At 32.1% G+C, this 55,023-nt stretch carries 51 protein-coding genes and 1 pseudogene (1 of these 52 cut by a window edge); 43 read left to right on the top strand and 9 right to left on the bottom strand.

Annotated elements, in window-relative coordinates; translation table 11 throughout:
• Positions 1-1,104: 1,104 nt before the first annotated feature.
• The 5 genes from thrS to D3P13_RS20480 all read left to right on the top strand — a co-directional run bounded on the left by thrS (position 1,105) and on the right by D3P13_RS20480 (position 5,319).
• Positions 1,105-3,054: a threonine--tRNA ligase gene (thrS, locus tag D3P13_RS20500; protein ID WP_117885280.1), complete on the top strand. Its 1,950-nt coding sequence runs from the start codon at positions 1,105-1,107 to the stop codon at positions 3,052-3,054.
• A 51-nt stretch (positions 3,055-3,105) separates the two neighbouring features.
• Positions 3,106-3,621 carry a translation initiation factor IF-3 gene (gene infC / locus D3P13_RS20495; protein WP_262511833.1) on the top strand — a complete coding sequence of 172 codons (516 nt, stop codon included), beginning with the start codon at positions 3,106-3,108 and terminating at the stop codon, positions 3,619-3,621.
• Between the two features lie 68 nt (positions 3,622-3,689).
• Positions 3,690-3,887, top strand: a complete 198-nt coding sequence (rpmI, locus tag D3P13_RS20490; RefSeq protein WP_117885276.1) for a 50S ribosomal protein L35 — start codon at positions 3,690-3,692, stop codon at positions 3,885-3,887.
• Between the two features lie 108 nt (positions 3,888-3,995).
• Complete coding sequence (rplT, locus tag D3P13_RS20485; RefSeq protein ID WP_117885274.1) at positions 3,996-4,340, top strand: 50S ribosomal protein L20; 345 nt, start codon at positions 3,996-3,998, stop codon at positions 4,338-4,340.
• 157 nt (positions 4,341-4,497) lie between these two features.
• A complete protein-coding gene (locus D3P13_RS20480) occupies positions 4,498-5,319 on the top strand; it encodes a Cof-type HAD-IIB family hydrolase (protein WP_117885272.1) in 822 nt (273 codons plus the stop codon).
• A 19-nt stretch (positions 5,320-5,338) separates the two neighbouring features.
• Here the strand turns inward: D3P13_RS20480 and D3P13_RS20475 are convergent, their stop codons facing one another.
• Positions 5,339-5,761, bottom strand: coding sequence for a secondary thiamine-phosphate synthase enzyme YjbQ (locus D3P13_RS20475; RefSeq protein ID WP_117885270.1), 423 nt, complete (start codon positions 5,759-5,761; stop codon positions 5,339-5,341).
• A gap of 498 nt (positions 5,762-6,259) precedes the next feature.
• Here D3P13_RS20475 and D3P13_RS20470 point away from each other — a divergent pair, with 498 nt between their 5' ends.
• On the top strand, positions 6,260-6,472 hold the full coding sequence (locus tag D3P13_RS20470) for a YgaP-like transmembrane domain (protein WP_117885268.1): 213 nt from the start codon (positions 6,260-6,262) through the stop codon (positions 6,470-6,472).
• A gap of 51 nt (positions 6,473-6,523) precedes the next feature.
• On the opposite strand, the gene D3P13_RS20465 is transcribed toward D3P13_RS20470, so the two are convergent.
• Complete coding sequence (locus tag D3P13_RS20465; RefSeq protein ID WP_117885266.1) at positions 6,524-8,395, bottom strand: SulP family inorganic anion transporter; 1,872 nt, start codon at positions 8,393-8,395, stop codon at positions 6,524-6,526.
• 97 nt (positions 8,396-8,492) lie between these two features.
• Here D3P13_RS20465 and D3P13_RS20460 point away from each other — a divergent pair, with 97 nt between their 5' ends.
• Positions 8,493-10,223 (top strand): M14 family metallopeptidase, encoded by a 1,731-nt coding sequence (locus tag D3P13_RS20460; RefSeq protein WP_117885264.1) that lies wholly within the window; start codon positions 8,493-8,495, stop codon positions 10,221-10,223.
• A 159-nt stretch (positions 10,224-10,382) separates the two neighbouring features.
• Here the strand turns inward: D3P13_RS20460 and D3P13_RS20455 are convergent, their stop codons facing one another.
• Complete coding sequence (locus D3P13_RS20455; protein ID WP_117885263.1) at positions 10,383-10,964, bottom strand: NUDIX hydrolase; 582 nt, start codon at positions 10,962-10,964, stop codon at positions 10,383-10,385.
• 41 nt (positions 10,965-11,005) lie between these two features.
• Between D3P13_RS20455 and pyrE the strand changes: the two genes are divergently transcribed.
• On the top strand, positions 11,006-11,647 hold the full coding sequence (gene pyrE / locus D3P13_RS20450) for an orotate phosphoribosyltransferase (protein WP_117885261.1): 642 nt from the start codon (positions 11,006-11,008) through the stop codon (positions 11,645-11,647).
• Positions 11,648-11,679: 32 nt separating this feature from the next.
• Entirely contained in the window at positions 11,680-12,069 is a 390-nt protein-coding gene (locus D3P13_RS20445; RefSeq protein ID WP_117885259.1) for an SRPBCC family protein, read from the top strand.
• Positions 12,070-12,074: 5 nt separating this feature from the next.
• Here the strand turns inward: D3P13_RS20445 and D3P13_RS20440 are convergent, their stop codons facing one another.
• On the bottom strand, positions 12,075-12,806 hold the full coding sequence (locus tag D3P13_RS20440; RefSeq protein ID WP_157972982.1) for a biotin--[acetyl-CoA-carboxylase] ligase: 732 nt from the start codon (positions 12,804-12,806) through the stop codon (positions 12,075-12,077).
• A gap of 117 nt (positions 12,807-12,923) precedes the next feature.
• Between D3P13_RS20440 and rsfS the strand changes: the two genes are divergently transcribed.
• The 7 genes from rsfS to D3P13_RS20405 are packed head-to-tail and all read left to right on the top strand — an operon-like array spanning position 12,924 to position 18,344.
• Entirely contained in the window at positions 12,924-13,289 is a 366-nt protein-coding gene (gene rsfS / locus D3P13_RS20435) for a ribosome silencing factor (protein ID WP_117885255.1), read from the top strand.
• A 31-nt stretch (positions 13,290-13,320) separates the two neighbouring features.
• Positions 13,321-15,366 (top strand): ATP-dependent zinc metalloprotease FtsH, encoded by a 2,046-nt coding sequence (gene ftsH, locus D3P13_RS20430; RefSeq protein WP_117885253.1) that lies wholly within the window; start codon positions 13,321-13,323, stop codon positions 15,364-15,366.
• Positions 15,367-15,407: 41 nt separating this feature from the next.
• The gene (locus D3P13_RS20425; RefSeq protein ID WP_117885251.1) at positions 15,408-16,004 is read left to right on the top strand and encodes a hypothetical protein; all 597 of its coding nucleotides are present in this window, start codon (positions 15,408-15,410) and stop codon (positions 16,002-16,004) included.
• Position 16,005: 1 nt separating this feature from the next.
• A complete protein-coding gene (locus tag D3P13_RS20420) occupies positions 16,006-16,800 on the top strand; it encodes a phosphatidate cytidylyltransferase (protein ID WP_117885249.1) in 795 nt (264 codons plus the stop codon).
• An 11-nt stretch (positions 16,801-16,811) separates the two neighbouring features.
• Positions 16,812-17,465, top strand: a complete 654-nt coding sequence (locus D3P13_RS20415; protein WP_117885247.1) for a phosphatidylserine decarboxylase family protein — start codon at positions 16,812-16,814, stop codon at positions 17,463-17,465.
• Positions 17,458-17,727 carry an acyl-CoA-binding protein gene (locus tag D3P13_RS20410; protein WP_117885245.1) on the top strand — a complete coding sequence of 90 codons (270 nt, stop codon included), beginning with the start codon at positions 17,458-17,460 and terminating at the stop codon, positions 17,725-17,727. Before D3P13_RS20415 ends, D3P13_RS20410 begins: the two co-directional genes overlap by 8 nt.
• Before the next feature lie 2 nt (positions 17,728-17,729).
• On the top strand, positions 17,730-18,344 hold the full coding sequence (locus D3P13_RS20405) for a YceI family protein (RefSeq protein WP_117885242.1): 615 nt from the start codon (positions 17,730-17,732) through the stop codon (positions 18,342-18,344).
• 70 nt (positions 18,345-18,414) lie between these two features.
• On the opposite strand, the gene aqpZ is transcribed toward D3P13_RS20405, so the two are convergent.
• On the bottom strand, positions 18,415-19,092 hold the full coding sequence (gene aqpZ, locus D3P13_RS20400; RefSeq protein ID WP_117885240.1) for an aquaporin Z: 678 nt from the start codon (positions 19,090-19,092) through the stop codon (positions 18,415-18,417).
• Positions 19,093-19,235: 143 nt separating this feature from the next.
• On the opposite strand from aqpZ, the gene D3P13_RS20395 reads away from it, so the two are divergent.
• From D3P13_RS20395 to D3P13_RS20370, 6 genes are all read left to right on the top strand, one after another.
• Positions 19,236-19,439 (top strand): membrane or secreted protein, encoded by a 204-nt coding sequence (locus D3P13_RS20395; RefSeq protein ID WP_117885238.1) that lies wholly within the window; start codon positions 19,236-19,238, stop codon positions 19,437-19,439.
• Complete coding sequence (locus D3P13_RS20390; RefSeq protein WP_117885236.1) at positions 19,439-20,551, top strand: glycosyltransferase; 1,113 nt, start codon at positions 19,439-19,441, stop codon at positions 20,549-20,551. The genes D3P13_RS20395 and D3P13_RS20390 overlap by 1 nt, the downstream gene beginning before the upstream one ends.
• Positions 20,545-21,108, top strand: a complete 564-nt coding sequence (locus D3P13_RS20385; RefSeq protein WP_117885234.1) for an RNA polymerase sigma factor — start codon at positions 20,545-20,547, stop codon at positions 21,106-21,108. Before D3P13_RS20390 ends, D3P13_RS20385 begins: the two co-directional genes overlap by 7 nt.
• 196 nt (positions 21,109-21,304) lie before the next feature.
• Positions 21,305-22,525, top strand: coding sequence for an Nramp family divalent metal transporter (locus tag D3P13_RS20380; protein WP_117885232.1), 1,221 nt, complete (start codon positions 21,305-21,307; stop codon positions 22,523-22,525).
• 161 nt (positions 22,526-22,686) lie between these two features.
• Positions 22,687-23,553 (top strand): lipoyl synthase, encoded by an 867-nt coding sequence (gene lipA / locus D3P13_RS20375; protein ID WP_117885286.1) that lies wholly within the window; start codon positions 22,687-22,689, stop codon positions 23,551-23,553.
• A 259-nt stretch (positions 23,554-23,812) separates the two neighbouring features.
• Positions 23,813-24,577: a hypothetical protein gene (locus D3P13_RS20370; protein ID WP_117885230.1), complete on the top strand. Its 765-nt coding sequence runs from the start codon at positions 23,813-23,815 to the stop codon at positions 24,575-24,577.
• A 3-nt stretch (positions 24,578-24,580) separates the two neighbouring features.
• Here the strand turns inward: D3P13_RS20370 and D3P13_RS20365 are convergent, their stop codons facing one another.
• The gene (locus D3P13_RS20365; protein ID WP_117885228.1) at positions 24,581-25,408 is read right to left on the bottom strand and encodes a UbiA prenyltransferase family protein; all 828 of its coding nucleotides are present in this window, start codon (positions 25,406-25,408) and stop codon (positions 24,581-24,583) included.
• Positions 25,409-25,534: 126 nt separating this feature from the next.
• Between D3P13_RS20365 and gcvP the strand changes: the two genes are divergently transcribed.
• Complete coding sequence (gene gcvP, locus D3P13_RS20360; protein ID WP_117885226.1) at positions 25,535-28,384, top strand: aminomethyl-transferring glycine dehydrogenase; 2,850 nt, start codon at positions 25,535-25,537, stop codon at positions 28,382-28,384.
• Positions 28,385-28,675: 291 nt separating this feature from the next.
• On the opposite strand, the pseudogene tnpA reads toward gcvP, so the two are convergent.
• Positions 28,676-28,903 (bottom strand): annotated as a pseudogene (gene tnpA, locus D3P13_RS22510) (IS200/IS605 family transposase); the annotation flags it as partial.
• Positions 28,904-28,991: 88 nt separating this feature from the next.
• Here tnpA and D3P13_RS20350 point away from each other — a divergent pair.
• The 20 genes from D3P13_RS20350 (at position 28,992) to D3P13_RS20255 (ending at position 51,234) form a co-directional block, all read left to right on the top strand.
• Positions 28,992-29,582 (top strand): hypothetical protein, encoded by a 591-nt coding sequence (locus tag D3P13_RS20350; RefSeq protein ID WP_198680075.1) that lies wholly within the window; start codon positions 28,992-28,994, stop codon positions 29,580-29,582.
• Between the two features lie 170 nt (positions 29,583-29,752).
• Positions 29,753-30,001, top strand: a complete 249-nt coding sequence (locus tag D3P13_RS20345) for a nuclear transport factor 2 family protein (protein ID WP_198680074.1) — start codon at positions 29,753-29,755, stop codon at positions 29,999-30,001.
• Between the two features lie 218 nt (positions 30,002-30,219).
• Positions 30,220-31,953 (top strand): cellulase N-terminal Ig-like domain-containing protein, encoded by a 1,734-nt coding sequence (locus D3P13_RS20340; protein WP_157972980.1) that lies wholly within the window; start codon positions 30,220-30,222, stop codon positions 31,951-31,953.
• Between the two features lie 304 nt (positions 31,954-32,257).
• A complete protein-coding gene (locus D3P13_RS20335) occupies positions 32,258-32,968 on the top strand; it encodes a hypothetical protein (protein WP_157972979.1) in 711 nt (236 codons plus the stop codon).
• Positions 32,969-33,206: 238 nt separating this feature from the next.
• Positions 33,207-34,115 carry a hypothetical protein gene (locus D3P13_RS20330; RefSeq protein WP_117885217.1) on the top strand — a complete coding sequence of 303 codons (909 nt, stop codon included), beginning with the start codon at positions 33,207-33,209 and terminating at the stop codon, positions 34,113-34,115.
• A 189-nt stretch (positions 34,116-34,304) separates the two neighbouring features.
• Positions 34,305-36,731 (top strand): alpha-L-rhamnosidase, encoded by a 2,427-nt coding sequence (locus D3P13_RS20325; RefSeq protein ID WP_117885215.1) that lies wholly within the window; start codon positions 34,305-34,307, stop codon positions 36,729-36,731.
• A 12-nt stretch (positions 36,732-36,743) separates the two neighbouring features.
• Positions 36,744-38,147, top strand: coding sequence for a sulfatase family protein (locus D3P13_RS20320; protein ID WP_117885213.1), 1,404 nt, complete (start codon positions 36,744-36,746; stop codon positions 38,145-38,147).
• A gap of 170 nt (positions 38,148-38,317) precedes the next feature.
• Complete coding sequence (locus D3P13_RS20315) at positions 38,318-39,502, top strand: MFS transporter (protein WP_117885211.1); 1,185 nt, start codon at positions 38,318-38,320, stop codon at positions 39,500-39,502.
• A gap of 29 nt (positions 39,503-39,531) precedes the next feature.
• A complete protein-coding gene (locus D3P13_RS20310; RefSeq protein WP_117885209.1) occupies positions 39,532-40,569 on the top strand; it encodes a polysaccharide lyase family 7 protein in 1,038 nt (345 codons plus the stop codon).
• A gap of 122 nt (positions 40,570-40,691) precedes the next feature.
• Complete coding sequence (locus tag D3P13_RS20305) at positions 40,692-41,123, top strand: DoxX family protein (RefSeq protein ID WP_117885207.1); 432 nt, start codon at positions 40,692-40,694, stop codon at positions 41,121-41,123.
• 137 nt (positions 41,124-41,260) lie between these two features.
• Positions 41,261-41,623 carry a bleomycin resistance protein gene (locus tag D3P13_RS20300; RefSeq protein ID WP_117885206.1) on the top strand — a complete coding sequence of 121 codons (363 nt, stop codon included), beginning with the start codon at positions 41,261-41,263 and terminating at the stop codon, positions 41,621-41,623.
• A gap of 169 nt (positions 41,624-41,792) precedes the next feature.
• Entirely contained in the window at positions 41,793-42,626 is an 834-nt protein-coding gene (locus tag D3P13_RS20295; protein ID WP_117885204.1) for a PIG-L family deacetylase, read from the top strand.
• A gap of 26 nt (positions 42,627-42,652) precedes the next feature.
• A complete protein-coding gene (locus D3P13_RS20290) occupies positions 42,653-43,762 on the top strand; it encodes an aminotransferase class V-fold PLP-dependent enzyme (protein ID WP_117885202.1) in 1,110 nt (369 codons plus the stop codon).
• 37 nt (positions 43,763-43,799) lie between these two features.
• Entirely contained in the window at positions 43,800-44,411 is a 612-nt protein-coding gene (locus D3P13_RS20285; protein ID WP_117885199.1) for a hypothetical protein, read from the top strand.
• Between the two features lie 7 nt (positions 44,412-44,418).
• Entirely contained in the window at positions 44,419-44,757 is a 339-nt protein-coding gene (locus tag D3P13_RS20280; RefSeq protein WP_157972978.1) for a hypothetical protein, read from the top strand.
• 300 nt (positions 44,758-45,057) lie between these two features.
• Positions 45,058-46,038 (top strand): 23S rRNA (adenine(1618)-N(6))-methyltransferase RlmF, encoded by a 981-nt coding sequence (rlmF, locus tag D3P13_RS20275; RefSeq protein ID WP_117885195.1) that lies wholly within the window; start codon positions 45,058-45,060, stop codon positions 46,036-46,038.
• Between the two features lie 38 nt (positions 46,039-46,076).
• Positions 46,077-47,090: a hypothetical protein gene (locus D3P13_RS20270; protein WP_117885193.1), complete on the top strand. Its 1,014-nt coding sequence runs from the start codon at positions 46,077-46,079 to the stop codon at positions 47,088-47,090.
• 130 nt (positions 47,091-47,220) lie between these two features.
• On the top strand, positions 47,221-48,159 hold the full coding sequence (locus D3P13_RS20265) for a M28 family peptidase (protein WP_117885192.1): 939 nt from the start codon (positions 47,221-47,223) through the stop codon (positions 48,157-48,159).
• Between the two features lie 328 nt (positions 48,160-48,487).
• On the top strand, positions 48,488-49,483 hold the full coding sequence (gene pdhA, locus D3P13_RS20260) for a pyruvate dehydrogenase (acetyl-transferring) E1 component subunit alpha (RefSeq protein WP_117885190.1): 996 nt from the start codon (positions 48,488-48,490) through the stop codon (positions 49,481-49,483).
• A 128-nt stretch (positions 49,484-49,611) separates the two neighbouring features.
• Entirely contained in the window at positions 49,612-51,234 is a 1,623-nt protein-coding gene (locus tag D3P13_RS20255) for a pyruvate dehydrogenase complex dihydrolipoamide acetyltransferase (RefSeq protein ID WP_117885188.1), read from the top strand.
• Between the two features lie 64 nt (positions 51,235-51,298).
• Here the strand turns inward: D3P13_RS20255 and D3P13_RS20250 are convergent, their stop codons facing one another.
• The gene (locus tag D3P13_RS20250) at positions 51,299-53,728 is read right to left on the bottom strand and encodes an outer membrane beta-barrel family protein (RefSeq protein WP_117885186.1); all 2,430 of its coding nucleotides are present in this window, start codon (positions 53,726-53,728) and stop codon (positions 51,299-51,301) included.
• A gap of 36 nt (positions 53,729-53,764) precedes the next feature.
• Positions 53,765-55,023: the 3' portion of a tetratricopeptide repeat protein gene (locus D3P13_RS20245; RefSeq protein ID WP_117885184.1), read on the bottom strand. The gene runs 472 nt beyond the window's last position; the window shows 1,259 of its 1,731 coding nt (coding positions 473-1,731); the start codon falls outside the window, past its right edge — the gene reads right to left on this strand; the stop codon is at positions 53,765-53,767.

The raw sequence follows: 55,023 nt of genomic DNA, 5'->3' as shown, positions 1-55,023 counted from the left end.
AAGCGGATGCAAATATAAAACCTTTTTTTAAACCTGCAAGAAAAAAATTAAATTTTTATTTTATTTTTTTTCAACACTACCAAATCAACATTTCAACGCAATCTCACCTCATCAACTACCCCTCTCAATTGCGGGTGCAAACATACACCACTTTTTATTATCTAACAACATAAAAAGACAAATATTTTAATATAAATTCCATTTAATTTTCACCTAGTTTAGCATCAAGGTTTTAGGTGTAAAATTATTTTTAAAAATATTATTACTTACACTATTTTTAATGTTGTGTTAAGGATTAAAGTGTCGTCCTTTTTACATTACCATTATATATAATCGATACTATAGTCTTAAATATGGTAGTTTTTAGGTTATAAAACGCTTAATCACATTCATAATAAAAAGATACAGCGGAAAGTCTGCCCCTTAAATTACTTACGCTGTTTTTAATGTTGCCTAAGGGTTAAAGCGTCATTCTATTAATGTTACCTTATATATAATGTATACAATTGCATTAAATAAGGGCTTTTTAGGATACAAAACGCTTTATATCATTCATAATAAAAACATACAGTGAAAAGCCTGCACCCATAAACCCGAGAATTAGTTACACTGTTTATGGTCTTGTGCTAAGGATTAAAGCGTCATCCTTTTTATATTACCATTATATATAGTGTATAAAATTGCATTAAATATGGGCTTTTTAGGATACAAAACGCTCTATATCCTTCATAATAAAAACATACAGCGGAAAGCCTGCTCCCATAAACCCGAGAATTAGTTACATTGTTTATGGTCTTGTGTTAAGGATTAAAGCGTCATCCTTTTTATGTTACCATTATATATAATGTATACAATTGTATTAAATATGTCGTTTTTAGGTTATAAAACGCTTAATCACATTCGTAATAAAAAGATACAGCGGAAAGCCTGCCCCTGAAACCGGAGAACAACATTAATAATACATACCTTATATGTATGTAGATAGACTTACTTAAACGGAAACGTATTAGTGATGGTTTTAGGGAACACCCAAATAATAAATGACATTATATTGTACAAGAATGTCTTTTCTAATATCTTTGTCAACTTATTTACCTTATATATATGATTAAAATTACATTACCCGATGGTTCAATTAAGGAAGTTGCTAAAAATAGCACTCCAATGGATGTTGCCAAAAGTATCAGTGAAGGCTTTGCTAGAAACGTTATTTCTGCTAAATTTAATAATGTCACTGTTGAAACTTCAACAGAACTTACTAAAGATGGCTCATTACTTTTATATACATGGAAGGATTCTGAAGGAAAAAAAGCATTTTGGCATTCTTCAGCTCACCTTTTAGCACAGGCAATACTTCATTTTTATCCTAACGCAAAACTTACTATTGGTCCTGCTATTGAAAATGGATTCTATTATGACATTGATTTTGGTGATGAAACTTTATCTGACAACGACTTTAAGAAGATAGAAGATAAAATGATTGAATTTGCACGTCAAAAATTTGAATTTAAATTACGTGCGATATCAAAAGCTGATGCCTTACATTACTATAAGGAACAAAATAATGAATTTAAGGTTGAGTTGATTGAAAATTTAACTGATGGTGAGATTACCTTTTGCGATCATGCCGACTTTACGGATTTATGTCGTGGTGGTCATATACCAAATACAGGTTTTATAAAAGCTGTAAAAATAATGAGTGTTGCTGGAGCCTATTGGAGAGGTGACGAAAAGAATAAGCAGTTGACTCGTGTATACGGAATTTCTTTTCCTAAACAGAAAGAGCTCACTGAGTATTTACATTTACTTGAAGAAGCAAAAAAACGTGATCATAGAAAATTAGGTAAGGAACTTGAGCTTTTCACTTTTTCACAAAAGGTGGGGCAAGGTTTACCTTTATGGTTACCAAAAGGAGCTGCTTTACGTGAAAGATTGGAGAACTTCCTGAAAAAAGCACAAAAGAAAGCAGGTTATGAAATGGTGATAACACCACATATAGGGCAAAAAGAGTTATATGTAACTTCTGGGCATTATGCTAAGTATGGTGAAGATAGTTTCCAACCGATACATACACCTAAAGAAGATGAAGAGTTTTTGTTAAAACCGATGAATTGTCCACATCATTGTGAAATTTATAATAACAAACCTTATTCTTACAAAGACTTACCAAAACGTTTTGCTGAATTTGGTACCGTATATAGGTATGAGCAAAGTGGAGAATTACACGGTTTAACTCGTGTTAGAGGTTTTACACAAGATGATGCTCATATATTCTGTACCCCAGAGCAATTAGACCAGGAATTTAAAAATGTAATAGACCTCGTATTATATGTATTCAAATGTTTAGGATTTGAAAACTTTTCTACGCAAGTTTCTATTAGAGATATGGAGAACTTAGATAAGTACATTGGTGATGTTCAAACTTGGGAAATAGCAGAGCAAGCAATTATTAATGCAGCTAAAGATAAAGGATTAGATTATGTTATTGTAGAAGGTGAAGCAGCTTTTTATGGGCCGAAATTAGACTTTATGGTTAAGGATGCTCTAGGAAGAAGCTGGCAATTGGGAACCATTCAGGTGGACTATAATTTACCTAAACGCTTTGATTTGACGTACAAAGGGGCTGACAACCAATTACATAGACCTGTAATGATACATAGAGCACCGTTTGGATCTATGGAAAGGTTTATTGCTTTATTATTAGAACATACAGGAGGCAACTTTCCACTGTGGCTTATGCCTGAGCAGGTTATTTTATTGCCAATCAGTGAGAAATATGAAAAATATAGCAAAAAAGTTTTACAATTGCTGGAAAATTACGAAATTCGCGGCTTGATTGATGATAGAAATGAAAAGACGGGTAAAAAGATTAGAGACGCTGAAGTAACTAAAATTCCGTTTATGATTATCATTGGAGAAGATGAAGAAAATACCGAAACGATTTCTGTGAGAAAACACGGAGGCGAAGATTTAGGAAAAATAACCATAGAAGCGTTTTCTTCCTTGGTAAGTAAAGAAATAAAGAGTACATTACAGGAGTTTAAGTTTAATTAAAAATTTACAGTCATAGCAATACGTAGAAAAGGGGGTAGAAAACCTTGGAGAATACAAAAAGAAGATGCACATCGCATAAACGGTAACATTCGAGCTCAAGAAGTTCGTTTAGTTGGAGATAACGTAGAAATAGGAGTTTATCCTTTAGCTCAAGCAAAGAAAATTGCTGAAGAGCTAGAACTAGATCTTGTGGAGATATCTCCCAATGCGTCTCCGCCCGTTTGTAAGGTAATAGACTACAAGAAGTTTTTATACGAACAGAAAAAACGCGAAAAAGCTTTAAAAGCAAAAGCGAGTAAAGTTGTAATGAAAGAAATCCGTTTTGGTCCGAATACTGACGATCATGATTACGATTTCAAAAAGAAACATGCCATTAAGTTTTTAAGCGAAGGTGCTAAACTTAAGGCATATGTATTTTTTAAAGGTAGATCTATTGTTTACAAAGATCAAGGTGAAATTTTATTATTAAAATTAGCCACTGACTTAGAGGAGTATGGAAAGGTAGAGCAATTACCGCGATTGGAAGGTAAGCGTATGACAATGTTCATTGCACCGAAAAAGAAATAGTTTCGTATCAATTGCAACAATCACAGAGTTTAGAAAGTAAGTAAGAATAAATATAAAAGTAGGAGACAATGCCTAAAATGAAAACAAAATCTAGTGCCAAAAAACGCTTTAAGCTAACTGGTACTGGTAAAATTAAAAGAAAGCACGCTTTTAAGAGTCATATATTGACTAAAAAATCTAAAAAGCGTAAGCTTAAATTAACACATTCAGGATTAGTACATAAGGCTGATAAAATGAACGTGTTGAAAATGTTAAAATTAAAATAAACTTAATCGCAAGTTAAGTTTATAGGTAATTATTATAAACCATGTATTAGTGCCTAAAAAATGTCTCCATAAATTAGAGACTGCCTGATACAAAAAACAATTAAAATTATGCCAAGATCGGTAAATTCAGTAGCTAAAAGAGCTCGTAGAAAAAAAATATTAAAACAAGCAAAAGGTTATTTTGGAAGACGTAAAAACGTTTACACAGTAGCTAAAAACGCGGTAGAAAAAGCAATGTCTTATTCTTACCGTGATAGAAAAAACAATAAACGTAACTTTAGAGGGTTGTGGATTCAGCGTATTAATGCTGGTGCACGTCAACATGGAATGTCTTATTCTCAATTTATGGGTAAAGTAAAAGCCAATAATATTGAGTTAAACAGAAAAGTATTGGCTGATTTAGCAATGAATCATCCTGATGCTTTTAAAGCAGTTGTAGATAAAGTTAAATAAATAACAATATTCTTACTTATTAAAAATCCCGAACTTAAGTTCGGGATTTTTTTTTGTTTCTAGTTGTATATTTATGACCACTATTAAGGCATAAATTAAATCTCTAAATTAATTGTAGCTTCATTAAGATGCTTAATTTTGTATAAAAATTATAATAATGGATTTATCTAAAGTAAAACTGGTAGTGACTGATATGGATGGCACATTGTTAAATGCCAATCACGAAGTTAGTTCTCGTTTCTTCAGCCTATACGAACAATTAAAAGGTTATATACATTTCGTTGCCGCGAGTGGAAGGCAATACCAAAGTATGACTTCTAAATTAGAAACTATAAAGGATGAAATTACTATAATAGCAGAAAATGGTGGTATTGCTAGGCAAGGTAAAACAGAAATTATGTTGACCCACTTACCTGATGAAAAAATACAACAACTCATTCCTTTGATACGTCAAATTGTGGGTGGTTACATTGTGCTATGTGGTAAAAGAAGTGCGTATATTGAAACTGAAGATAAAACATTCATTTCGCTATTTGATGAGTTTTATAACACCTATGAAATTGTTAAAGACCTTACTGAAATAACTAATGATGACATTCTTAAAATTGCCGTTTATCATTTTAATTCTTCAGAAACGTTTTTGTATCCTAAACTGAAACATTTAGAAAATGAATTAAAAATTAAAGTATCAGGTCAAAACTGGTTAGATATCTCAGACTTAAATGCTAACAAAGGTTATGCTCTTAGTCACTTACAGCAAAGTATGGGAGTTACTAAAGATGAAACTATGGTTTTTGGCGATTACAATAATGATTTAGAAATGCTTGAATTGGCACATTTTAGTTATGCCATGGAAAATGCTCATCCAAATGTAAAGGAGGTTGCTAATTTTTTAACCAAAAGTAATCTTGAACAAGGGGTGGAAATAGTTTTAGAACAGTTGCTGAAAGCAAAATTAAAGAATAACAGCAAGCAGTAGTAGCTCTCAATACATAGCGTCAATTTCCAAAAGCGGTAATAACAATGGATCTTGAATTAGAATGATTGCGATGCTCACAAAGATATATACCCTGCCAAATTCCCAAATTTAATTCCCCATCAGTTATAGGTATTTGTACTGAAGCCCCTAGTAGAGATGCTTTAATATGTGCTGGCATATCATCAGAACCTTCATAAGTATGCATATAAAATGGTGCATTTTCTGGTACTGTTTTATTAAAATGACTTTCAAAATCTTGTCTTACCGTTGGATCTGCATTTTCGTTAATCGTTAAACTTGCAGAAGTATGTTTTATAAATACCTGTAACATTCCAACATTTATTTGTTTAAGCTCAGGAATACTCTGAACTACTATATTCGTAATGATATGAAAACCTCTCTTTTTAGGTGTTAATATTAGTTCTTTTTGATAGATTTTCATGGCCAGTATTTTGATTTTATAAGTATAAAAATGTTAAATGAATTAATAAGTTGTTGGGTTAATTATTTATTTGTGATAAAATTACACTTATAATTTTTTTCTTAAAAGAAATTTAATTGTTAAATTCACACATTATAATTTACAAAAATAAAATTTTTAATTTTTTTGAAACTAGCCAAAAAAAATACACTCGCTTATTTAAGTCCAGATTTAACATCTGGATAGTTTAAATACTTACAGGATAAAATAGACTTAACTCATAAAAATCCTATTCATATATCTCATCGTCAATTTGAAAATGAATTAGGTACATGATGAAAAGTGATTTGCCAAGTTATGAAGAAACTAGAAAATGTAGGTAAACTAAAACAACTAATAAATGGTATTAAAACTTTATACCGGTGACTAAAGTTGCAGCATAGTTTATATATATCAATGATTTTTTCAATTTTATAATTAATTGACGGTACGTCTTAAATAAGTATAAATAATTAAATTATGACTAAAAATTTAGGTAAAATTGATAGAATTATCAGAATCATAATTTTTATTGTAATGACAACTCTTTACTTCTCCAAAACAGTTACAGGTACTATTGGGTTAATTCTATTACTTTTGGGAGGAATTGCATTGTTATCAAGCTTAGTGAGTTTCAGTCCTGTTTACGAAATTTTTGGTATTTCAACTTACAAAGACAAGAAATTGAAATAACATTAAATAAAAAAAATGCCCATCTTGGATGGGCATTTTTTATATTTAGTATTATAAATTGTCATACTCCCCTAACCCCTTAGTAAATCTTTCTGGATCTGCTGCTAAATGGTAACGTGGATCGTCTATATCTTCTACAATAACTTCTCTGAATTTAGGATTCGATTTGTAAAGTAGCTCTTTACAATCTTCACTCAAGTGCTTTAGTTGAATTTGTTTACCCGCAGCCTCATACTTATTTACTAAATTAAATACTGCTTCTAACGCAGAGTGATCGCTAATACGTGATTCCACAAAATCTATTTCCACCTTTTCTGGATCATTTTTGACATCAAACTTATTGGTAAATTCTTGAATACTTCCAAAAAATAATGGTCCCCAAATTTCATATGTTTTAGTACCATCTTCTTTCATCCGTTTTCTAGCACGAATCCGTTTGGCGTTTTCCCAAGAAAAAACCAAGGCACTAACAATTACACCTGCTATAACGGCGATGGCTAAATCGAAAATTACAGTAAGACCTGATACCAGAATCAGTACAATTAAATCACTTACTGGAATTTTATTTAATATTCTAAAGCTAGACCAAGCAAACGTACCAATAACCACCATAAACATAACCCCAACTAAGGCCGCAATGGGAACTTGTTCAATTAAACCAGATGCAAATAGGATAAAACCTAACAAAGCCAATGCGGCTACAATACCTGACAATCTACCACGACCACCACCTTTTATATTTATAATAGATTGACCAATCATTGCACAACCTCCCATACCTCCAAAAAATCCTGTTACAATATTTGCTCCACCCTGTGCTAAACATTCACGATTTGAATTTCCTCGTGTTTCGGTTAACTCATCAACCAAATTTAAAGTCATTAGAGATTCAATTAAACCAATAGCTGCTAAAATCAATGCATACGGACCAATAAACACAAAGGTTTCCCAAGTAAATGGAACTTTATTAAATATATCGAATTGAAATTTAGGCAAACCACCTTTTAAACCTTCTCCTCCCCCATCGGCAATAAAACTACCCACTGTAGCAACATCTAATTGTCCGAAGATAGCAATTGCTGATACTACCAAAATTGCCACCAAACCATCAGGTATTTTTTTAGATATTTTAGGTAATCCAAACATTAATAACATGGTTAATAATACTAGCCCTGACATCCACATTAATTCTTTACTCGGAATCCATTGTTTCGCAAATCCTTTTTTCTCAATAGAATATATTGCGGAATTTTCAATATTAAATTTAACCTCATTATTTGAAGTATCATATACCTGACCATCACTTATATTATATCTTAAGGCATTGCTGTCAGCATCTAATAACTGATTATTATCTTTTACAAAGAGTAATTTACCTGTATTGCCATCATAAACTTGATTATCGGTAATTGTCATAATTTTTTCTACCGACTCTGTCTTAATCATATTATTACCATAAATATCCTTTATGTTCTCCTTAAACATACCTAACTGAGACAAAAATATAACGATTGCCAGACCATTAACAAACCCCATCATTACAGGGTGAGGAATTAATCTAACGAACTTACCTAGTTTAAATACTCCAGCCATCATTTGTATAATTCCCATTAAAATAACCGTTGCAAAAAGATAATACAAGCCTAACTCTTCATCGGGGCTCCCCATAGCATTCCCTCTTGATACTAGCGTTACCATAACTACTGCTAATGCACCAGTTGCACCAGAAATCATACCCGGCCTACCTCCAAAAATGGCAGTAATTAACCCAATCATAAATGCTGCATACAGCCCTACTAAAGGATCAACACCTGCTACAAAGGCAAAAGCTACTGCTTCTGGAACTAAAGCTAATGCAACTGTAAGTCCACTTAAAATATCATTCTTCGCATTCGCTGCTCTTTTTCTAATAAATTCAGTCATGGCTATAATTTTGAAGCGGCAAAAGTACAGTTAATCTAAAGATAGACAATAGTATATAGTAATATTTTCGTTAAGTTTGACCTATAAAACATATTTAATGAAAAAAATTTATCTTCTTTTTTTATTTATTCACTTCTCCATTTTAGTTGTCAGTCAAACTAAAAATGATTTTATAACTACCTTCGAAAAAAGTAACGGAACTGAAACGGCTACTTACAAACAAACAATTCAGTTTTATTCAGACTTAGCAAATAGATATCCTGAAATACAGCTTCAAGAAATTGGCCAGACCGATTCTGGAAAACCATTACATATTGCTATTTTTAATCCTAATAAAGAGTTTGATTTTTTAGAGATGGAAAAAAGTAAGGTCGTTTTACTTATAAATAATGGTATTCATCCTGGTGAAAGTGATGGTATTGATGCTACCATGATGCTCTATAGAGATGTAGTTCAGGGTAAAATTAAAGCTCCTAAAAATGTAGTTTTGGTAACCATTCCTATTTATAATGTAGGTGGAAGTCTTAATAGAAATTTACATAGTAGAACCAACCAAAATGGTCCGAAGGCATATGGATTTAGAGGTAATGCCAGAAACTTTGATTTGAATAGAGATTTTATAAAAAATGACACTAAAAATGCTAAAACATTTGCAAAAATATTCCATTTGGTTAATCCTGATGTTTTTATTGATAATCACGTTAGTAACGGTGCGGACTATCAATATTCACTTACACACTTATTTACACAACACAATAAATTAGGAGGTAATTTGGGTAGCTATATTCACAACAAAATGATGCCTGAACTTGAGAATAAGCTTTCGCAAAAAAAATGGGATATTACCCCTTACGTAAATGTATTTAATAGTACTCCAGAAAAAGGTTTTACTCAATTTATGGATTATCCACGCTATTCTACAGGGTATACTACATTATTTAACACCTTAGGAATGATGGTAGAAACACATATGTTAAAACCTTATAAACAACGTGTTGAGGGTACTTATGAATTAATGAAAAGTATGCTCGAGATTATGGAAGAAAATAGTACCGAAATTAAGGCAATCCGACGGAATTACTATAAAACAATACTCAAGCAAAAAAACTATCCTTTAGATTGGGAATTAGATACTACGAAGAATTCTACGTTAAACTTTAAAGGTTTTGAAGGTAAAATGATACCGAGTGAAATTACTGGAAAACTCAGGTTAAAATATGATAGAAGTAAGCCGTTTACCAAAAAAGTTACCTATCAAAATTATTTTAAACCAACCATAGAAATAGCGATACCCAAAGGCTATATGATTCCCCAAGGCTGGTATAATGTTATTGATCTCTTAAAAATTAATAACATAAAAATGAGGGCTATTAATAAGGACACCACATTTAGTGTAGAAGCGTATCGTATTTCAGAATACAAAACCAGAAAATCTGCATATGAAGGACATTATCAACACTATAATACAACAATTGAATCTAAAAGAAAAAATATGACTTTCAAATCTGGTGATTATTTAATCTACACCAATCAGCCTGGCGTCCGGTATTTATTAGAAACTTTAGAACCTCAAGGTCCTGATTCTTTTTTTAATTGGAACTTTTTTGATACCATTTTACAACAAAAAGAAGGCTTTTCACCCTATGTTTGGGAAGATTTAGCCAAAGAAATATTAGATAATAATTCTGCCTTAAAAAAGACGTTTGAAGATAAAAGAGCGAATGATGATGATTTTGCAAACAATTGGTATTCACAATTAAAATGGATTCACAATCATAGTGATTATTATGAAAAAGCACATATGGAATATCCGGTTTATCGATTTTAGTTGTTCGCAAAAAACGTTAATTCGAATGATTTTTGATAATCCCGAACCCTCAACAAGGGTATCAAGAAAAATATTTTTTTTACAAATTTCTTATTTAGGATACTAAATTCTTTCAGCATTTAGCTCGAACTGAAGTAATTCTATTGCGACTAATTCGATTTAAAAAAGCAATTTTATATTCTTATAGGTGTTTTGTAAGGCTTTTTCTACTTCAGTATCAGACAACCATACTACTTTGGTAATCCCTTCTTCTAATTGAGGAAAGAGTTCTCCTTTAAAATCAGAAGTCATTTTAAACCAATAACTAACTTTTAGCACATATTTCTTTTTGTGTTTGTAGATGTGATACGTTGTTTGTAATTGATCTGAAATTTTAAGTTTTTCAATACCGGTCTCCTCTTCTACCTCCCTAATTGCTGTCTCTTCAATAGTTTCTCCTTTTTCAATTTTCCCCTTTGGTAAATCCCATTTATCATTTCTAAATATAAATAGTATTTCATTTTTATCATTAAAAACTTTTCCTCCACCAGCTTCAATAATTTTAAATGCAGATGTAAAATATTGCCATAAACTATTAAAATCATCATTATATAGAAATACAGCTTCCATAGATCCCTGTTCCATTTTATCAATAATTGATAGTACATCAATATCGTTACTATGAAAAAAATGACTTTTTGTTTGGTACTTTACATCTGTAACCAAATTAATTGGGAAATTGTTAAAAAATACGGTCTTCATTAATTAATATTTTATTGAAATAATTGTTTAAATTTGTGCTTATGATTTTTGAAAAAAACAAAGCTAAAGAAACCGCTGAGTTCTTATTACAAATTAAGGCAATTAAACTCAGTCCAAAAAATCCTTTTACCTGGGCATCTGGATGGAAATCTCCTATTTATTGTGACAATAGAATTGCTTTATCACATGTAAACGTTAGAACTTATATTAGAGAAATTTTATCTAAAATAATAGATCAAAAATACGGAAAGCCTGATGCTATTGCAGGTGTTGCAACGGGTGCAATAGCTATAGGAGCATTAGTGGCACAAGAATTGGGGTTACCTTTTATATATGTACGACCAGAAGCAAAAAAACATGGTAGACAAAATCAAATAGAAGGTCAAATTGAAAAGCATCAATCCGTAGTTGTCGTTGAAGATTTAATAAGTACAGGTGGTAGCAGCCTAAAAGCAGTTGAAGCTTTACGAGAGCAACAAATTAATGTAAAGGGTATGGTTGCTATATTTAGTTATGGTTTTGATGTTGCTGTTCAAAATTTTGCGGACGCAAATGTAGAATTAACAACTATAAGCGATTATGATACGTTGATTGAACAAGCTGTAGCCAGAGAATATGTGGCAGAAGAAGATCAATTTACGCTACAGAAATGGAGAATGAAACCAAGTGAATGGAATGGTTAGTTCTCTTTAGAATAAAAATTTAAATAAGAAAAATGAATTTAGAAACAAATAAAGTAATAGCAAGTAAGACTCAAGAAGAAATGTTTAAGTTTTTAACTAAAGTTGAAAATTACGAACAAATTATGCCTGAGAATACTGATAAATTTGAAGTTGGTGAAGATTCTTTCTTGTTTTCTTTAAAAGGCATGCCAGAAATACGATTAAAACTTCAAGAGCAAGAAGCTTCAAGTAAGGTAGTACTAGGATCTACAAGTGATAAATTTCCATTTACTTTAACAGGAAATATTGTAAAAATTGACGATAATTCAAGTGAAGTTCAACTTTTATTTGATGGTAAATTTAACCCAATGGTGGCCATGATGATTAAAAACCCTATTCAAAAATTTATTACTACGCTAACTGAAAATATTGAAAAATTATAATTGAATTAAATAAATTTAATTTCTTTTAGACCAAATTCTTTAAGACTTTCGTCTTCTAATTCAACAATTAAATTTCCCATTAGTGAAGTTCCAGTTATTCTTCCTAAAAATTCCTGATCATCTGCATTTTTAAACATAGACGGAACACCATTTCTGTATAAGATAGATTCGTATTGACTTTTTATCTTTTTAAACTCATGTTTTCTAACGCCTATTATTTGATATTGGATTTCTAATAATAATTTTTCTAACAGTTCATCTCTATCAATAGTTCTATTTAAAATTCGCTTTAATGAAGTGGCATTTGACAAATCATCAGAAAAATTTTCTTGATTTACATTTAAACCAATACCTACAATTGCGTAGTTCACGTTAGAACTTTTTAAAACACATTCTGATAGAACACCACATATTTTCTTACCGGCTGACAAAATGTCGTTAGGCCATTTTACAGATAATTTTTCAGGTATATAATATCTCAACACATTATAGATGGCAATTGAGATGCTGTAATTTAACATAAACTGATGGACTACTTTTAGGTTATCAAATCTTATTAAAACACTAAAGGTAAGGTTCTTACCCTCTTCAGAAGACCATTGATTATCTCCTTGCCCTTTACCCTTGTTCTGCTTTTCTGCAACAACGACCGTGGCATCCTTAACATAAGATTGTTTCATTAATTCTCTTAAATAAGAATTTGTAGAATCTATGGCACCAACTTTGACTATCTTCATATGTATGCAAATATAACAATATGAACTTATCATTTTTGCAAAAAAACAAAAAGTGAAGATGAGTTCATCACTAATGATAAAATTAATACATTTGCATCAAAATTATAAAGGCAGTTAATGACGAAAAATAAAGTTAGTACCGATCAGTTAATTTCAGAGATACTTAACGGCATAGATAAGGTTAAGGGTGCAAAAGTTAACATTTTAGATTTAAGAGATATTGAAAATACAGTTTCAGACTATTTTATAGTTTGCGAAGGTGGTTCAAACACACAGGTAAATGCAATTTCAGGCTCGGTACAAAAAACAGTCAGTAAAGCCTTAAAAGAAAATCCATGGCACATCGAAGGCGAGGCTAACGCAGAATGGATTTTATTAGATTATGTAAATGTTGTAGTTCATGTTTTCCAAAAACATATCAGAGAATTTTATGACATTGAGAGCTTGTGGGGTGATGCTAAAATCACGACTATAGAAGCTTAAAAACAAACAATAACAATTTTAGAACGCATCAATGAGTAAGGATAAAAAGAACAACAATAAGAAGCCCTTTAAAGAGTTTAAATTTAAATTCAATTTCTACTGGGTTTATGGTATTTTATTTGCTTTAATAATAGGTTATCAATTTTTTAATAGCTCAGAACTAGCTACAAGTAAATTAACTGAAAATGAATTTACTGAAATATTAAAAGAAAATGACGTTGAAAAAGTTGTTATTGTTAACAACGATGTAGCACAGGTTTTTATTAAAGCAGAAGCTCTACAAAAAGAAAAATACAAAGAGAAAACTAATAGCCCTTTCTATAATGCGAAAGATCCATTATATGTTTTTGACTTTGGTGATTTACAAAATTTCGAAAAAGACCTAAGTACTAATAAAGCCGAGTATAAATTAGATTTTGACACCAATAATACTACAGAAACAAGTGTTTGGGATGGTATATTTATGTGGCTTCCTTTTATCTTTATAATCGCCATTTGGATTTTTATTATGAGACGTATGTCAGGATCTGGTGGTGGTGGTGGACCAGGTGGTCAAATATTTAATATTGGAAAATCTAAGGCTAAATTATTTGATCAAGATCAAAAAGTTCAAACTTCTTTTAAAGATGTTGCCGGACTTGAAGGAGCTAAAGAAGAAGTTCAAGAAATAGTTGACTTCTTAAAAAACCCTGATAAATATACCAAATTAGGTGGTAAAATTCCTAAAGGAGCCCTATTAGTAGGCCCTCCAGGAACAGGTAAAACATTATTGGCAAAAGCTGTTGCAGGTGAAGCTAAAGTACCTTTCTTTTCATTGTCAGGTTCAGATTTTGTTGAAATGTTTGTGGGTGTAGGAGCTTCTCGTGTAAGAGATTTGTTTAAACAAGCTGCTCAAAAATCACCTTCCATTATATTTATTGATGAAATTGATGCCATTGGTAGGGCGAGAGGAAAAAATAATTTTTCAGGTGGTAATGATGAACGTGAAAACACATTGAATCAATTATTAACTGAAATGGATGGGTTTGGTACAGATGTTAATGTTATTGTATTAGCAGCCACAAACCGTGCTGATGTATTAGATAAGGCTTTAATGCGTGCAGGTAGATTTGATAGACAAATATATGTTGACCTACCTGATATGAATGAACGTAAAGAAATTTTTGAAGTTCATATTAGACCTTTAAAAATGTCTAAAGATGTTGATATTGAATTCTTAGCTAAGCAGACCCCTGGTTTCTCTGGTGCGGATATTGCTAATGTTTGTAATGAAGCTGCTTTAGTAGCGGCAAGACAAGATAAAAAGGCAGTACATCATCAAGATTTCTTAGATGCCGTTGATAGAATTGTTGGTGGTTTAGAAAAGAAAAATAAAATAATGACCCAAAAAGAAAAGAAAACTATTGCTTTTCATGAAGCAGGTCATGCAACAGTGAGTTGGACATTAGAACATGCCGCTCCCCTAGTAAAAGTTACAATTGTACCAAGAGGTCAATCATTAGGGGCCGCCTGGTATTTACCAGAGGAACGAATGATTGTACAAACAGAACAAATGTTAGACGAAATGTGTGCAACCTTGGGTGGTAGAGCTGCTGAAAAATTAATATTTGGTAAAATTTCTACTGGAGCCTTAAGTGATCTTGAAAAAATCACAAAACAGGCGAGAGCAATGATTACAGTTTATGGGTTAAGCGAAAAAATAGGTAACATTACCTATTACGATTCATCAGGACAATCAGATTATAATTTCTCAAAACCTTACAGTGAAGAAACTGCAGTGTTAATTGACCAAGAGATTTCTCACTTGATTGAAACACAATACAAAAGAGCGATACAAATTCTTACTGAACACAAAGAAGAGTTGACTACCTTAGCGGAACTCTTATTAGAAAAAGAAGTGATATTTGGTGATGATTTAGTAAAAATACTAGGTGAAAGACCATTTGCAAAAGAACCGTTAGCAGTTAGTAAAGCTAAAAAGGATTTACAAAAAAAAGAAGCTAAAAAAGCAGTTAAAGAAGTTAAAGACGAAAAAGATGTGAACAATGAGGGTGAGATTTCAACAGAACTAGCGTAATCGTTTCTTAAATTTATAATTTTGAGAAACTCTCTAAGTAAATGAATCTCTTTAAAAAACTTTTTGGCTCATCATCGGAAAACGATTTAGATGTTGTGGAGTCTAAATCATCAGTTTTAGATACAACTGGTTTAGATGAAACTTTTGTACACAATTTTATAGATAAAGGCGGTAAATTTTTATATTGTACTAATCAAGAAGAAGTCAATCAGCATTTGTCTCATATTCTAAAGGAAAATAATTGGAAAAATGTAGTCTGTTTTGATAATGACTTAAAGAAGATTTTAACTATTGTTGATAGTGATAATACCTCTACCATCAATAAACACTATCCATTTTTTACGTACTGTGAACATTTACTCTCTGATGAAGGGAGTATTTTGTTTTCTTCAAAGCAAGTTCATTATCATAAAATTGTCGAATTACCAGACTACTTTATAGTATTTGCAAAAACCAGTCAAATGGTAAAAGATAAAAGCGAAGGGTTAATGGGTATTAGACAAACGTATGAAAAAAACTTTCCTACAAACATTAGTTCTATAAAAAGTTATGTTCCTGAAAAAGTGGATGATGATTTTTTAAGCTTTGGTAATAATAATGCAAAAAACTTATATTTGCTATTACTAGAAGATTTATAACATGCGAGAAATTGTTGTCAGAGCATTATCAGGCATAATTTACGTTGCTTTAGTTATTGGTAGTATACTTTATGCTAAAGAATCTTTCTATGCCGTTTTTTACATCTTTATGATGTTGTGTCTTTACGAATTTAAAAATCTAATTCATCTCAGCTATAAATGGACTTTTATTGTAGCTACCTTAATTTATCTTAATTTTATTGAAACCCCTACGCTAGTTTCTAAATACCTACACTTTTTACTCATTACCAGTTTATTTATTCCCGTTATCTATCAACTATTTATATCAAAAATAACACTAACGTCTAGTAAGCTTGGACATTACTTTTTAGCATTGGCATATATTGCCTTGCCATTTGCAATGCTAATACAAGTTCCTTTTATTGATGGTGAATACCATCCGAAAATTATTTTAAGTGTTTTTGTTTTAATTTGGATTAGTGATACTTTTGCATATTTAGTGGGCAGTACTATTGGTAAAACAAAATTATACAAAAAAGTATCTCCTAATAAAACTATAGAAGGTGCTTTAGGCGGATTGGTAGCAGCTTTAATTGGTGGCTATTTAATCTCATTGTACTTAACTGATATTGCTCTAATACATTGGATAATTATTGCTTTTATAGTTTTTGGTTTTGGACTTTTAGGCGACTTAATAGAATCTAAATTTAAAAGAGAAGCAGGCATAAAAGATAGTAGCAATTTTATACCAGGGCATGGTGGATTTTTAGATCGACTGGATAGTATTATTTTTGCTGCACCTTTCGTTTACGTATATTTACATATCATCACTTAATTATTATAAAAATGTTTCATAAAGAAGGATATAAAATAATCATGATTTCAATGCTTATTTTTGCTGGTATTATTTTATTAGTTGATAACCTAATTCATGTTGAATGGTTAAGAACTTCAATTATGGTTCTTTTTTTAATTCTGTTTGTTTTAATACTACAGTTTTTTAGAAACCCTAAAAGACACACCGTAGAAAATGATAATCAAATCATTGCCGCTGTAGATGGAAAGGTTGTCGTTATTGAAGAAGTTGAAGAAAACGAATTCTTTAAAGATAAACGTAGGCAGATTTCTATATTTATGTCACCTTTGAATGTACATGTAACTAGATATCCTATTGGCGGAAAAATAATTTATAGTAAATACCATCCTGGTAAGTATTTAGTGGCTTGGCATCCAAAATCATCGACAGATAATGAGAGAACAACAGTAGTTGTTGAAAATAAAATAGTTGGTAAAATTTTGTTTCGACAAATAGCTGGTGCCATGGCAAGACGGATTGTTAATTATGCTAAAGAGAATGATAATGCCGTACAAGGTGCCGATTCTGGATTTATTAAATTTGGATCTAGAGTAGATATTTTTGTTCCATTAGATATGAAAATTAATGTATCTATAAACGATAAAGTTAAAGGAGGAGAAACCATAATAGCAGCATATGTCTAAACTTGATAAAAGATTTGTAGCTGCCTTTGATATTGCCTCGGCAATGACACAAAGAATTCCACCAGACACTATGTTAATGTTTTATGCCTATTATAAGCAAGCAACAAAAGGTGGAAATTTTAAGGAACCTACTGAGGGGATTCCATTAAAAAATGCTTTTAAACTAAATGCATGGTTTCAAATTAAAAATTTAAGTATTGATGAAGCAAAAGAAAAATATATTGAATTAGTTGAAAAAATAACAAATCAAAAAATAAATTAATAATGAATCTAACAAAAAAGTTATCCGTAGTATTTTTAGGTGCAGTACTGAGTATAAGTGCTATTTCTTGTAAAAAAGAAGTAAAAGAAGAAGTACCTGCAAAATTTTCCATTGAATCTAAAACCATCACTGTTAATTGGACAGGTTATAAGACTACTGATAAAGTTGCGGTACATGGTGTTTTTCAAGAAATTACCCTTGGTAATGTTAAGAATGATACAACAGCGATGGGTGCTTTAGATGGTACTACATTTGACATACCAGTAAGCAGTTTATTTTCTAAAGATTCTATTAGAGACTCAAAATTAAAAACGTTGTTTTTTGGAGTAATGGATGCTACCGTATCTTTAACTGGTACCTTAAACTTGAAAAAAGATGGTACTGGTAACGTAGATCTAAAAATGAATGGCGTACAGCATAAAGTTCCTGTTACTTATACATCAAGTGGTCAACTAGTTGAATTAGAAGGTACATTAAATTTAGAAGATTTTAAAGCTCAATCTGCTTTAGAATCTATAAGTAAAGCATGTTTTGATTTACATAAGGGACCTGATGGAGTAAGTAAAACATGGAGTGAAGTAGGTATTAGTGCAGCAATATATTTGAAAAAAGAATAAAATACTTTAATACAAATACAAAAAAAAGGCTCTGAGAATATCTCAGAGCCTTTTTTTAGACCAAAACTGTTTATCCAACCGGTTTAATAATTTTCCATATCAAAGCCCCTAAAATACCACCAATAATTGGTGCTACAATAAATAGCCACAACTGAGTTAATGCAAGTCCTTGTACAAATAAAGCAGGTCCGATACTACGTGCAGGGTTTACTGAAGTTCCTGAAATAGGAATACCAACAATATGAATCATTGTTAAAGCTAAACCAATAGCAATACCTGCAAATTTAACATTAGCATCTTTATGTGTAGCACCAAAAATAACTAATAAAAATATTGCTGTTAAAACCACTTCTGCTATAAATGCAGATTGCATGTTGTATCCGTTAGGAGATCCTGTGCCAAATCCATTTTGTCCTAATCCGTTTATTGCAATATCATAATCAGCATGACCGCCTGCAATTAAGAATAATACCCCAGCACCTAAAATAGCACCTATAATCTGGAAAATAATGTAACCACCTGCATCCTTGGCGTTAATTTTTCCTGCAAAGAGCATACCCACTGTAATAGCGGGATTAATGTGGCATCCTGATACAGGACCAATAGCATAAACCATTGCTAAAACAGCAATACCGAATGCAAATGCTATTCCTAAAAACCCGACATCTCCGCCAGAAATTACCGCACTACCGCAGCCAATAAATACCAGAACAAATGTTCCGAACATTTCTGCTAAATAATTTTTCATATTGTATAAAGTTTAGTTAGTAACCCGATTTTTAATATCACATTTTATTTAATATCAGGCTCATCGTTTTGATAAATATACTAAATATTTTCTTGGCTATTAAAATTCATTGAATTTGAGTACCTTTGTAGAAAATAATAATTATGAAACTTTTACTCCTTACATTAGGGCTGTTAGCTTTAGCTTTTGCTGGAATTGCTATAAAGATTTGGGCTAAAAAAGATGGTAAATTTGCAGGCACTTGTGCTAGTCAAAATCCAATATTAAATGAAAATGGCGATTCTTGTGGTTTTTGCGGTAAATCACCTGATCAATTTGACTCTTGTAAAGAACCACAACATAACTAATGTTAATCTTTTTATATGTAATTTTTGTTTTAAGTGTAGTCGCACAACTATTCTATTTTTACATATTTAGTAAATTTACTTATTCAAAACAAGAAGTAACAAACATAAAGCAGTTAAAATTTTCCGTAATTATCTGTGCTCGAAATGAAGCTGATAATTTAAAGCTACATTTAGAAAAAGTACTTACACAAAGATACCTAGATTTTGAAGTAATTGTTGTTAATGATGCTTCTACAGATACTACTTCTACCCTACTTGAAGAATATCAAATAAGATTTCGTCATCTCAAAATTATTGAAATAAAAGCTAGTGAGAATTATTCTGGCAACAAAAAAAACGCTATTACTAAAGGTGTTGAAGCATCAAAATATGAATATCTTTTATTTACTGATGCGGATTGCGAGCCTGCTTCAACACATTGGATTTCAGAAATGGCCTCTCAATTCAGTGATCGTAAAAAAATAGTTTTGGGATATGGTGCCTATAAAAAAATATCCAATTCTTTTTTGAATAAAATAATACGTTATGAGACATTGATAACAGCGGTTCAGTATTTTTCATACGCAAAAATGAGTATGCCTTATATGGGAGTAGGTAGAAATTTAGCCTATAAAAAAAGTTTGTTTACCGAGGCAAATGGATTCGTAAGTCATGCTAATGTAACATCAGGAGATGATGACCTCTTTATAAATGAAGTAGCCAGTCAAAAAAATACAACTATTTGTTTTACAAAACAAAGTTTTACCATTTCAGAACCCAAAACAACCTTTAAGAGTTGGTTTAATCAAAAAAGAAGGCATGTTACCACTGCTAACTACTATAAACCTATTCATAAAAGTTTATTAGGTATTTATTATATTTCTCAAATCTCATTTTGGTTACTAACAATAATATTGTTGGCTTATTCGTTAATTGGACAACTGGAAATTTGGAATGTAATCTTATTAATGCTATTACGACTACTTATACAATATATTATTATTGGAAAAGCTGCCGAAAAACTCAATGAAAAAGATTTGATTCCTTGGTTTCCAATACTAGATATATATTTAGTTTTTATTCAATTCGTAATATTTATTAGAAACTTAAAAGGAAAACCCAACTCTTGGTAAAAAAGACGGAAAATATTATTGAAAGTATTAACAAAGCAAAGCAAGGAGATGAAACTTCTTATACCTTTTTGCTTAATATGTTTTGGAAAGACATTTATCGTTTCATTCTCAACAAAGCAAATGATGAAAATGAAGCAGAGGATGTCACCATCAGAACCTTTGCAAAAGCATTTGATAAAATTGATACATTTGACGAAAATTACGAGTTCAAAACATGGCTACTTTCCATTGCCAATAACTTGTTTATTGACCAACTTCGTAAGAAAAAAACAGAAACTATTTCTATTGACAAAAAAAACTCTGAAGCGTATAAGATAAAAGATGCAGAGCCAACGCCCGATGACCTTTTAATAATAGAACAAAATTTAGCACAATTACTAGCTTTCATAAAACAGTTAAAACCTCATTATCAAGAAATTATAAATCTTCGTTTTTTTCAAGAAATGAGCTATAAAGAAATGGTTATAGAACTTAACGAACCCATGAGTACTATTAAAGTTAAGTTATTACGAGCTAAGAAATTATTGGCCGAAATTATTAACTCCGCAAAGTCATAATACAATTAACACTTATCAATTAGACAACATCTTAAAATTACCATTTTATATTTGCTATAGTGCTGTATAAATTATTACGGGTTAGGCATTAAAAAAAATCACTATTTTCACAAAAGCAAACTACAATTCTATGAAATTTCATGAGATGTTTCGTGCAATTGGCAAAATATCAACGCCTTGAGACTATTTTTAAACCATGAATAAAAGTTGGCTAAAAAAACTAGGCCCTGGTTTGCTATTTGCCGGTGCGGCAATTGGCGTTTCTCATTTAGTGCAATCAACAAGAGCTGGAGCCGATTTCGGATTTGGACTTATATGGGCTATACTGCTGGTTAATCTTTTTAAATATCCTTTTTTTCAATATGGGCCACGTTATGCTACTGCAACTGGAGAAAGTTTAATTGATGGCTATAAGAGACTTGGCAAAGGTGTTTTGATTGTATATTATATTCTTACTTTTACAACAATGTTTACTATACAAGCTGCCGTTACCATAGTAACTGCGGGGTTAGCTGCAAATCTATTTGGCATTACACCAGATGTTACTATATGGAGTATAATCATAACACTAATTTGTTTAACCACATTGTTAATTGGTAAATACAAACTACTTGACAACTTAATTAAAGTTATTATTGTAATACTCACCGTAAGTACCTTAATAGCCGTTGGTGTAGCCATTTTCAAGACAAACAAGACTGTTAGCTTTACTCAAATCATCCCCAAAGGAGCATTAGAAATTGGTTTTCTAATTACTTTTTTAGGATGGATGCCTGCTCCGCTAGATATTTCCACCTGGCACTCGCTTTGGGCATTGGAAAAGCAAAAAGATGGAGATAATAAATACAACACTAAGCAATCCATATTCGACTTTAACATTGGTTATGTAGGCACAACAATTTTAGCTTTTTGTTTTTTGGGTTTGGGAGCTTTAATTATGTATCAATCTGGTAATGAATTTAGTAGTAGTGCAGGTGTTTTTGCACAACAAATAATAGGTCTATATACAGAAACTTTAGGCTCACAAACAGCTATTTTTATTGGTGTTGCTGCGTTTACAACAATGTTGAGTACAACACTAACAACGCTTGATGCATCTCCTCGTGCTATGGAAAGATCATCAGTATTATTATTTCAGAAAAAAACGAAGCTAACTTATAATTTCTGGATTATTATTCTTTCAGCGGGTACCATGATTATCTTATTCTATTTTATTTCTAATATGATAGCCTTAGTTAAAGTTGCAACGATCTTATCTTTTTTAACAGCTCCATTTTATGCTATTGCTAATTTTATGTTGATTTCAAGTAGGCATACTCCAAAAGAATGGCGTCCGTCAATGGGAATGAAAATCGTAAGCTATTTAGGTATTCTATTCCTTGTCGGATTTAGTGTGTGGTATCTTTTTAATCTATAACCCCAATTTAAATGCTGTTTTAATAATCGATGCCGTCTTAAGACTACTATATCTATACGCTAGGTAATTTGGTTAAAATGGCTTTACGGAATATTACAAATATCCTTAAGTTTAAAATTGAATTCGTAACTTTGCATTCAATAAAAATTGAACAAGAGAATATGTCAGAAGAATCTGTAATACTTCCCGTAAAAAAACCAAAATGGTTGCGTGTAAAACTACCAACAGGTAAAAAATATACTGAATTAAGAAGTTTGGTTGAAAAATACGATTTACACACAATTTGTACTAGCGGTAGCTGTCCAAATATGGGTGAATGTTGGGGAGAGGGCACTGCAACGTTCATGATTTTAGGTAACGTGTGTACGCGTTCTTGTGGATTCTGTGGTGTAAAAACTGGTAGACCTGATACGGTAGATTGGGAAGAACCTGAAAAAGTGGCTCGTTCAATTAAATTAATGCAAATAAAACATGCCGTAATTACTTCTGTTGATAGAGATGATTTAAAAGATGGAGGTTCAATAATTTGGGAAGAAACAGTCAATGCTATACGCAGAGCAAATCCAGAAACTACATTAGAAACTTTAATTCCTGATTTTCAACTTATACATAAAAATTTAGACAGAATTATAGCGGTATCACCTGAGGTAGTATCTCACAATGTAGAAACAGTGAGACGTTTGACTAGAGAAGTTCGAATTCAGGCAAAATATGATCGGAGTTTGGCGGTATTAAAATATCTAAAAGATAGTGGTATCAAAAGAACAAAATCTGGAATAATGTTAGGCTTGGGTGAAAAAGAAGACGAAGTTATGCAAACCATGACAGATCTTAAAAATGTAAATGTTGATGTAGTTACTATCGGTCAGTATTTACAACCTAGTAAAATGCATTTACCTGTAAAAGAATTTATTACGCCCGAACAATTTAAAAAATACGAAGAGTTTGGATTAAAATTAGGCTTTAGACATGTAGAAAGTGGTGCTTTGGTACGCTCTTCTTACAAGGCACAAAAACACATTTTATAAAATTTTAACACTTTTTAACTTTTCAATTACTCAACTCATACAATTTTGGCATGGAACTTGCCGTTATAGATGTGTTAGCAAAGTAGTTTGCTTTCATTGTATAAATTATTTGAGTTAGTTAAATTTAGAGCGTCCCAGGAGTGGGACGCTTTTTTATTGGAACAAATCGGTTATACATTAAATGGTTGCGTTTACTCATTTATACTTTTCACTACGTTATTGATATACTATTTTTGAAATTCAATTAAATAGTTTTACCATGAAAATTCTTTCTAGTTTAGTTTTACTCTTTCTTTTATCCATAAACATTTTTGGGCAAACTAAAACCATACACACCTTCGTTGCTCTTTGCGATAATATTAACCAAGGTATCGTTCCGGTTCCAAAAAGTTTGGGTAATGGTAAGGATATAAAAAACAACTTGTATTGGGGTGCCGCTTATGGCGTAAAGTCATACTTTAAAAACAAAACATCCGACTGGGAGCTAGTAAACACATTGGCCACCGATAATCCAATTATTTTAGAACGCATTTTATTTAAGCATAAATCTAAAGATGTTTACATGCTTGCTGATGCCTATGATGGTGAAAAAATAAAAACATGCAGTGAAGAATTTCTAAAAGCATCTAACGGACAAAAATCTATTACCATAACACATGAAAAATTGTCATTAAATTTTGGGGGTAGTGCTGATTTAGTGTCATATATAGGCCATGATGGCTTAATGGATTTTGACATAAATGTTACGTATAAACCAATAGAAACTTCCAAAAAAGATGCCATTGTACTGGCGTGCTATAGTAAAAACTATTTCTCATCAGAATTAAAATCTGCAAAAGCAAATCCCATTTTATGGACTACGCATTTAATGGCACCTGAAGCTTATGTTTTAAAAGCGGCCTTAGACGGATGGATATATAATGAAACTGGAAAACAAATTGACGAACGTGCTGCACAAGCGTACCATAAGTATCAAAAATGTGGTATAAAAGGAGCTCGAAATTTATTTACAACAGGTTTTTAGATACTATCGCAACCAAATAAACAATCCCAACCAAACAATAGGCAAACTCTCTACAAAAAAAGCACTGTAATACTTGTTTTGATCTTCGGTTGACTTTACTAAAAAGAGTAACGTTACTACTGCAATAAAGAAATGAATTCTCAATTGTTCTGGATCAACCGTAGTCTTAAAAAACTCTAATCCTAAAAACAGCATTAAAAACAATAACCCTAACCATTTTGATTTTGGTACCCCGATGGATTGAGGTAAGGTTTTCAACTCTTCTTTATCATAAGCTACATCTCTAATATCAAAAGGAATAGTTATTGCCGCAACAAATAAAAAGCGTTGTACAAATAGTATAATTTCAGTGTTCCCAATATGATGGCGATGTTGTACCAATGGAATTATAACCGTTACAGCTGCCCATGAAATAGCTATTAAAAATAGCTTTACAAAAGCAATATAACGCAATGAAAGATTTTGTTTTTTGATGTCAAAAGGATTAACGTACAAAAAAGTTACAACACCAAAAGGCAACAACCATAAAAAGGTTTCAAGTTTAAAGTAAAATGCATAATACAAACTTACAATTACACTAAAAACGGTTAGTATTACAATTACTGTTTTGTGTTTTTTTATGAATTCAAAAAACCATGGTTGCACTTCTTCTACTCTAAAAATACGTATTAAATTGTAAGATGCAATTGTTGAAAACAAACAAAAAAGAGCAAATAAATTACTGTTATTTCCATACGACATTAATGTAATTTTAACCAAACAAAACACCGCTAATGCCACGTGAATATTACTAAAAATGTAAAAATCTAAAATGCGTTTTAATGTTGGCATTTGGTGAAAAATCTAAAATGTTAGAGATGCTGATAAATTGTATAATAGTAGGTCCAAAAATACCTCTTTTTTTGCTACTTTTGAATTATAATAATTCATAGACACGCACACTAAACAATATATTTTATGCAAACGGATTCTTTTACTTTAAGACACCTCGGCCCTCGCGAAAATGACCTTCCAGAAATGCTTAAGACCATTGGGGTAAATAGCTTGGATGAATTGATAGACAATACTATACCTAGTCATATTAAATTAGAGAAACCGTTGAATCTACCATCACCAATGAGCGAGTATGAATTTAGCAGTTATATTCAAAAATTATCTAAAAAAAACAAAGAGTTTAAATCATATATTGGTTTAGGGTATCACCCAACCATTTTACCTGCCGTTATTCAACGAAATATTTTTGAGAATCCAAGTTGGTACACTTCGTATACCCCTTATCAGGCAGAAATTTCTCAAGGTCGTTTAGAAGCTTTGTTAAACTATCAAACGGTTATTGCTGACCTTACGGGAATGGATATGGCAAATTCATCATTATTAGATGAAGGTACTGCTGCCGCGGAAGCTATGATTATGTTATATAATAATCGCTCAAGAGCTCAAAAGAAAAGTGACACTTTACAATTTTTTGTCTCTGATGATGTGTTGCCACAAACGGTTTCTATTTTAAAAACACGTTCAGAACCGTTAGGAATCGAACTTATTTATGGCCATCATGAAGATGCTGCACTTTCTTCAAATGTTTTTGGTGCCATTGTTCAATATCCTACAAAAAATGGGCAAATTTATGATTATACTCATTTTATTGAAAGAGCCAATCAACAAGATATAAAAGTTATTATAGCTGCTGATTTATTGAGTTTAGCTATTTTAAAATCACCAGGAGAAATGGGAGCATCTATAACCGTAGGTACTTCGCAACGTTTTGGCGTTCCTATGGGGTATGGCGGACCGCATGCTGGTTACTTTGCAACCAAAGACGAGTATAAAAGATCAATCCCTGGACGAATTATCGGTGTAACCATAGATACCGATGGCAATAGAGCCTTACGGATGGCATTGCAAACTAGAGAGCAACACATAAAACGTGAAAAAGCAACTTCAAACATTTGTACGGCACAAGTATTATTGGCTGTAATGGCAGGTATGTATGCCGTTTACCACGGTGCGGATGGACTAAAATATATAGCCAACAAAGTACACAGTTTAACCACTATTTTAAATAAAGAAGTTAAAAAATTAGGCTTACAACAAGAAAACTCAACATTTTTTGACACCTTAAAAATAAAAGTAAGTGCTGCCAATGCCGTTAAAAAGCTTGCCGAGGCTTCAGAAATCAACTTTTTATATTTAGACCATACAACTATTGGTATTTCGTTAAATGAAACCACCACAATAGCAGATGTGGACAACATTGTTTCTATTTTAGCTGAAGCAGAAAATGCCGAGCATGCAGCTTGTGCTAACTACACCGATATAACTTCAATACCTGATAGCATAAAAAGAAATACGCCTTTTATGACCTTCGAAGTTTTTGAAAATTACCATTCAGAGACTGAAATGATGCGGTATATAAAAAGGTTAGAGAAAAAAGACATCTCTTTAACAGATTCTATGATTTCTTTAGGTTCATGTACCATGAAATTGAATGCCGCTTCTGAAATGCTTCCTTTGAGTTCTAGTAGCTGGAACAGCATCCATCCATTTGTGCCTATTGATCAAGCACAAGGATATCAAGAAATGTTGAGAGATTTAGAGCATTCTTTAAATATTATTACAGGTTTTGCCGCTACATCGTTGCAACCCAATTCAGGTGCACAAGGTGAATATGCAGGCTTAATGGTAATTAGAGCATACCATGCTTCTCGAGGTGAATCTCATAGAAACATTTGTTTAATTCCTGCTTCTGCACACGGTACTAATCCTGCTTCTGCAGTTATGGCCGGTATGAAAGTTGTGGTTACCAAAACTTCGGAAGACGGAAATATAGATGTAAACGATTTACGCGAAAAGGCAGAATTACATAAAGATAATCTTGCTGCCTTAATGGTGACCTACCCATCAACACATGGTGTTTTTGAAAGTGCTATTAAAGATATTACGAAAACCATTCATGACAATGGCGGACAAGTATATATGGATGGTGCCAATATGAATGCTCAGGTTGGCTTAACGAACCCAGCCACAGTTGGTGCAGATGTTTGTCACTTAAACTTACACAAAACGTTTGCCATACCACATGGTGGTGGTGGACCTGGTGTTGGCCCTATTTGTGTGGCTAAGCATTTAGCTCCATTTTTACCGACCAACCCTATTGTTAAAACGGGCGGACAACATGCCATTACTGGAATTTCTGCTGCTCCTTGGGGTTCAGCTTTGGTTGATTTAATTTCTTACGGTTATATTAAAATGTTAGGTGCTGAAGGTTTAACACAAGCCACTAAATATGCCATTTTAAATGCCAATTACTTAAAATCTAAATTAGAAAAACATTTTAAAATATTATATACCGGTGAAAAAGGTTTTGCTGCTCATGAAATGATTGTGGACTTTAGGGAATTTAAAACCAAAGGCATAGAGGTAACTGATGTTGCGAAGCGATTGATGGATTATGGCTTCCACGCCCCTACTCTTTCGTTTCCTGTTGCGGGTACTTTAATGATTGAACCTACTGAAAGTGAAAGTAAACAAGAATTAGATCGTTTTTGTGAGGCTTTAATTTCAATAAAATCTGAAATTGATAGCTATGAAGAGGGTGTAGATTCTGTATTAAAAAACGCCCCACATACACAAGCTATGTTAACGGCCGATGATTGGCAATTTAGTTATAGCCGACAAGCGGCTGCTTTTCCGTTATCGTATATTTCTGATGGCAAATTTTGGCCACCAGTACGCCGAGTTGATGATGCATATGGAGACAGGAATTTAGTATGTTCTTGTAACCCTATTGAGGATTATATGGAGGTTTAAGATTTATTTTATTGTTTTTTTACATAAAAAACAAACAGAAATTATTAAGGATATACCCACAATTGTGGGTATATATTGTTGCTTTTAATTTAAAAAAATGAAGTACTATATTTTAAAAGCAGCTGAAGGGTAAGACTTAATTTGGTCAAATGAAATTGAATTGAGAATCTATTTTAAATGAATGGAAAAAAATTGAGATCGATTATGTTGATGAAGGAATGAGAGATTTTGATGTTCGTGTTGCCACGTCTCCGCTCTACATATTGAGTAAAAAGAATATAATTTACTGCAAAATACTCTAATTAAATATGGTGAATTTTTGCCTTTTAACTTTTTTATGATTGTACTAATATCCTGAGATGGTCTATACTCTAAATGGTCATGAATATGGTCATGTAAAACTACTCCTTTCAAGATGTGAATATCCTCTGCATCACAAATTTGGATGATCAAACTTCGACATCGTTTTTGAACATCTCCTTTTACAATTTAATATCTATATTTTGTACTCCATACAATGTGAAATGTTAATCACGTTATTATATATGTAGCGGTACATATATTCCTAAGTTGCCTGCAATATGAAAATCAAAATTTTTAACGAAAAATGGAAACAAAAAACATATTTATAATATTTGGGATACTAATAATAGTTATTAGTTTCTTTTATGTCTTTGCCAAATCATCTGCATCAATGTATGTTAATAGTAACCAGAATGATAGTCCTTATTATATAATATCGAAACCTATAGTTGTTAAAAATATATTATTACCAAAAGGCACGAAAATCACATATATAAAACGTTACTTTTGGGAAAAACATCAGCAAAAAGAACTACTAAACGAGAAAGATATCACTGATGTTTCTTTTAAAGAAGGAATAACAATAGAATGGGGAGGAGTTCCAATTACTGAAATTATCCGTTTTTTTAATCCGGAAATGAAAGGTTTTACTGTTTATGCGGATTTCAATAAATTAAAAGAAAACAAAGAAACTCAATTCTCTAATCTGTGGCTTAGCTGTAATAGTGATTTAAGTTTAACTATAAAAAACACAAATGACTGGTCATTTAACAAAAAAAACATTTTGGATATAGAATCTTGTGGAGCGAATTATCAAAGATATTTTACTGTAAAAATAAAGCAACAAAAATTTTTAGACAATTTGTATAATGAATTGATAAAAATCGAAAATTAAAGATTGAAAACATAAATAAAAAATACTGACAGGCAACAATGCTTATAATTCATTGCTAGGAAAGGTTATTGTCCGACATTCTTTCTGTATCTTTAATCCTGATTTCTTGTCCGAAAAATCCCATCGGATTTATCGCAACGAAATTATACTCTATCACGTTATGCTTCATCGTGATTAATCATCAAGTAACAAATGAACCTGTAATTGGAAAAACTGCAATCAGAGATATGTTTGATAGAGAATTTAAAGAAGCGGATATGAATTGTATTATTGAAAACATTTTTGAGGATAATGATTGGGGTATTTTGGAATGGAAAGACCCATTAGGGCTACGTGGATGTGGATTTTTTCACATTAATTACGGGAATATTAAATTTCAAAGAGGATATTGGGATAAATTATCCTTTTTAAGACAATAGAAATTACCTATTCCAAAAGAATGAAATGCACAAAAGCACAACACCGCATTTAATATATACTTACTTTTAAATTAAATATAAAACGACAAACGATTTGCTAGCACTGAAAAATCTCCAATTTCCCATTCGTACAAAATATATTCAAACTTGTTACCCAACATTTTGCCTTGTCTTATGCCAGTTGTAAGATAACACTCAATAATATTAAAGATCTAAATGTGAAAAAATTAATAATTACTTTCTTATTGACGATGTCAATAAATGTATTTTCTCAAAAGCCCTATGATTATACACTATTAACATATTCTCAGGTTGGCTATGATATTTTAATGCCTAAAAATGCGATGGTTCAAAACACCGACTCAACATTTTTGAGTACCGATGCTACCTTTACTTTACGTCGAATTTCAGACAATAAAAAAGTACTTAAAGGAAAGGTTCTAAAAATGGAAAAAAAGTGGGGCAAATTTTGGTGGAAGGTCGACTTTTCTAATTATCAAAAAGCAGGCACATACTTTTTGGAAATTAAGGATCATAAAAAAACCTTGTTCGCTAGCAAGAAAGAATTACCCATTATTATTGAAAAAAATAGGATGTGGAATAAAACATGGTATGCAACTGCCTTGTCCCATTTAAAAAAGCGTGACAGTTTAAGCTACAAACTTGAAGGTGGTTGGAAAGATTGTGGAAGTCCGCTTCAAGAAGTTAGTAGCCATATAATAATGCTTAATGCATTATGCGATTTGTATGAACTTACTGGTAGTAAGTTAAGTACAAAAGAAAAGCAAGAAACTATAGAACAAATGATTATTGGTGCTAATTATGTCGCTTATTGCCAAGATCTTGCCGAAGAAATAGGATATAAAGAAGGAGCTGTAGTGCATGAAGCACGTCAGAATTTGAAAGTTGTTACAGGTAACGTTGCAAAAACATCCATGATTTTGGCCCGTATTGGACGCATTATTAAAGATATTAATTCGCAAAAAAGTATTGAATATATTCAACGTTCTAAAAAATCTTTTGAATGGATCGACCAATATGGACCAGTATTGCATTGGGACAATCGCGGAAAGGAATATGCCATAGTTCACGGTGCACCAGAGAAAATGTTTATGCCACCAAAAGAATGGATGACGCGTGATTTGGTTATGATGATGTGGGCAGGGCTAGAGCTTTACAAAGCGGGAGAAACCGAATACAAAGAACGGTCTGTTCTTTATGCTAAAAGAGTAATGGCAAGACAAGTTCCAGAAGAAAAAGCAGAAGATGGCTTATATGGCCATTTTTATACATATGACTCATATGATTTTACTGAAAAAGCAAATATTCATTGTGGAGCATGGAGTGCAAATTATAAAGCCTATAACCAAGGTGGTCATTTTCCGCATTACTTAATACCAATGATTGAAATGATGCAGCTTTGGCCACAACATAATGATAATGCTAATTGGCATAAAACGGTTAAATCATTTGCCTACAATTACTTTGTGCCAGCTACAGGGCAAAACCCATTTAAAATTTTGCCAGCAGGATATTACAAAGGTGAGGGGTTACTAAACTTCTCTGGTTGGTATCATGGACACAACAAAATATTTGGTTATGCGGCAGGTTTAGCAATGGAGTTTTATCATTTATATGACGATGATCAATTTATTGATATTGCCATGGGTAATTTAAATTGGATTACTGGTTTACATAGTGGGTTTCATAAAAATGACCGTGACTTTTCAGCCAGCATGATTGTTGGAATAGGAAATCGTTCTAAGGCAGACTGGGATGCTATGACGGGAACAATTACGAATGGATTTGAAGCATTTAAACAATTTAAACTTGAAAGACCTACAAAAAAAGCTGATGCACCGACTTATTTTGGTGATGAAGGTGGAATACATCATCCAGCGGGTTGGATAAGTGGTCTAACGCGATTGTATTATTACCAAGAAAATAATTAACTCTATTAAAATCTTTATACAGCAATGGGTTTTGTTACTACAGATTTTTACAGAAAATTATAAATCATAAAGAAAAATATGTTTTTGTAACGCTGGTTGTAAAGTAACATTTATTTAGTAATTGCTATAGCTTGTTTTAAATAGCTATAAAAATTGCATGTGTCCTCAAACCTCATTATATTCCTCTTTTTGTAACTTCGCGTCAAACAATAACTGCAATTAATAAAACACTGCGAGCCATTAAAAAATCACCCATCTATAATAGTACTATGACAAAAAAAAACGAATGCTTAATAAACTTCTTATGAAGAGCACCCTTATTTTTATTTTATGTATTATTCTATTTGTGTCTTGTAATGATAATAAATTAAATATTTCAGCTATAATTTCTAAAGATTTATTTTTAAGTGAATTAAAGGGAGATGTAAAAGAGTGTAAAATCTCTAAAACACATGTTAATAGAGGGAATACTACTACGCTTTCTGAAAGAATCTCATTTAATAAGAAAGGACACATAACGGATAAATTTATAGAAACATCTTCCAAAGTCTCAAATTACAACCACCAAAATTACTATTCGAATAACTTAAGAGATTCTACAATAGTATTGGATTCTGAAGATGCAATTATCAATAAATATTTGTACTTCTATACTATTGAAAATAAATTAACATCATTTATAAATATCAATTATGAAAATCAAATTAGGGATACTGTAAAAATTGAATATTCAAAAAATGCAGTCAAGGTAATATCAACTAGTCATAATAAAACTATGTTATTTGACAATGAATCAAGTTTAATTAAAGTTGAAAATAAATTTAATAATCAATCAGTTTCATTGCTATTTTCTAATGATAAATCTACATCTGAAAAACAGACAGATGGATTTAAAGAAATGAGTACATACATCTATGACGACAATGGAAACTGGACAAAAAAAACTACGGTTTTCAATGTGAAAACTGATAATAAAATTGAATATACCAGAGATATTCAATATTACAATGAATAACATATTAAAGCAAAAAAATATATAATATAAATCTCGTTTTTCATTGAAACGTACTACTTTTATTCTCGGAATTAAAAATGACCGATTCCATAGCATTAATTGTAAATTCTAACGTTAAAGTAATTCATATGTTAGCATAATTATTTGCTTGAAACCAATGCTAGTTTAATTAATAATAATGTAACGTTTTGGTGCGTTATGTACTGTTTAAGCATCTAAAAAAAAAATTAATCTTAATATGAAATTTAAAAAATTAGTTATTTTCTGCATCACAGCAATAGTATTATCTTGTTCATCTGATAATAACGGTGATGATTTCAAAGAGACCGAAAACACTAATTTTAGATTGACCTCGGTCCAATTTCTTACTGACCAAGCGTTGTCTGCAGTAAGTATAAGACCAACACATAGTATAAACTACAAATATGATCTGTCGAACAAAATTTCACAAATCAGTACTAATGGAAGTGTCTATAGTGTTGATATAATTAGCAACAATTTGTTTGAACTAAATTTATTAGAGCATGATTTAGGTGATGAATATACGATAACAATAAAACGTTCTATACATTTACAAAACAATCATGTGGAATATATAAAATCAGAAAGTGAGCTATTTAATTCGAGAAAAAATACACTTAATTATTATACTGATTCAATTTCATATACGTATGTTGACAGTTATATCTCGAAAATTGAATCTTATTCTAAAAAATTATCAAAATATGAACTTAAAAGAAAATATGAATATCAAATAAAAAATGGAAATGTTTTAAAAATAATTGATACTTACGTTGGTATAAAAAATATCAGAAACTTTAATTACGATAATAAAACTAAAGTAGACTTTTCTGAATTTGCTTATCGCACACCACTATATCCTGAAAATTTCCTCGATTATATTTTAATTCATGATAAAATGGGTAAGCAAAACATAAATAATGTTAGCTCCGTTTTTTGTACTTATGATGAAGATTATCTTAAAGCTCCTCAAATTGAATCTGTTGAATATGCACACATTTTTAGCACAAATGGAAAGATTAAAAATATTGAAATGTCAGGGACAGTGATCTATAGTAAAGACAATACTAATTATCCAAAAAGTTTTTCTAACGTAAGAACCAGTATGGTTTATGAAAAATATTAAAATAATATAGTGTCCTAGTATTAAAACGCATACCCATTTATCAGTGTCTTAATATAAATATGTCATAAAATTGAAAAACATTGTTAAGATGGACAAACTAAAGTACACTTATGTTTTATTTACTAAATTAGTTGCTTAAACAAGCAACTAATTCATATTCGATATTGTTCTGCTTCATTGAAATAGAAAATGAAAATACTAAAACTACTTTTTACAATTTGTCTTTTACTAATTCTTTCATGCAACAGTTCAGTAAAAAAAACAACGAAAACAATAGCGTTTAATGATAATGCATTTTGGATAGAAGATGGTATAGCTCTCCCTGAAAGCGATTCGTTATTTTATTTGGAGCACCCGGCACCATTATTCAGAAAAGAATTTAAAACTGATAAAGCCATTAAATCTGCTACACTGAGTATAACAGCAGCGGGTTATTATAAAGCATTTATTAATGGAAGTGGTATTAAAAAAAATGTTCTTGATCCGGCTTGGACTGACTTTAGTAAGCGAATATACTATTCTGAATACGACGTAACTTCACACATTCAAAATGGTGATAATTGTTTAGGCGTGGTACTTGGTAACGGTTTTTATAACCCATTACCCTTAAGAAAATGGGGAAGAAGAAACCTAAGAGAAGATCTTAAGGTTGGAAAGCCTGTATTTATTGCAAAACTTAACATTAGTTATAAAAATGGTGAATCTAAAGAAATCGTTACTGATAACTCTTGGCAATATGCTTTAGGTCCTATTTTAAAAAACAGTGTTTATATTGGCGTTTCTTATAATGCCAATAAAGAATTAGACGGGTGGAACACCGCTGGGTTTGATGATAAGAAATGGCAAGCAGCCGCTATTGGAAGTCCTCCTGGTGGAAAACTGGTAAAGGCATTTTTCCCTCCTGTTGAAATAACCCAAGAAATAACTCCAGTCGATATTTCTTCTACAGTAAATGGAAATTGGATTGTTGATATGGGTATAAATTTTACAGGGACTTATAAAATTAAATTATCTGGTGCTGTAGGTGACACCATTACTTTCAAGTTTGGTGAACGCGTTTATAAGGATGGAAGTGTAAACCCAATGACCACTGTAGCTGGCCAAATTAAGAAAAAAGGAGTTGGCGGCCCTGGTGCACCAGATATAGCATGGCAAACCGATAGTTATATCATAGGCGATAAAAAAGAGCAATGGTTCAGCCCAGATTTCACCTACCACACTTACCGGTACATGGAGATAAAGGGTTTAAAAGTAAAACCTAAAATGGATGATGTTTTGGGGCTTTTTATGCATACCAATGTTACCAATAAAAATAGTTTTTCTAGCTCCTCAAAATTACTAAATTCGATTCAGGATGCTACAGAAAGAACATTTTTGGCAAATTTAGTGAGCGTTCAATCAGATTGCCCTGCAAGAGAAAAATTTGGCTATGGGGGTGATTTAAATGCTACTAGTGAAGCCTTCATTTATAATTTCGACATGCAATCCTTTTATCGTAAAACAGTTTATGATTGGGTAGACGCGATGAAAGATTCAAATTTTGTAGATACCGCACCATTTACAGGTATAGAATATTGTGGCATTAGTTGGGAATCAGCTTACTTGACTACACAATATTACTTATACCTCTACTACAATGATACCAACATTATAAAAGAACTTTATGGTCTAAATAACAAATGGATGGATAAAGTAGCAATGATTCATCCTGAAGGAATTGTTGATAAAGGTTTAAGCGATCATGAATCAATGGAACCTGTTCCGGTACAACTCACAGGTACTAGCCATTATTTGCAATGTGCTCATATCATGAAGACCTTTGCAGGTGTAATGGGTAAAACGAAAGATGTAAAAAAATATGAAGCGTTAGCATACAAATTAAAGAAGCAGGTACGGGCTGAATTTTGGGACAAACCATTTATAGGGAAAATTAATAGACAAACGTTATTTTCAACGTTACTCTATCACAAAATAGTTCCTAAAGATGAAATTAATGCTGCAACAGACTCACTATTAACAGCAATTAAAAATGGTCCATCTCAGCATTTTAATACCGGAATTTTTGGCACTAAATATGTCCTAGAAACACTAGCTGAAAACGGCGGTCCAAATGCAGTTTTTAATATCGTAAATAGTACAACATATCCGGGTTGGGGCTTTATGATTAAACAAGGAGCAACTTCGATATGGGAAACATGGAAAGAGAGTGATAATACATACTCCAATAACCACCCAATGTTTGGGACGGTTTCTGAATGGTACTATCGATGGTTAGCTGGTATACGTCCCGATTCTGAACATCCCGGATTTAAAGAATTTTTTATTACACCTACCACGCCTGAAGGACTTGAAGCTGTGAACTGTACTTATAATTCTCCTTATGGAGTAATCGTATCGAATTGGAAAAAGATGACATCAGAGAGGTATACTTATGAAATAACCGTTCCAAATGGAACTAAGGCTAATGTAACATTACCAGTGCCCGAATCACAAATAGTGACAATTAGCAATAAGCAGGGACTAAACCAATCTAATGAGATTGATGGACTACAATCTGGACAATTCTCCTTGAAAGAAGGCGATTATGTGATTACTGTAACTTCTGATAAGATATAAATAGTAAAATAAATGAAAAACATATTGAAACTTTTTTTTTACTCAGTAATAGCCCTCTTATTTAGTCAATGTAAAAATGAGACTAAGGATGATGTAACTAGACCAAATATTTTATTTATCCTAGTCGATGATCAACGTAATGATGTTCTCTCCATTGCAGGTCATCCAATTGTAAAAACACCAACTATTGATAACCTTGCCAAGAATGGAATTCGGTTTACAAATGCATTTGTTACCTCTCCAATATGTGCGGCTAGTCGAGCTTCTATTTTCACTGGATTGTATGAATACAAGCACCTTTATACTTTTGGTAAAAAACCACTTAAAGAAGCATATATCGCTAATTCATATCCCTTGTTGCTTAAAAAATCAGGATACACTACTGGTTTTACAGGAAAATTTGGAGTGAATCTTGAAATGAAAGATAGCATGATAAAAGAAATGTTTGACTTTTTTAAGCCTTCTCGTAAAAACGCACCGTATTTTGAAAAGCGTGCTGATGGTACCTTACGGCATTCTGCCGAAATTCGTGGAGATGATGCTGTTGAATTTATTAATAATCAGACTTCTAAGAATCCTTTTTGTCTTTCTATAAGCTTTAATGCAGTACATGCTGTAGATGCCAATTTAACTCCTGGAAATGAAGGCCATTATCCATATCCTCAGTCCGTTGCTAACATGTATGAAGATATAGTTATTCCGAAACCAACTTTGAATGCTCCTGAAATATATGAAAATCATCCCGATTTTTTAAAAAATTCATTAAACAGAGAACGGTATTTTTGGAGGTGGGATACTGAAGAGAAATACCAAACAAACATGAAGGCTTACTACCGTATGATTAGTGGATATGATAACGTTATGAAAAGAGTAATTGCATCGCTAAAAGCAAAAGGTTTAGATAAAAATACTATAATTATTTATTCTTCAGATAATGGATATTATATGGGCAATAGAGGTTTTGCCGGTAAATGGTCTCATTATGATGAATCTCTAAGAGTGCCTTTAATCATTTATGATCCTCGAATGCCTTCTAAAGACGTTGGACAAACATCAAATAAAACAGCTCTTAACATTGACATCACGGCAACTATTCTTGACTTATCCGGTGTTACTGTACCTCAATCGTATCAAGGAAAAAGTCTCCAACCCATTTTAAATAATGAAGAAATTTCCAATTGGCGAGATGATTTTTTAATTGAGCACAGAATGGAACATAAAAAGATTCCTAAATATGTTGGAATTCATGAACAGCGATATGTTTATGCCAATTATTATGAACAAAATCCGCAATATGAGTATTTGCATGATTTACAAAAAGACCCAAATCAACTTATAAATTTTAAAAACGATCCTAATTATACTGAAGTACTACAACGTATGAGAAAAAAATATCAAGAATTAGAAAAAAAATAACAACATGTCTATTCTTAAGAGGTTAGGTGGGGAAATGGCTTTAGAAACTCTCTTAGATTAATCTAAGAATGTAGAACATATTCGATCATTATTTCCAAAATGCAAATCTAATCAGAGTGTATATTTACGCGACCTTCTTATATTAGCCCAATCATTGAATAAAACTATTTTTGAAACCATCTAAGTTCATACTTCCTATAATTGTAATTTCTCAGTTCTGCTGTACATCTCTTTGGTTTGCTGGTAACGGGGTAATGAGCGATCTTATAGTGAATTTCAATCTTGAAACTAGTGCTTTGGGCCATTTAACTTCGGCAGTACAATTCGGATTTATTTTAGGTACGCTGGTCTTTGCCATTTTCACTATTGCAGATCGTTTTTCTCCCTCAAAAGTATTTTTCACCTGTGCATTACTCGGCTCCCTATTTAATGCTGGGGTAATATGGGATGGTAACAGTTTAACAAGTATACTTTCACTTCGTTTTATTACAGGTTTTTTTCTAGCTGGTATATACCCAGTTGGAATGAAAATAGCAACGGACTATTATGAAAAAGGATTAGGCAAATCACTTAGTTTTTTAGTTGGTGCATTAGTAATTGGTACTGCATTCCCTCATTTAGCCAAAGAAATGACCGGTACATTTCCTTGGAAATCTGTGATCATCTTAACTTCATCTCTTGCCATAATTGGTGGTTTATTAATGTTGATTATGGTTCCTGATGGCCCCTACCGAAAATCTGCAAATAAAATGGATCTTTCCGCATGTTTTGATGTATTTCGAAATCGTAAATTTCGTTCTGCGTCCTTTGGTTATTTTGGTCATATGTGGGAATTGTATGCCTTTTGGGCTTTTATACCCGTTATACTAAAAACCTATACCATCCAACATCCTGATGTAGTATTCAACATCCCATTATTGTCATTTTCTATTATAGCTATAGGTGGATTGGCCTGTGTAATTGGTGGATATCTTGTGAGTATAGCAGGAACTAAACGCATAGCAGCTATATCATTAATCTTATCATGTACATGCTGTCTCTTATCACCATTACTCTTTATGTCAGAGTCTGAAAGCCTATTTATTGCTTTTCTTCTTTTTTGGGGAATGGTTGTTATCGCAGACTCTCCTCTTTTCTCAACGCTAGTGGCTCAAAATGTATCCGCTGAAATAAAAGGTACCGCTCTTACCATTGTAAATAGTATTGGTTTTTTCATTACTATAATTAGTATTCAGCTTCTTAATTTTTTACAAGATTTAGTGAATCCAGCGTATATTTATACCTTATTAGCCATAGGGCCTATTTTAGGTTTAATAGCATTATACGAAAAGAAAAAAAGTAATGAACAGAGCTAAGCTTAAACTGCATTAAAAAAATTGCAAAAATGAATACAAAAATTACTAAATTACTTCATCAACTATTTTTAATGATTGCCCTTTTGTCACTACTATCTAGTTGCTTTAACGCTACTAAAAAATCTGAAGATAAAGAAACTAAAACCACTACTTACCCAAGTGAAGTTATTCCGTTTATGAACGAATGGAGTATACTATTAGGGGATGGTACACGCTCTGAAAAATTAACAAATTACGAGCACAAAAATTTCTTTTATGTTTCAAATGATGGAAAAACGGATTGGGTAGTATATAAAACACCAAATTCTGGTATTACCTCGCGTACTTCAAGCAATACGAGAACAGAATTAGGGCAATTACAACACTGGATACCTGAAACGGGAGGTAAATTGACAGGCACCTTAAAAGTGATGCATGTTTCAACCACTGGTGATGCGAGAGTTCCCTCCTCATACTCGGTAGTAGTTGGACAGATTCATAGTGACGAAGGCCACGAAAATGAACCTTTAAAAATCTATTATAAAAAATTTCCTGGTTATACAAAAGGTTCCGTTTTTTGGAACTATGAAATAAACACAGAAGGTGACAATTCAAAAAGATGGGATTATTCAACGGCTGTTTGGGGAGATGATATGTCTGTTATAGGATCGAGTTTTTCGTCGTACCCTGACGAGCCTAAAAATGGTATTCAATTAGGAGAGGAATTTAGTTATGAAATAAATGTTTATAAGGGTATAATGTATCTGACTTTTACTAGTGAAATGCATGAGACTGTAAAATTTACGAAAAACTTGTTGAATTCCGAATTCGTAACTCATTCAGATATCCCTCAACAAGTATTAACATTATACGCATCTAGAGGACGTGACGGTACGGAGCGAAAAAATGCTTATGCTGGTGAAATGCAGTATTTTAAACAAGGAGCTTATAATCAAGCTAACGTGAAGAGTACTAAATCAGAAACCTATGAGGGAGATATAGAAAAACAATATGCAAATGGAAGCTATGCAGAAGTGTGGTTTAAAGAAGCAACGGTAGGTTCTGGTACATTGCCTGATGAAAAGTGATTCTTACAAAATATCAGATTGCGTCATGGAGAAGTTGCAGTAAGAAAGCTGATGAGAAGACATGAATAAAAGTGCCAGATATGCACTTTTGGGAAAATACAAGTTTAAATAGATAAATAGTTATGTTTCAAAAAATTCTAAGAACTAAATCATCAAAAACAACCATTCTCATTCGCCTGATGGTGGGCTCCGTTTTTCTTTCAGAAGGCATTCAAAAATTTCTTTTCCCTTCAATTCGGGGAATAGGCCGTTTCGAAAAAATAGGACTTCCATCACCAGAATTTCTTGCGGCGTTTGTCGGCACGTTTGAGATTGTTTGCGGTGTATTGATTTTAATTGGCTTACTCACAAGGTTAGCTAGTATTCCTACACTCATTATTATGCTTGTTGCAATTGCCACCACAAAATCAGCAATTTTATTCAATGATGGGTTTTGGGTAATGATGCATGCAAGCCGAACTGATTGGGCCATGCTTTTAGGTAGTCTGTTTTTAATTATCAAAGGCGGTGGGAATTGGTCGTTTGACAAAAAGCTTTCAAATTATAAATTATGACCAGAAAGAAAATAAATATTTGATTTTTTTCTTAGGGCTCTAGATGTAGAAAATGAACAATAAGCTAAAAAATTTAAATAGAAAGTTTGGTATACCTAAAAACATTGTATACAATTAATAAAACCCATACTTGAACTATGCTAACGGACATTAATCCAAAATTACCCATGCGTGACAAAAAGGTGACACGAGAATTCTACATGAACAAATTGGGATTTCAAGAATTTGATACTGCTGACTTTGATGCGTATTTAATGATGACAAAAGACCAAATCCAAATTCATTTCTTTTTATTTAAAGACCTAGACCCTAAAGAAAATTATGGTCAAGTTTATATTAGAACGGATGATATTGACCGTTTATACGACTCATTATTAGATTCTAAAACGACTATTCACCCCAATGGACCATTAGAAATTAAATCTTGGGGGCAAAAAGAGTTTTCCGTACTCGACCCTGATCATAGTTTATTGACTTTTGGGCAAAATATATCATTATAAAAGTAAACTTTAATTGTATCTCATTTATTACTAGTTTTATAGGTACTTTAAAAACCTAAAAGATTTCTTATTCGGTTTGTATTTGCTAAATTCGTTCCTTAAAACACATAACAATCCTTACTTCCGCAAACAACTTCAATTGATAGTTTAAAAACTAAAAGTCGATACAATGAAAAAAATAATTACAATTATTTGTCTTACGCTACTACTAATCTCCTGTAATAAGGGTATTAACACACAACAAGAAGTTAAACCAACATCTCATAGTGATAAAACCATAATGGCTATTTTTGCTCATTCAGATGATGAAAGTACCATCTCACCTATTCTCTCTAAATATGCCAAGGCAGGTGTAAACATTTATTTAGTATTGGCAACTGACGGGTCTAATGGAGTATCGCCACATGCTAACATTCCTGCTGGAGATTCACTTGCTAAAGTACGTTCTCAAGAAGCATTGTGTACTACAAAAACCTTAGGCATAAACCCTCCTATTCTATTGAATTATACAGACGGTGAATTAGCACAAATGGAAAATCTTTTTTCGCTTGACGATAAAATTGATAGTTTATTTACAAAATACAAACCTGATGTTGTTATGAGTTTTGGACCTGGCGGTTATTATGGGCATCCTGATCATCGTATTGTCAGTAATATTGTCACTGAAGTTTTTCAAAAAAATAAAACAAAGTCATTGAAACAGCTTCTTTATGTTGGTGTTTTAAAAGAAGACTTAGAGGCAGCTCCAAAAATAAAAACGAATATGGCAAGTTGGTTTAAAGAAAGTCTAAAAACTACGGATAAGAAATTCTTAACGTATAGAATACCCTATTCAGAAGATGATTACAATGTAGGAAGAGAAGCATTAGGTTGCTGTAAATCGCAATACACTACTGAAGTTATGGATGAATTGTTTACTCTAATTGGCCAAAAAGAACGGATACTTTATTTCCGTCCATGGAATGGTTCAGAAAATATAAAGCATGATGTTTTTGAATACTAAATAAAATTTAGAGAAAGCCTATACCTATGTCCGTAGAAGAAATTCGATCACTATTTCCAATTACAAAAGAAGCTGTTTATCTGAACAGTGCTTCACAAACTCCTTTAAATACGTTGGTATACGACAGACTTCAAAAGCATTTAAAAACAGAATTAAACCCTGTTGGTAAAAAAGCATTTGATCGTGATAACATACGTGGGTTGCTTTCAAAATTATTGGGTGGTGCTCCAGAAGAATATGCATTGGTAACAAGTACTGGTGTTGGTTTAGGGATTGTAGCACAAGGTGTTGATCTAAAAAAAGGTGACAATATTGTTATCCCAGAATATGAACATTGGAATAATATTTTTCCTTGGTTACAACTAAAAGAGAAAGGTGTTGAAATTAGATTTGCAAAAATAAATGACGATAATAGTATTGACCCTGTGTCCATAGAAAAATTGGTAGATGCTAAAACCCGAATTGTAGCTCTTGCAGCTGTTCGTTTTAACAGTGGTTTCAGACCCGACCTTGCTGCAATTGGTAAAATTGCTCACATGAATGATGCTCTATTTGTAGTGGATGCAGCACAAGCAGCGGGAATGATTCCCATTGATGTAGAAAAATTTCAAATTGATGTAATGGCAGGTTGCGGATTTAAATGGCTATTAGGCATGCACGGAACAGGTTTTTTATATGTAAGTAAACGAGTTATACATAAAATTACCCCCGTTTTACCAGGTATGTATGCCGCTGATACATATTTTGATAAACTTTCTTATCATGACGATTCCAGAAAGTTTGAGACCGGTACCATTGCGTATTCACTCTTTAATGCTTGGTCTGCAGGACTTCAATTATTGTTAGAGATTGGTATCAATACTATTTATGAGAAAGCGTTAGAAAATACAGACTTACTAATTGAAGGACTCCGTGATAAAGGATTTGAAATTGTGACACCTACAAAAAAACGAGATGAAAGAACCGCTATTGTTCATTTTAGTACAGGTTCTTTAGATACTACTAAAATACTATTTGAAAAACTAAAAATCGAAAATGTTCTAGTAACTTTACAAGCTAAGAATATAAGAGTAAGTCCTAACTTTTTTAATACAAAAACGGAAATTAGAAAATTTTTAAGTTTAGTCTCCTATTAATTTTTCTAAACAATACATCTCAAAACACAATACACCTATGATAATAAGATATACAAAAGCACTTTTGGTCATTTTAATAGTAATGACTTCTTGTAAAAAAAATAATACAGATAAACATATCGATGATGCTAATGTTTACAATAGCAAAGAAATTGGATGGACTATAACCATACCGAATGACTGGATAGTTACTACAAAAAAACAAAGTAATAGCGACACGAATAAGGGTAAAGAGATCTTAGAGAATCAAATAGGTAGTGAAATTAATATTTCTGGTCTAAAAAATCTAATTGGTTTCCAAAAAAACGCGTTTAACAGATTTCAATCTACTTCACAGCCTTTTGAAATTGAATATCCCGGAGAATGGGAAGAGAATAACATACTTCTAAAAAAACTAATGTACGATACATTTACTGAGCAAGAAATGAAAATCGATACTTCAGCAACAATGGTAGTTAACATTGATGGGCTTGATTTTCAGACTTATGAATTTATTATTTATGATCCAGATGGTGAAGAAATTATTAAACAACAAATGTATAACCGATTAATTAATGGGTTTGACTTTGGTGTAAACATAAAATATAATAACGAAGCTGATAAAAAAGAAATGCTTGATGCTTGGATCAATTCCAAATTTAAAAAATAAATTATTAATGATAAAATCCCTATTTCAAAGACTATTTTCATCAACTAGAAAACCGAATAAAGCAAATCAACAAGTACCTTATGAATACAAACTAGAAAAAGGTCAAGTTGAATCTGTTTTCGCCCCAGAATTAGAAAATCAAAAAAATTTAGTGCTTACTAAATGGAATATTAAATTAGACGATATTGTTAAACCAGGAGATATTATATGTGATCTTTCTAATGACATGATACTTATGGAGTTTGAGAGTGTTTTCAATGGGAAAATAATCTCAATGTGTCCTTTAAATACGAAACTGAATAAAGTAACTGAACTTTTTAAAGTAGAAGGGATTAACCTTCTATAGACCAAAATAGTTGTTAAACTATTTTATAATTCCCTCCTATTATTAGATTCATAGATATTAAAAGAACCCTAATGTCTTTTGGTAATACTGAAAATTAACATTTATTGTTGTTCAAAGAAAGTTCTATGTTCCTCTTTTAAGTTTTTTCTTTAATATAGATACGAATCATTACCTAAAAAGAAATAAAATATTTAAATAGAAATAGAGCACAAAACACAGTAATTAATCAAAGAAGTAAGATATTTACAAAATTCAAATTATATTTTACCTATATTCTAATATAAACAATACAGCCATTACATGTCGTCTAAAAAACCCAACCCAATAAAGTCAAGTTTACATCCTCGAAACAAAAACCGAGAACGCTATGACTTAAGTGCATTGGTGCAGTCAAATCCTGAATTGGCAACGCATGTAAAACCAAATAAATATGGCGACGATTCTGTTGATTTTTCAAACCCCGAAGCTGTAAAAATCTTAAACAAAGGGTTATTACATCATTATTACGGAATTAAAAATTGGGATTTTCCAGATGAAAATTTATGTCCACCCATTCCTGGAAGGGCAGATTATATTCATCATATGGCTGATTTGTTATGCGAACATAATTTTGGAAAAATTCCAACAGGAAACAAAATCACCTGTTTAGATGTTGGCGTTGGTGCCAGTTGTATTTATCCCATATTAGGAGTGACAGAATATGGATGGAATTTTATTGGGTCTGATATTAATCCCAAATCCGTACAATCTTCTCAGCAGATTGTTGATTCTAACCCATCTCTAAAAGATAAAGTTACTTTTAGATTACAAGAAAATACTAAAGATATTTTTTATGGAATTCTTACCCGAGAAGATAAGGTGGATATCAGCGTTTGTAATCCTCCATTTCATGCAACTATTGAAGATGCTCAAAGAGGTTCAAAACGAAAGGTTCAAAATTTATCTGGTAAAAAAGTAAAAAAACCAGAACTCAATTTTGCAGGTATTTATAATGAATTGGTATGTGATGGCGGCGAATCAAAATTTATAACAAATATGGTGCGTGAAAGTGAAAAATTTGCTAAAAACTGTTATTGGTTTTCAACCTTAGTATCTAAACAATCTAATCTCAATGGAATTTACAAAACATTAGATAGATACAATGCTGTAGATGTAAAAACCATTCCGATGGGCACAGGTAATAAATCGAGCCGTATTGTAGCTTGGACTTTCCTTTCTAAGTTAGAGCAAAAAGAATGGAAATTGACCAGATGGGCAGATAAAAAACCTTCTAAAAAGTAATTTAATCTAAAAATTATACTACTGCGGATAAAATCAATATGAAAAAGTCCTTAAAAATTTTAGGGGTTGTACTTGCCGTATACCTAACATACAGCAACATAGGCCCTGTTAGATATTTAGTTGATCGTGTCTCTTTGTTTGGTTTGTATGGAGATTACAACTATTTATCTGATCATACTGTTGCATCAGAAAGCTATCAAATAAATAAAATTATTGATGGTAATTTAGATGGCCCTATTTCCTACAACACCGCAACCAAAGAATATATTTTTACTATTTACGATGCTGATTACGATAGAAATAACGCAGGTTGGAAAACCTTATGGAAAGTTAATAAAGTTGGAAAATTAATCGATAGTCTGAATTTTAGAGATTACATAAATAAGTTAGGATATAATTTTGAGGAAGACTACTATACGGATTGGATCTATTCTGGTAATAAAGCAAAACAAGAATATCATCAAATTATAAATTATGATAGTATTGAAGCCAATGTATTTCATGAATATATAGCGAAGTCTGATATTATTATTTATGGTAATGATTATGATGTCGATAACATAAATTGTTATATAAATATTAATGACAATTGGACAGTCTTTAAATCTGCAAAGGGTTTTGATGATTTTTATATGAATCCGTTTAAGTTATATAAACAAGAGGAAAAAAGTTTAGATTCACTGATTGTCTTAGAAAACAAAATTGCACCATGGCAAAAATGGAAAGATGAAAACGAACCAATATATTTAGAAAAATTTGTAGGAAAATCACCTGAATACAGCTCCTTCTTTGACATCAATAACACGAGTAGATCCGGATGGAATGGTACAGGTTATTTTCGACTTCTACATTTGTCCGAAACTTTAAATTTCAAGGCATATACTTTTAAATCAGGCACTTTCGGTTCCTACTCCCCTGATATCGAATTATTCTATCCGAAAAAGGAATTTGAAAACCCGAAAAAAATTGCTTTTATTGAATTGAGAGGTAATGGAAGATCGAAAAGAGCATATAAAGAAAATGGAATTTACATTCTTAAGAGCAAAGATTAACCCTTTCAGAAAAGTTATAAAAATAAGCTCCCTAATTCATATATAGGTTTTACACACTTCAAATGACCATTCGCTAATTATTAGTTTTTTGATATTGTAATTTCAAATAATTTTATGTAAAAGTTTAACTATGAGAAACCTATGCTTTATAATATTATTGGCCACTTTTGTGAGCTGTACCCATTCTCAAAACAATACTAAAACTACATTACAATTTACAGATACAGTACGTGTTCTCAATGATTTAGTAAACATTACCAATACTCAAAAACCAAGAAACTATAAAAATATAAAAACATTAGATAGTGTAGCTAATTATATAAAATCTGAATTTATAAAAGTCTGTGACACTACCGCTTTTCAAAATTTTGATGTTGAAAACAAAACCTATAGGAACGTAATAGGTTCCATAGGTATCGAAAATAAAGAGCGGATTATAATAGGTGCTCATTACGATGTGTATGGCAACCATACTGGAGCAGATGACAATGCCAGTGGTGTTGTTGGTATTTTAGAATTGGCAAGATTATTATCAAAAGAAAAATTAAACTACCGTATTGATTTTGTCGCCTATACCTTAGAAGAGCCACCTTTTTTTAGAACAGCTCAAATGGGCAGTGCAATTCATGCTAATTATCTAAATGAAAATAAGATTCCCGTTAAAGGAATGATTTGCTTAGAAATGATAGGTTACTACAATGACAAACCCAACTCACAAGAAAATCCTATCCCTGGAATGAGCCTAATTTATGGGAACAAGGCCGATTATATAACCGTTGTACAACATAAAAATAGTGGTGAATTTAGCGATGAATTCAATGAATTATTTAATTCAAAAAAAATAATAAAAACAGAATCTTTAAAAGGAAATTCTATGTTGCCTGGTGTCGATTTTTCGGATCATTTAAACTATTGGAATCTAAATTATGATGCCGTAATGATTACAAACACTGCATTTTACCGAAATAAGAATTATCATAAAAAAGGAGACGTTTTATCAACCCTAAATCTTCATAAAATGGCATTGGTAATTGAACAGCTCTTTCTATCTATAAAATCACTAAAATAAATCAGATATTAGTATTGCTACTAATGGTGAAAATGATAATAATTGTTAAATAATTTGAACACGATCACTGTGAACTTGCTATTAAATTCCCTTTTTCGATTCATTTTCAGCTGAAAATGAATCAAATGATTAATATGCAGCCTGTTTTAGTATAAGGATACTTCATTTATCATATATAAAAGGCGTCATTTTTTGTGAAAAATATAATAATTACGTTTCATTTTAGTTCTGAATAAAAGAAATATAACAAAAATCACATGTTTCTTTTAGAACTACATCTAAAGTAGTATTTTTGTAACTACGTTTGTAACTATTACTTTAAAACAACATGAAGGAAATAACTAAAGAGACCTACATCAATTGGTACAAAGACATGCTTTTTTGGCGAAAGTTTGAAGATAAATTAGCAGCTGTTTATATTCAGCAAAAAGTTCGAGGTTTTTTACACCTCTATAATGGTCAAGAAGCTGTATTGGCAGGTGCCTTACACGCTATGGACTTAACAAAGGATAAGATGATTACAGCTTACCGTAATCACGTACAACCTATTGGAATGGGTGTAGATCCTAAAAGAGTTATGGCGGAGTTATACGGTAAAGAAACTGGAACTTCTCATGGTATGGGTGGTTCTATGCATATTTTTTCTAAAGAACATCGTTTTTATGGTGGTCATGGTATTGTTGGTGGTCAAATTCCATTAGGTGCAGGTATTGCTTTTGGTGATAAGTACAAAGGAAACGATGCTGTTACTCTAACATGTTTTGGTGATGGTGCTGCAAGACAAGGTTCTTTACACGAAACCTTTAATATGGCAATGTTATGGAAACTTCCTGTAGTTTTTGTAGTAGAAAATAACGGTTATGCCATGGGTACATCTGTAAAACGTACTGCAAATCATGAAGATATTTGGAAGTTAGGCTTAGGATATAATATGCCTAGTAAACCTGTTGATGGAATGAATCCTGTTAAAGTTGCGGAAGCGATGTATGAAGCTATTGAACATGCTAGAAAAGATGGCCCTTACTTTTTAGAGGTTAAAACATATAGATATAGAGGACATTCTATGAGTGATGCACAACACTATAGAACGAAAGATGAAGTTGCAGAGTATAAAAAAATAGATCCTATTACTCAAGTTTTAGATGTAATAAAAAAGGAAAAATATGCAACTGATGATGAAATAAAATCATGGGACAAAGCTGTAAAAGAGAAAGTAGCAGAATGTGAAAAATTTGCTGAAGAATCTCCATATCCTAATAAACAAGCATTATATGATATGGTTTATGAACAGGAAGATTATCCTTTTGTTAAACACAGATTATAGTTAGAAGTTCCGCCTACATTGAATCTGCGGTGGAATGAAAAAGATTTGAGTAAATTACATTTTCAAATAACAAATGAAAACTTTGAGCTAATTCATAAAATTAGTTTCTAAATATTAAATAAAAATTTATGGCAACAATAATTAATATGCCCCGTTTGAGCGACACTATGGAAGAAGGTGTTGTTGCTAAATGGTTAAAAAAAGTAGGTGATAAGATTGAAGAAGGTGATATACTAGCTGAAATAGAAACTGACAAAGCTACGATGGAGTTTGAATCTTTCAATGAAGGTACTTTATTGTATATCGGAATCCAAGAAGGTGAATCTTCTAAAGTAGATACTTTATTAGCGATTATAGGTGAAAAAGGTGAGGATATTTCTGACTTAATTAAAGGAGCTTCAGAAGCTCCTAAAGAAGAAGAAAATAATGATGCTGTAGCAAAACCTGAAGTAAAGGAAGCTGCTCAAACAAATGCTGAAGCACTTATCCCAGAGGGGGCTCAAATTATTACCATGCCTCGCTTAAGTGATACGATGACTGAAGGTACTGTTGCATCTTGGCTTAAAAAAGTTGGTGATACAGTTAAAGAAGGTGATATTTTAGCTGAAATAGAAACGGATAAAGCCACTATGGAGTTTGAATGTTTCTATGATGGTACCTTACTATATATTGGTGTTCATGAAGGTGAAACTGCTCTTGTTGATAGTACTTTGGCTGTAATTGGTAATAAAGGTACTGATGTAACTGCCTTAGTAGAAGCTATTAAAGCGGGTGCTTTTTCAAAAGATGAAGCAAAACCGGCTCCTAAAAAGGAAGAAGTAAAAACTGCACCTCAACAAGTTCAAAAAACAGTAAGTGCTCCAGTTCAAGAAGCAAATGTAACAACTTCTACTTCTGGTGGACGCATATTCGCTTCCCCATTGGCTAAAAAAATAGCACAAGAAAAAGGGATTGATTTAGCACAAGTAAAAGGTTCTGGTACTGGTGGACGTATCATCAGAAGTGATGTCGAAAACTTTACACCTAGTCAAGCAGGATCATCTGCAATGCCTTTTGTGGCAAGTGGAGAAGAGAGTTTTGAAGAAATACCTAACTCGCAAATGCGTAAAGTGATTGCTCGTAGATTGGGTGAATCTAAATTTACGGCACCACATTACTATTTGAATGTAGAATTCAATATGGATAATGCGATAGCATTTAGACTACAATTCAATTCTGTACCCGATACCAAAATATCTTATAATGATATGGTTGTTAAAGCCGTAGCTTTGGCTTTGAAACAACATCCACAAGTTAATTCTCAGTGGTTTGACGATAAAATGCGTATAAATCACCATGTACATATTGGTGTAGCAGTTGCTGTTGAAGATGGTTTATTGGTACCAGTTTTAAAATTTGCCGATGAGCAAAGCTTACAACAAATTGGATCAAAAGTAAAAGAATATGCTGGTAAAGCAAGAACTAAAAAATTAACGCCTCAAGAAATGGAAGGCAGTACTTTTACTATCTCTAATTTAGGAATGTTCGGTATAACGGACTTTACTTCAATTATAAATCAGCCAAATTCAGCTATTTTATCAGTGGGAGCAATTGTTCAAAAACCAATTGTAAAAGAAGGTCAAATTGTTGTAGGTAATACAATGAAATTAACCTTGGCATGTGACCACAGAACGGTTGACGGTGCTACTGGTGCTCAATTTTTATTAACATTAAAAGGATTTATTGAAAATCCAGTTACAATGTTGGTATAATTTATAAGTAGTAAAAATAAATATAGAAAAAGCCTGAAATTAAATATTTCAGGCTTTTTTATTACTAATTTAACCTCTGTTTTTCCTCTTCTGCCCCAGTATCTCTTTCACGTGCGGATTTTAGTTTTTTATTTCCAAAATTTCTTGAATAGGTCAACATAAAGGTACGGTTCATAAAATCGAAGGTACTATTTGTATTCAGGTTTTGCTCAGGAACACTGTTGGTTACCTCCCATTTCATTGAATCCATCAAGTCATTGACCTTAAATCCGAGTGTACCCCATTTATCACCAAACTTTTTTTGAATCCCAAGATTTATTCCAAAAATACTTTTTAACGTGGAAGTGCCTATAAAACTGTTTAAACTTGGGCTGTTATAATTTACACTAATTTCTGAAGTAAGGTTTTTTGCCATGGTGAATGACTGCGTGCAATTAATATTTATCGTGTTTTTTTCAAAATTAGAAAGTGAGCCATCTACGGTATTTGAAAATTTAGTATTTGAATATATAAAGTTGTTCTGCATTTTCCACCAGTGCGTTACGGTTATTGGAAGCCCTAATGTTAAGGAGAATATTTTTGTTCTGTCTATGTTTGCCGCCGCAAAAACCAATCTTTCATTTTCTTCATCAAAAGAGGATTGAAATCTTGCAATAGTTCCATCCTCTATGGAATACTGTGCTGAAAGAATCACAGACCGGTAATTAACATCGAACTTAACGGAATTTGAAATGGCAGGTTGGATAGAAGCATTTCCAGCAAAAAAAGTGCCTGGGTCAAAGAAAATTACAAATGGAGCCATATCATTAAATGTTGGTCTTGTGATACGTCTTGAATAAGAAGCATTAAAATTTAAACTATCGTTAACTTTATACGAGAGATATGCTGTTGGGAAAAATTCGCCAAAAGCCCTATCCACCACTTTACCTTGTTTGTCAGAATTTAACTCCGAGTCGGTATGTTCATAACGCAAGCCCAATTGCAGGCTTATTATGTCATTTATGGCATAGTCAATACTACTATATCCTGCCAATATCCGTTCTTCTAATTTACTGATGTTGGTCAATTCAGGGTCTTCGATAAAATTTTGACCTTCAAAAGCACCCACTACCACATCATTATTAAAATTATTGAAAGCTGCTTTTAGCCCTATTCCTAACTTTATTTTATCACTAATTTGACCACTATAATCTGCTTTGCCAACGGTAATGTTAATAGGGTTGGTTTTATCACTTTTGGTAAGTTCTTCCCTTAAAAAATTATTATTTTCATCAAAAAAACTATTGGTATAATTTGTTGGGTTTTCAATTTCATATTTTAAATAATCTAAATCAATACTGATATAAGCATCGTCTTTAAAATTATGTTTGAAGTTAATATTTGACCCAAAATGTTTGTGTTGGTTTCTTTCCGTATTCATTAGTTCAATAAAAGAATTTGGACTTTCATTTAATAACTCTCGACTCATATTAGCCGCATCCATGGTCCATTTACTGTCACTTGCCCAAAGTAGAAACCCAATAACAGATTTATCGGACAGCTTATAATCCAGGCCGGACCTAATGTTATGATAACGTAGATTTGGATCTCTATCAGATACTGTGGCTACATTTACGGGAATACCATCTTCGTTTATAAAACTCCTCTCAAATTCAAATAGTTCTCCTTGAGTTTGTCTAAAAAAAGAATAATTTCCAAAAATGTTGATTTTATTCTTTCTATAGTTAAAACTAATATTATCAGAAGTTACACTTCCGTTACCTACACCAAAAGAAAACGAATAGGAACCGTTCAGCCCAACATCTGTACGCGTTTTTAATATGATATTTATAAATCCTGCATTCCCTTCAGCATCAAAATTAGCGGGTGGCGTGGTTATCAATTCAATGGATTCAATATTATCAGAGCTCATCCCTTGCAACATCTGCACCACACTTGATGCAGGCATATAACTTTCTTTTCCATTTATCATGACAACTACACCGCTTTTTCCTACTAAAGATATAGCATTATTCTGTCTATTAACAATAACACCTGGAGAACGTTCAAGCACTTCCAAAGCTGATGAACCAGTAGCAATAATACTACTAGATACATTTATAACCATCCTGTCAATTTTTTGCTCGTACAACTGCTTTTTAGCTACCACTTCAACCTCATTAAGTGCCTCGCCTTCAATTAAGACAAGGGTTTCCACTTTATAATTAGCACTTAAGTTAATAGGTTTTGAGTAAGCGGATTGATATCCAACAATACTTGACATGATCAGGTAATTACCTTGATTTATATTATCTAAAGTATACGTTCCATTTTTTAAAGTTACAATACCCTTAACCAATGTAGAATCTGATGATTGTAGCAATAAAACATTTGCAAATGGCAATCCGTTTCCATTCGCTTCCGAAACTAAACCAGAAATGGTATATGTTGCTTGTGAAAAACAATACATTGAACACGTAAAGAGTATTAGAATTATTAATTTTAACTTTCTCATGTTCAATGTTTTAATTTCTATTTTCCGATGTTATGATTACAACACAGAACTTTCTATTTCAATATCGGCATGTTCCCATGCCTTTTCAAATTCTACTTTTATCTTTTTTGCTTCTTCCATTTTACCTTGAGCTTTTAAGCTATGATATAAGCCAGTTAAAGACCATCCGTTTTGTCTTAAAATATTCAAATCTTCCTTATATATCTTTTCAGCTTGACTAAATTTACCAGCTTTTAAAAGTACCGCTCCCAAATTTTGTCGTGTAGGTATGTGCCATGCAGCGGGTTCTGTATAGGTTAATCCATCTTCAAAAATAACTGCGTTTTCAAGGTGTTCTATTGATGTTGAATAATCACCTTTTAATGCTGCTAACTCTCCTGCCACCACTTCAAAAGCAATATTAGCGGCATGGATAGATGCATTGTTTGCAGTGGCTACTAATGTTTCTAAATCAGGATCTTTCTTAAGTACAGCAATAGCATCCAACTCTTCTTGAGCCTCCTTTACATTACCTTTTCTTACAAAAGCAATTCCACGAGCGTAATGCTGCATAAGACTCAAATGCTTAATTTTCGGATTAGGAGCAGGTATCGTCAAAATCTCATTCCATTTTCCAAACCGCGTGTATGCTAATAACGGTGTAGCAGCAAAATCTTGTAAAAACGTTAAGGTTTCTAATTCTCCCGTTGGTACTTTTTCAGCGGTTTTTTTGGCCGCATCTATAGCAATATCACTAGCTCCAAGTAAACTAGCTGATGACCATAAAAAATGAATGTTATGTGGGTAATAACCCAAAGGGTATATACCTTGAGCAAAACATTGTGAAATATAATCTTCATCTGCCAAAATTGCGGCTTGATTCACTTTAACAGCATCTAAATATCTTCCCACTCTAATATAAATATGTGAAGGCATATGAACAATATGACCAGCTCCTGGCATTAAAGTAATAAGTTTATCTGCACTTGCTACACCCATATCTGGATAAGGTAATTCTACCATATGGATATAGTAATGATGCCCACCAGGGTTTTCAGGTTCAAGCTCCATTGCTTTTTCAAGAGCTACTTTGGCTTCTTTAATATTTGGGGATGGATTTCCATCTTTATCCCAATAATTCCAAGGCACTGTGTTCATTACTGATGCCGCATACAAAATTTGAATATTTACATCTTCAGGATATTGTTGAACCACTTTTTTCATAGCGTTCATATAGGCCGAATTCAGTTCAGCAACATCTTTTGTTAAATCAGTACTATATCTTGCAGATAATGCATTAATCAATGCTTTTTCCT

Origin of the sequence: Aureibaculum luteum (genome assembly GCF_003449015.1) — a bacterium.
In the GTDB taxonomy this organism is placed as follows: domain Bacteria; phylum Bacteroidota; class Bacteroidia; order Flavobacteriales; family Flavobacteriaceae; genus Aureibaculum; species Aureibaculum luteum.
Note: the sequence above shows the minus strand (reverse complement) of the source record. Positions and strands in the feature narration are given on the sequence as shown.

Bases quoted from the DNA above. Each gene is read 5' to 3' on its own strand.
- thrS (WP_117885280.1), top strand. From the start codon at position 1,105: ATGATTAAAATTACATTACCCGATGGTTCAATTAAGGAAGTTGCTAAA.
- rpmI (WP_117885276.1), top strand. From the start codon at position 3,690: ATGCCTAAAATGAAAACAAAATCTAGTGCCAAAAAACGCTTTAAGCTA.
- rplT (WP_117885274.1), top strand. From the start codon at position 3,996: ATGCCAAGATCGGTAAATTCAGTAGCTAAAAGAGCTCGTAGAAAAAAA.
- D3P13_RS20480 (WP_117885272.1), top strand. From the start codon at position 4,498: ATGGATTTATCTAAAGTAAAACTGGTAGTGACTGATATGGATGGCACA.
- D3P13_RS20475 (WP_117885270.1), bottom strand. From the start codon at position 5,761: ATGAAAATCTATCAAAAAGAACTAATATTAACACCTAAAAAGAGAGGT.
- D3P13_RS20470 (WP_117885268.1), top strand. From the start codon at position 6,260: ATGACTAAAAATTTAGGTAAAATTGATAGAATTATCAGAATCATAATT.
- D3P13_RS20465 (WP_117885266.1), bottom strand. From the start codon at position 8,395: ATGACTGAATTTATTAGAAAAAGAGCAGCGAATGCGAAGAATGATATT.
- D3P13_RS20460 (WP_117885264.1), top strand. From the start codon at position 8,493: ATGAAAAAAATTTATCTTCTTTTTTTATTTATTCACTTCTCCATTTTA.
- D3P13_RS20455 (WP_117885263.1), bottom strand. From the start codon at position 10,964: ATGAAGACCGTATTTTTTAACAATTTCCCAATTAATTTGGTTACAGAT.
- pyrE (WP_117885261.1), top strand. From the start codon at position 11,006: ATGATTTTTGAAAAAAACAAAGCTAAAGAAACCGCTGAGTTCTTATTA.
- D3P13_RS20445 (WP_117885259.1), top strand. From the start codon at position 11,680: ATGAATTTAGAAACAAATAAAGTAATAGCAAGTAAGACTCAAGAAGAA.
- D3P13_RS20440 (WP_157972982.1), bottom strand. From the start codon at position 12,806: ATGAAGATAGTCAAAGTTGGTGCCATAGATTCTACAAATTCTTATTTA.
- rsfS (WP_117885255.1), top strand. From the start codon at position 12,924: ATGACGAAAAATAAAGTTAGTACCGATCAGTTAATTTCAGAGATACTT.
- ftsH (WP_117885253.1), top strand. From the start codon at position 13,321: ATGAGTAAGGATAAAAAGAACAACAATAAGAAGCCCTTTAAAGAGTTT.
- D3P13_RS20425 (WP_117885251.1), top strand. From the start codon at position 15,408: ATGAATCTCTTTAAAAAACTTTTTGGCTCATCATCGGAAAACGATTTA.
- D3P13_RS20420 (WP_117885249.1), top strand. From the start codon at position 16,006: ATGCGAGAAATTGTTGTCAGAGCATTATCAGGCATAATTTACGTTGCT.
- D3P13_RS20415 (WP_117885247.1), top strand. From the start codon at position 16,812: ATGTTTCATAAAGAAGGATATAAAATAATCATGATTTCAATGCTTATT.
- D3P13_RS20410 (WP_117885245.1), top strand. From the start codon at position 17,458: ATGTCTAAACTTGATAAAAGATTTGTAGCTGCCTTTGATATTGCCTCG.
- D3P13_RS20405 (WP_117885242.1), top strand. From the start codon at position 17,730: ATGAATCTAACAAAAAAGTTATCCGTAGTATTTTTAGGTGCAGTACTG.
- aqpZ (WP_117885240.1), bottom strand. From the start codon at position 19,092: ATGAAAAATTATTTAGCAGAAATGTTCGGAACATTTGTTCTGGTATTT.
- D3P13_RS20395 (WP_117885238.1), top strand. From the start codon at position 19,236: ATGAAACTTTTACTCCTTACATTAGGGCTGTTAGCTTTAGCTTTTGCT.
- D3P13_RS20390 (WP_117885236.1), top strand. From the start codon at position 19,439: ATGTTAATCTTTTTATATGTAATTTTTGTTTTAAGTGTAGTCGCACAA.
- D3P13_RS20380 (WP_117885232.1), top strand. From the start codon at position 21,305: ATGAATAAAAGTTGGCTAAAAAAACTAGGCCCTGGTTTGCTATTTGCC.
- lipA (WP_117885286.1), top strand. From the start codon at position 22,687: ATGTCAGAAGAATCTGTAATACTTCCCGTAAAAAAACCAAAATGGTTG.
- D3P13_RS20370 (WP_117885230.1), top strand. From the start codon at position 23,813: ATGAAAATTCTTTCTAGTTTAGTTTTACTCTTTCTTTTATCCATAAAC.
- D3P13_RS20365 (WP_117885228.1), bottom strand. From the start codon at position 25,408: ATGCCAACATTAAAACGCATTTTAGATTTTTACATTTTTAGTAATATT.
- gcvP (WP_117885226.1), top strand. From the start codon at position 25,535: ATGCAAACGGATTCTTTTACTTTAAGACACCTCGGCCCTCGCGAAAAT.
- D3P13_RS20350 (WP_198680075.1), top strand. From the start codon at position 28,992: ATGGAAACAAAAAACATATTTATAATATTTGGGATACTAATAATAGTT.
- D3P13_RS20335 (WP_157972979.1), top strand. From the start codon at position 32,258: ATGAAGAGCACCCTTATTTTTATTTTATGTATTATTCTATTTGTGTCT.
- D3P13_RS20330 (WP_117885217.1), top strand. From the start codon at position 33,207: ATGAAATTTAAAAAATTAGTTATTTTCTGCATCACAGCAATAGTATTA.
- D3P13_RS20325 (WP_117885215.1), top strand. From the start codon at position 34,305: ATGAAAATACTAAAACTACTTTTTACAATTTGTCTTTTACTAATTCTT.
- D3P13_RS20320 (WP_117885213.1), top strand. From the start codon at position 36,744: ATGAAAAACATATTGAAACTTTTTTTTTACTCAGTAATAGCCCTCTTA.
- D3P13_RS20310 (WP_117885209.1), top strand. From the start codon at position 39,532: ATGAATACAAAAATTACTAAATTACTTCATCAACTATTTTTAATGATT.
- D3P13_RS20305 (WP_117885207.1), top strand. From the start codon at position 40,692: ATGTTTCAAAAAATTCTAAGAACTAAATCATCAAAAACAACCATTCTC.
- D3P13_RS20300 (WP_117885206.1), top strand. From the start codon at position 41,261: ATGCTAACGGACATTAATCCAAAATTACCCATGCGTGACAAAAAGGTG.
- D3P13_RS20295 (WP_117885204.1), top strand. From the start codon at position 41,793: ATGAAAAAAATAATTACAATTATTTGTCTTACGCTACTACTAATCTCC.
- D3P13_RS20290 (WP_117885202.1), top strand. From the start codon at position 42,653: ATGTCCGTAGAAGAAATTCGATCACTATTTCCAATTACAAAAGAAGCT.
- D3P13_RS20285 (WP_117885199.1), top strand. From the start codon at position 43,800: ATGATAATAAGATATACAAAAGCACTTTTGGTCATTTTAATAGTAATG.
- D3P13_RS20280 (WP_157972978.1), top strand. From the start codon at position 44,419: ATGATAAAATCCCTATTTCAAAGACTATTTTCATCAACTAGAAAACCG.
- rlmF (WP_117885195.1), top strand. From the start codon at position 45,058: ATGTCGTCTAAAAAACCCAACCCAATAAAGTCAAGTTTACATCCTCGA.
- D3P13_RS20270 (WP_117885193.1), top strand. From the start codon at position 46,077: ATGAAAAAGTCCTTAAAAATTTTAGGGGTTGTACTTGCCGTATACCTA.
- D3P13_RS20265 (WP_117885192.1), top strand. From the start codon at position 47,221: ATGAGAAACCTATGCTTTATAATATTATTGGCCACTTTTGTGAGCTGT.
- pdhA (WP_117885190.1), top strand. From the start codon at position 48,488: ATGAAGGAAATAACTAAAGAGACCTACATCAATTGGTACAAAGACATG.
- D3P13_RS20255 (WP_117885188.1), top strand. From the start codon at position 49,612: ATGGCAACAATAATTAATATGCCCCGTTTGAGCGACACTATGGAAGAA.
- D3P13_RS20250 (WP_117885186.1), bottom strand. From the start codon at position 53,728: ATGAGAAAGTTAAAATTAATAATTCTAATACTCTTTACGTGTTCAATG.